Here is a 55,925-nt window from a genome sequence, read left to right on the forward strand (position 1 = left end):
AAGAGGTCCTCAACGCGCTTCGAATCGGTGAGCTACCGGTTCGGGGCGTGATGGTTCCCGCCGACGAGGTGGTCGCTCTCTCGGCCAATGCGACGACCGAGGAGAACCTCGAACGGATTCGGACGAACCCACAGCACTCACGATTCCCCCTCATCGGCGACTCGCTAGACGATGTTCAGGGTGTCGTCTACGCACCGACCGTCCTTGCCACGATAGATTGCCTCCAGTCGGGCGACCGGCGCCTCGACGATGTCGCTGTGCCGCCGCTTTCGGTTTCCGCAGACCTCCCCGTCAGCGACCTCATCGACCGGTTCCAGGCGGAAAATCAAGAACTGGCGATGGTTCGTGACCCCGAGACGGACGAGGTGGTCGGACTCGTGACGGCCTCCGATGCCTTCGAGGCTATCACCGGCCAGTTGTACGACCCGCTCGATATCGGTGCCTGAGTACTTGAGAGAAACCGGGCCTTGGTGAGCAGGTCGATTCTAATCTGGGACCGCCCACGCTTTTCTATCACCCTGCGTATCAACCCGCATGACGCCCTTCGAACGACGCACCCGCGCCTGTCAGGAACGACTAGCGGCCGACGACACAGACGCAGTCGTCCTGTTTCCCAGTCGGAACCTGCTGTACCTCTCCGGATTCGACGAAGAACCCGCCGAGCGCCACCTACTCCTGTTTGTTCCCCGCGACGGTGAACCGGTGTTTCTCGTCCCCGACCTCTACGAGACGCAGGTCCGCGCCGAGTCGTGGGTCGCCGACGTGCGGACGTGGAGCGACGACGAGGACCCGCTCGTCGCGCTCGAATCCATCGTTTTCGACCTCGAACTCGACGATGGACGCATCCTCGTCGACGACACGATGTGGGCGCGATTCACGCAGGACCTCCGGGCGATCCTTCCGACTGCCGAATTCGACCTTGCGAGCGATGTTATCGCGCCGCTTCGCGTCCAGAAAGACGACGAGGAACTGGACGCGCTCCGCCGTGCTGGCGCGGTCGCCGACTGCGTGGTCGACCGCATCCGCGACATGGGCGAAGACGCAATCGGGATGACGGAGACGGAACTCGCCTCCGAGATAGAGCAACTCCTCGCCGAGGAAGGCGGCGAAGGAATTCCGTTCGGTCCACTCGTTGGCTCAGGCCCGAATGGCGCGATGCCACATCACTCCCACGGTGACCGAGTCATCGAGTCTGGTGACCCCGTCATCCTCGATTTCGGCACGCGAGTGGACCACTACCCGAGCGACCAGACCCGAACCGTCGTCTTCGACGGTGAACCACCGGAAGGATTCGAAGAAGTCCACGAAATCGTCCAAGCAGCCCGTACCGCCGCCGTCGATGTCGTCGAACCCGGCGTCACCGCGGGCGATGTCGACCATGCGGCCCGCGAGGTCATCGAGGACGCCGGTTACGGTGACCGATTCATCCACCGAACCGGCCACGGCGTCGGACTCGATGTCCACGAAGAGCCGTACATCGTCTCCGGAAGCGACCGCGAGCTCGAAGTGGGGAACGTCTTCAGTATCGAACCGGGTATCTACCTCCCCGACGAGTTCGGCGTCAGAATCGAAGACCTCGTGGTCGTCACCGACGACGGTGCGGAGTTGTTGAACGACACTGACCGCGGCTGGCGGGTCTAAGAAAACAGAAGCGTTCCACAGGTCTTCTGACCTGTGGTTGGTCACACACCGACGTTACTCGTCCGCTTCCGTGTCGTCGGACGGCGCGATGTTGCCGATGATGGTGTCGATGTCGGCGTGCTCGTAGAGCAGGTCGCGCATGCGCTGGACGGTGCGCTCGTCGCGGGTGCGACCCGTGCTGACGACATCTTCGGCGCGGTCGGTCACGGAGAGCGTGTCACCGTTGACGAGGAGGACGGGGACGCCCTTCTGTTCGGCCTTGCCGATGACGGCGCTGACGGGTCGGTGGCCACCGGTGAGGATGATACACTTGACGCCGGGCGCTTCGAGCGCGGCACGCTGGATGTTCGCGCGGTCGCCGCCGGTGATGACCGCAGCGTCCTTCGTCCGGCGGAAGTATCGGAGTGCCGCGTCGCCGCCCATCGCACCCACGAGGAATCGCTCGACGAAGGCGTCGGTGGGGGCGTCGGTTGCGAGTTCCGCGCCGAGTTCGTTCGCGAGTTCTTCGACGGTGACGCCCGCGAGGTCCTTCTCGTTCGGGACGACGCCGAGAACTGGGACGTTGCGCGCTTCGAGGAACGGCGCAACTTCGGTTTCGAGTTCGTCGTACGCGGCATCGCTCACGCGGTTGAAGACGACGCCCGCGAGGCGGTCTGCGCCGATGTCTTCGACGGCCGCGACCACGTCGTCGAGGTCGCTCGAATGCTGGTAGTCGGCGACGAGGACGACCTCAGCGTCGAGGAGGTTTGCGACGTCGCCGTCGGTGAGGTCGACGATACCGCCGGTTCGGTAGTTCCCACCGCCTTCGACGAGCATCAGGTCCTTTCCGGCCGAGATGTCATCGAAGTGGTGAGTGATGACCTCGGAGAGTTCGTCCGTGTTCTCTTTGCCGCGGATGGCTCCCTGAATGAACGTCGGGGAGTAGACCACGGGTTCGAGCTGGTGCATCTCCGCGTCCACGTCGAGCAGTTCGCGTGCGAGCATCGGGTCCTCGTCGAGGGTCTTTCCGGTGCTGGACTGTAGGCGCGTGCCCTTCGGCTTCATGTAGCCGACATCCAGTCCGCGTTCCTTGGCGAGGAGGCCGAGTGCGAGCGTGATTGCGGTCTTCCCGGTGCTTTCTCCGGTCGAGGTGACGAGTACCGTGTTCATTATTGAGTGGTTGGTGTCTGAAGTGTTTAAAGTTCGTCCGGGTCGACGGTGAGTCGAACGTCGACAGCCTTGACGCCGTCGGGGAGTGCAACGAGCGGGTTGATGTCGAGTTCGAGGATGGCCGGGAAGTCGGTGACGAGTTGCGAGAGTCGCTGAATGGTTTCGGTGATGCCGTCGATGTCGACCGTCTCGTTACCACGAGCGCCGCGGAGCATCGGTGCGGCGTCGATTTCCTTCGTCATGTCCGCGGCTTCCGACTCGGAGACGGGTGCAACGCGGAACGTCGTGTCTTCGAGAATCTCGACGAAGATGCCGCCGAGACCGAACATCATGAGCGGACCGAACTGCGGGTCGCGGTTCATACCGACGATGGTCTCGACGCCGTTGTCGAGGTCGACCATCTCTTGGACTTGCACGCCGAGGATATTGGCGTCAGGCTGGTAGTTCTTCGCTCGGGTGATGAGGTCCTCGTAAGCGTCGTAGACGTCCTCGTTTTCGACGCCGACTTTGACGCCGCCGATGTCGGACTTGTGGAGGATGTCGGGACTGACGATTTTCATCACGACGTCGCCGTCGATGTCTTCGGCGACTTCCAGCGCTTCGGCCGGGTCGTCGATGATAGCTCCCTGCGGCGTCTCGATGCCGTACGCATCGAGCAGTTCCATCGCTTCGACGCCGAGGCGCGTCTCGTCGCGCTCTTTGACGCTTTCGAGAATCTCTCGGGCGCGCTCGCGGTCCACGTCGAACTCAGTGGGCGCGTCGTACTCGCGCTGACGGATGTCGGCGTACTGCGCGAGGGCTTCGAGACCGTCGACAGCGCGCGAGGGGTCGAAGTAGTTCGGGATTCCGGCGTCTTTCATCACGTCGGAGGCGGCGTCGACGCGCTCGCCACCCATGAAACAGGCCGCGATTGGCTTGTCGTGTTTCTCTTGGAGTTCGACGGTGTCCGCGGCGAGTTGGTTGTAGTCGAGAACTGCTGTCGGGGCTGTGAGGACGATGGCACTCCCGACGTTCTCGTCGGCGAGGGCCACGTCGAGAGCCTCCTTGAAGCGTGCGTTGTCCGCGTCGCCGACGATGTCGACGGGGTTGTAGATGTTCCCTTCTGCGGGAAGCGCTTCGGAGAACTTCTCCAGCGTCTCGTCGGTGAAGTCAGCCATTTCGAGGTCCGACTCGCCGATGGCGTCGGTAGACATGACGCCGGGGCCGCCAGCGTTCGTGATGACGGCTACGTCCTTGTTCTCGGGAAGCGGCTGGTCGCCGAGCACGCGGGCGGTGTCGAAGAGGTGCTGGACGGAGTCGGCGCGGATGACGCCTGCTTGTTCGAGACCGGCCTGGTACGCCGCGTCGGAGCCAGCGATAGTGCCAGTGTGCGAGGAGGCAGCCTGCGCACCGGCGTCGGTCTTGCCGGACTTCACGAGCACGATAGGCGTGTCCTTCGTGACGTCGCGGGCGGAGTCGATGAACTCGCGGCCCGCGCTGATGCCTTCGAGGTAGCCGATGATGACCTCGGTGTCGGGGTCGTCGTTCCACGCCTCGATGAAGTCGGCCTCGTCGAGGACGGCCTTGTTACCCAGCGAAACGATGTCCTTGAAGCCGATGTCCTCGTCGTTGGCCCAGTCGATGACGGCCGTGATGAACGCGCCAGACTGGCTCATGAACGACATATTGCCGTCGAGGGCCATGTCGGGGCCGAACGTCGCGTTCATGCCCACGTCGGTGTTCATGACGCCCAGACTGTTCGGGCCGACGACGTTCAGGTCGTACTCTTCGGCGATATCGCGGAGTTCTTGCTCGCGGGCGGCACCTTCGCTGCCCGTCTCGCCGAAGCCAGCGGTGATGACGACCACGTTCTTGATGCCTGCCTGGCCTGCGGACTTCATCGCCGGGAGGACGACCTTCGGGGGGACGACGATGATTGCGACGTCAGCGTTCGTCTCGCCGATGTCTCCGTAACACTGCAGGCCGAACAGTTCGTCGTACTTGGGGTTGACTGGGACGACCTCACCGTCGAAGTCCTCGATGAGGTTGTCCATAATCGCCCGGCCAATAGCCCCTTCACGCTCGGTCGCACCGACTACTGCAATTCGGTTCGGCGCGAACAATTCGGATAGCTCTCCCATTACCAGTTGATTCCGGGCATTGACTGATAAACTCGGTGGTGTGGGCCGTCTCACGGCCTTTGGTGGCATGCTACAGTCGCGCAATTAATTGCTATGAATCATGATTTATCCACCCAATTCTGAATTGAACATTTCAAGCAGATAGCTTCGAAATACCAGTGTAGATAGGACAAATACATATAGTAACGCCCTGAAAATAACGGCACATATTATTCTCGTCAGATACTGACTGTTTCCTTCATTACGAGCAGGCATATATTCGACTCCGAAACGAGGTGTGGCAACGATACAGAATCTATCGTACAGAAATCAGCGCTTCTAACCAACGCCCGCACGCTCCCTGCGATACTCCGTCAGCCAACCGCTGAGCAGGTATCTGAAACACCATCAAATACCGGCATATATCAGATTCAATAAGGAATATGTCTCGGGAGACTTTTTGGCGCGACGAAACTATGAGGGGCTTCTTGAGCCGGTTCTCTGATTTCGGCCAGCCTAAATTTATCTAAAATATGATAATACTTATCGGCACCGAGTCACTACATTCGATATGGAGCAATTCGCCGCCCTCGCGTTCGTTTTTGTCGCGGGGCTTATCACGGCCATCGCAACCGGTATCGGCGCGATTCCGTTCTTCTTCGTGTCGGACGTGAGCGACCGCTGGAACGTGGCGCTCTGGGGTATCGCCTCGGGCATCATGGTGTCCGCATCGCTGTTCGGTCTCATCTTCGAGGGTCTCGCCAACGGGACGCCGATACAACTCGGTATCGGCCTTCTCGCGGGCGTCGTACTCGTTCTCGCCGCACACCACATTATCGAGGGTGCGGAGGTCAACCCGAAAAACTACGAAGAGGCGGACTTCCGAAAGCTCGCGTTGATTCTCGGCATCCTCACCGTCCACAGTTTCCCAGAGGGCGTCGCCGTCGGCGTCTCCTTCGCCGACCTCGGTCTGGAAGGTGGGTTCCAACTTCTGGGCTTTGCAGTCCCGCTACTGGCGGTGTTCATGACCGTCGCCATCTCGATTCACAACATCCCCGAGGGGCTTGCTATCTCCATCCCGCTTCGGACGATGGACGTGCCCAACTGGAAACTCGTGTGGTGGGCGATTTTCTCCAGCCTGCCGCAACCCCTCGGCGCGGTCATCGCGTTCTACTTCGTGCGCATCGCACGCGAGTTCCTCCCGTTTGGCTTCGGGTTCGCGGCGGGGGCGATGGTGTTCCTCGTCCTCACGGAGTTCATCCCCGAAGCGCTGGAACTCGGCGAACGTCTCCCACGCGGCGGGAAGGTCGAACTGCTCGGTGGACTCGCTGCCGGGTTCGTCATCATGATTCCGCTGGCGTTCATCTAAGTACGGCACCCAGAAGAGCAGACGGTGCCGTCGCTTTCGACAGAAAAATACGAAGAATCGTTCGACCGGTGACGCGACTTAGTGCGAGTGGCCGAGCGCGTCGGAGAGCGGGACGCCGAAGCGCTCTTCGAACAGCTCTTCCATCTTCTCGTTGATTTCGGCGATGTCGGCGGGCGCGCCGCCTTCGCTGTGATGTGCGACGACGTGGGCCTGCTGTGCGAACGCCTGTACGACGACGTCGGCGACGACGTCCGTCGGTTCCTCGCCCTGCTCCGAGAAGATATCGACGAGACCCGCGGGGAGTGCAACGTCTTCTGTGTCACCGTTCGGTCCTTCGATGGTGTATGTCTCAGTTTCGACCATGCCCCCACGTGGGTTCGGCGCGGGTTAAGGCTTGAGTTTGCGGGCGTCGACAGTACCCTGCCGGAGGCCACTCGAAGACGGTCGCCGACGCTCCGTCAGTCGGTTTGCGGAATGGCCAGCGTGCCCGCCACGAAGAACACAACCGAAAGCCCCGCGAGGATTGCGAGATTCATCGCCCAGTCGCCGCCCGTGTAGGTAAGCGCCCTGACGCCGCGGGCGAAGAACGTCAGCGGCGAGAGGTTCAGCGCCGGCACGAACCACGTCGGCAGCAGGTCGGGCGTCACGAACGTCTCCGAGAGGAACAAAAGCGGGAGCGCGATGGCATTGCTCGCGGCGATGACACCGTCTTGCGAGTCGGCGACGCTGCCGATGATGGCACCGAGGCCGCAGAACAGCGTCACCCCGAGTGCGACGAAGGGGACGACTGCCAGCGTCGGTGCCGACAGCGGAATCGACGCGCCGGTCACGAGCACCGATAGCCCGAGGAGCAACAGCGCCGCGAGACCGATGACGACGACGTTCACGAGCGAGTGCGCCAACAGCCATTCCGCCCGGGAAAGCGGCGTCGTCGCCAACTTCTCGAAGCGGTTGCCCTCGCGATGCCGAGCGATGGTGCTACCGACCCGCGAGAGCGGGGTGAAGAGTACGACGACGGCGAGATAGCCGGCGATGTAGTACTCCTTGGGTTCGGCGAAGAGACCACCGCCGGTCGGCTGTGTCTGCACGAGCGCCCCGAAGATGACGACGATAATCGCGGGGAAGAAGAACGTGAAGAAGACCGCCGTCCGGCGACGGAGGAACGAGTGCCACGAGGCGACGAACTCCGAGCGGACGCGCGCGAGCGAACTCATTGTTCACCTCCGATGGCTGCGGCCGCCGCAGGACGTGCCGCCTCGAACTGCTCGCCCGTAAGTGAGAGGTACACTTCTTCGAGACCCGGTTGCTTCCACACGAGCGATTCGTAGACGACGCCAGCATCGTCGAAGGCGGCGACCGCATCACCGATTTCACGCGGCCCGACGCCGTAGACGGTGACGCCGTCTTCGGTCATCTCGGTTCGGAGTGCCGGTGAGAGCGTCACGGAATCGAGGTCCGTGCCGCCCGCGGTCCGCACGACGAGTCGGCTTTCGCCGCCGTACTCGGAGACGAGTTGGTCGGGTCGACCGACCGTGACGAGTTCTCCTTCGTTGAGTAGCCCCACGCGGTCGGCGAGTTGCTCGACTTCCTCCATCGAGTGACTCGTGAGAAACACCGTGGTTCCGCTGTTTGCGAGGTCTTCGACGAGCGCCCAGAGCGACCGGCGACCGGCGGGGTCGATGCCCGTCGTGGGTTCGTCGAGAAAGAGTACGTCGGGGTCGTTTACGAGCGTCAGTGCGATACAGGCCCGGCGCTGCTGGCCGCCCGAGAGGTTTTCGTACCACGTATCGGCGGCGTCGGCGAGACCAACTTCGTCGAGTACTGCGTCGGGATTTCGTGCATCGTCGTAGAGACCGGCGTAGTAGGCAACGAGTTCGCGGGCGGTCAGTCGCCCCGCGGGCGTGAAGTCCTGCGGGAGCAACCCGAGTCGCTGGCGGTCGACGGCAGTCGGGTCGCCTCCGAGGATGGAAGCCGACCCGGAATCGACCGTCGTCGTGCCCGTGAGGGCGCGAACCAGCGTCGTCTTCCCCGCGCCGTTCGGACCGATGAGGCCGAAAACCTCCCCTTCGGCGACTGACAGGGAGACGCCCGAAAGCGCCTCCACGTCGCCGTAGGATTTCCTGAGGTCGTCGGCGACGAGTACCTCGTCCATGTCCTATCCGACGGACCGGTCGGGTGGTAAGGGATTCGGAATCGACACCCGATTCGAGAGATACGGTGAAGGCTCGTTGCCACGGCCCCGCTCGCCGCCGGACTCGGAGTAAACCTTACTCTTGTAGCAATGGTATCAAATTGCATGCTTGGGTCCCGACGCGACTTCCTCGCCGCAACCGGCGTCACGCTCCTTGGTGGACTCGCCGGGTGTGCTGGCGCACCCATCGATGGCAGCGACGGAGGCGGTGGCTCCGGCGGTAACGACACGACGACAACAGTCCCGCCGGACGGAACAACCACAACCGACTCGCAGGACCGACCCGACGACTCGGATTCGCTGTCGGGTCTCGAAGTCGGCTACGAGACGCTCGCCGGTGGCTTCACCTCGCCCGTCGATGTCGCCATTCCCGAGGCGTTCGACGGGACGAAGCGGTTCGTCGTCGACCAACCCGGCCGTATCTGGTTGCACGACGAATCCGGACTCCGGAGTAACCCCTATCTCGACATCACGGACCGCGTCGTCGACGTGGGTGGCTACGACGAACGCGGCCTTCTCGGGCTTGCGTTTCATCCCGAATTCGGGGACAACGGGCGGCTCTATCTCCGATACAGCGCACCGTCTCGGTCCGGAACGCCCTCGAACTACAGCCACACTTTCGTCCTGAGTGAACTGACGGTCGACCCCGAAGCGACGACCGTCTCGGCCGACTCCGAGCGAACCCTGCTCGAAATTCCCGAACCGCAGTCGAACCACAACGCCGGCGCTATCGTGTTCGGTCCCGACGGCTACCTCTACGTCGCTGTCGGCGACGGCGGCGGCGCAAACGACGAGGGCCGCGGCCACGTGAACGACTGGTACGGAGCAGTCACCGGCGGAAACGGACAGGACGTGACGACGAATCTCCTCGGGAGTATCCTCCGCATCGACGTGGACTCCGAAGGCGGCGTTTCAGGGAACGACGACCGACCATACGGCATCCCCGAAGACAACCCGCTCGTCGGGCGCGACGGACTGGACGAACAGTACGCGTGGGGGCTTCGGAACCCGTGGCGACTGTCGTTCGACGGCGAGGACTGCTACGTCGCCGACGTGGGACAGAACGCGTGGGAGGAAGTGAACCTCCTCCAGAAGGGCGGGAACTACGGTTGGAACGTCCGAGAGGGAGCACACTGCTTCCGGGCGGACGATTGTCCGACAGAGACGCCCGGTGGGGACCCGCTTTTCGACCCTGTTCTCGAATATCCACACGGCGGGAACGGTCCCTCGGGCATCGCCGTCATCGGCGGCTACGTCTACCGCGGCGACGAGATTCCGGCACTCTCGGACGTGTACGTCTTCGCCGACTGGCAGGCACAGGGGCGTCTATTCGCCGCCCGCCCGCAGAAGTCGCGTCCGTGGAACATCACCGAAATCCCCATCGCAGAGCGCGACGACGGGGGCAAGTACGTGCTCGCGTTCGGCCGCGACCCGGCGGGGGAACTCTACGTCTGTACCAGCGGCAACAGGCGAGTTAGCGGCGCTTCGGGTACGCTTAACCGACTGACGAGTGCTTGATACCAGCACTCTCGGCAGATTTAGGCGTCACCGTTGACGTTGACTCGGCGACCCGTCGTCGCTGATTCGTAGGCCGCTTCGGTCAGCGCCGTGACCTGTAGTGCATCCTCGGGCGGGGTGAGGAGGTCGCCCTCGTCGCGAGCAGCATCGACGAAGTTACGGAGTTTCTTCCGCGCCAACGCCTCGAACTCGGGAACCGGTGGATTTGCGCGGTAGGTCATATCGCCCTCGGCCACTTCGATGGTTTTGCCGTCGAACGTGACCATCCCTTCAGTACCGATAACTCGGAACCATTCTCCGGGGTCCGGGACGCTCGACCCGTCGCCCGAGACAGCCACACTGGCCGTGAGTCGCTCACCATCTCTGTCGAGGACGACCGCGAGCGCGGAGTTCACGTCCACGTCGTAGCCGCGGTGGTCGACTGCGGCCGCGACCGTGACGGGCTTCGAACGCGTCACCCAGAGCATCGCATCGAGAAGGTGCGACCCCGAATCGTACAGTTGGCCGCCGCCCGAACGCGCGGGGTCGCCGCGCCACTCGTCTTTCGTCCACTCTATCCACTCCTGTTCGAGGTGACAGACGACCATGTGCGGGTCGCCGATGCGGCCGGAGTCGATGATGCGACGCAGTTCGTGGAATCGCGGGTCTAAGTGTCGTTGGTACCCGACCGCGAGGATGAGACCTTCCTCTTCGGCGCGGTCGATGAGTGCGCGTGCGCCGCCGAGGTCGGTTACCATCGGCTTTTCGACGTGAACGTGCAGTCCCGTTTCCAGTGCCGCGAGTGCTTGGTTAAAATGCTCCGCGTGCGGCGACGCGATGGCCACGGCGTCGAGGAACTCGCCGTCGAGCAACGCCTCGACGGATTCGTATGTCGTGGCGTCGAACCCGTCTTCGAAGCGCTCGCGGGCGTCGTCGTCCGGGTCGACACCGGCAACGACGCTCACACCGTCTAACTCGTCGAGGAGGCGGCATTCGATGGTCCCGAGCGTGCCGAGTCCAATACCTGCGACTCTGAACATGGGTTATATGTCGTGGGGAAACCGGAAAAGCGTGCGGACGAGTCACAAATGTTAAATTTGGGTCATGTATGGGACCACTATGGACGGCGCTATCCTCCAGCGGTTTGCTATCACGCTCGCCGTGTTCGGTGCTGTGTTGTTCTTTGCGGACTCCGTGATTGGAATTCTGTTCGTCGCTTTCGCGGTCGTGCTCGCAGTAATCCCGGTTTTTGAGGAAATTCGCGACCACTTCGAACCACACCTCCCCGAACGACGCAACACCGAAGACCAGAACTGAACACCTCGCCGCAACTCGGACGCTTTAGTCAGCAGCCACCGTCGTATCAAGTATGAGCCTCGATTACCGACGACTCGGGTCGACCGGCACCCGGGTTTCCGAACTCTGTTTCGGCACGTGGCGATTCGGCCGGCGAACAGGCGGCATCTTAGAAACCGACGAGGAGGAGGCCCACGAACTTCTCGACACGTTCGAGGAACTCGGCGGCAACTTCATCGACACCGCCAACGTCTACGGCGACCCGAACGGCACTTCCGAGAAGTATATCGGCAACTGGCTGGCCGACCGCGACCGTGAGAACTACGTCATCGCCTCGAAGGTGTACTTCCCCTTCGACGAGGACAACCCGAACGGCCGCGGTCTTTCGCGGACGCACATCCGCAACCAAATCGAAGGGACACTCGACCGCCTCGGGACGGACTATCTCGACCTCTACTACATCCACCGCTGGGACGAGGAAACGCCAATCGAAGAGACGCTGCAGACGCTGAACGCACTCGTCGAAGAGGGGACGGTGAACTACCTCGGTGCGTCGACGATGGCGGCGTGGCAACTCACGAAGGCGCTCTGGAAGTCTGATGTGGAAGACTGCACCCGCTTCGACGTGACCCAACCGCTGTTCCACGCGGGCTACTACGAGGACGTAAAAGACTATCTCGACGTGTGCGGCGACCAAGACTTGGCCGTCTGTCCCTACTCGCCGCTTGCGGGTGGCTTCCTCACCGGGAAATACGAGCGCGCCGACCCGGACGACCCCTCAAAGTACGTCGCGCCCGACGGCGCTCGCGGCTCGTTCGACGAACGATTCGAGCGGTTCTACGTCTCCGAGCGCGGGTGGCACGTCCTCGACGAAATTCGCGCCGTCTCCAACGAGGTCAACGCCAGTCCCGCACAGGTCGCACTCCGCTGGTTGATGGACTACCCGGATGCGACCGTCGTCCCCATCGTCGGCGCGCGGACACCCGACCAACTCCGCGAGAACGTCGGTGCCGCGGACGTCGACCTCACGTCCGACCAGTGGGAGCGAATTATGAACGCCCGCTACGACGAGGAAGGCAAGCGCTGGGGGCACTGAGCGGCCGTACAACCCCTTACTTCCCGCCTCACGCGATACCGAGGTCTCTGAGGAAGTCGCCGATGACGTGGGCGTAGAGGACGACTGCGACGAATGCGGCGAGCGACCCCGTTCCTGAAAGCGCGAGTCCACCGACCGCGATGCCGCCGATGAGGTGGTGACTCAGGAGTCGCTTGCGGTTAAAATCGGGGCCGAAGTCGGCGAAGACCTTCTCCTGTTCGAGGATACCGACTCGAGGGTTCGTCACGGCGAGTCTGAGATTGTGCCAGTCGCCGCGTTCGACGCGCGCGATGACGAAGTGGTCGAGGTCGATGAAGACGCTTATCAGCACCGCGACGGCGACAAGGAGCGCCACGCTACCCGGTGGATGCAGGGCGACCGCTGCGGCCGCGCCGACGACTCCACCGACGACGGCGTGTTCGAGCGATTTCACAGTTCACGTGAGGCCACAGTTGGGTGACTTCACGGAGAGACGTGCGACCGGACCCGCCGGAGCACGAGGTCCGGGTCGTACTCGTCTTCGGACTTATCCCAGACGCGTTCGCCATCGACGGTAACTCTGAGGACACCGTTTTCTCCAGTTACGAGGGCGACGCGGTCCAGTCGCTGGCCGAACTGCTGGAGTAGGTTGTGTTGCATCTCTTCGGCGCGGTCGAGAAGTCCGCACGGGACACAGTACTCGATTTCTACCTCGGTCATATCTCGTTCTACACGGTGGACAGGGAAAAACGAGACGGCGGAACATACAGACCGTGGGTGGTGGAAGGTGGTGTCCCCGAAGCCGACTACCGACCGAATCCGGGTCGCCACCGGAGCAAGACGACGGTCACGAGGAACACGAGCGTCGAGAGGTCGTACGAGAGCGTCGTCACGGTCGCCGCGATGGCGGTCCCGCTCCCGAAAACGCTCGTGACGAGTGAGGCGAGGAGTGGCCACGAACACGAGACACACGAGAACAGACCGACGATTCCCGAGACGGCAGCACCCGCTGCCTCGACGACCGTGTCGTAGACGAGGAACGCGAGCGCGGCGTAGCCGACGACGCGCGCCGGCATGAGGATGAGGTTGAACAGGTCGCCGCCGTAGATGAGTGCCGGTCCCCATCCCGGCGGGAGGAACGAGACGCGAACGCCGTTGCTGCCGCCGGGAACCGGACCGGTGACGAGACCACCGGCGACGGCCAAGAGCACGAAGTAGCCGATGGCGATGGCGGCCGCCTTGCGCTTGGTCGCTGTCGATGCGGGTGCGACATCGATGTCGAACAGCACCCAGAGACCGACGGCAACCCACAGGACGCCGTACAGTGCGTATCGCGGTGCGCCGACGGTCGCCTCGGTGGCAAGCAGGTAGACGAACGTCAGAATCAGCGTCGTGTTCACGGCGAACGCGGCTTTGAGCAGACTCGCTCGCGTCGGGCGCGGAAGTGCGGATGCAGTGGCCATGATGTGTTCGAACTGTTGTTTGTAGACGGTGGTCTCAGAGCGCGAGAGTGTCGACAACGATGGCGAGGAGTAACATTCCGAGGTACGCGTTGGAGGCGTGGAACGCTCGGAACGCCGCCGTGTCGTTTCGTTCGTAGTGCAGGCGCACGACGAAGTAGAGGAACGCGCCGCCGAAGACGATGCTCGTCACGAGATAGACGACGCCGAGTGCGTCCATCACGGCGAGTCCGGCGGCGGCGATGAGCGTCGCGCCGAGCCACCAGAGGATGTGCTTTCGCGTCTCAGTTTCACCGCGGACGACCGGCATCATCGGGAAGCCGCCGCGGGCGTAGTCGTCCTTGTAGGCCAGCGCGAGGTTGTAGAAGTGCGCGGGCGTCCACAGGAAGATGACGACAGCGAGGACGATTCCACCCATACCGACTTCACCGGTGACGGCAACCCAGCCGATGAGTGCCGGAAGCGCACCTGCCGCGCCGCCGATAACCGTGTTCTGTACCGTGTTCGGCTTCAGGATGAGCGTGTAGACCACGCTGTAGAACGCGATTGCGACGAGACCGAGAACGGCTGCCAGCCAGTTCACGGACGCGAAGAGCGCAACCGAGGTGGCGGCGAGGGCGACCCCGAACGCGATGGCGTTGCGGACGGGGACGAGGTCGACCGCGAGCGGTCGGTCACTGGTGCGTTGCATCCGGCGGTCCACGTCGCGTTCGAGGACGTGGTTGAACGTGCCGGAGGCACCGATAGAGAGAACGCCGCCGCCGAGCGTGGCCACGATAACCTGTGGCGTCAGTCCCGGAGAGACGGTTCCCGCGAGCGTCATCGCCGCCGAGGCGACGAGACAAAGGAGCCACATCAGGCGGGGTTTCATCAACCGGAAGTACGCCCCTGCGGTCGCTTTTGCCCGTTCGACGGGGTCGGTCGGAATCGGCGGTCGTTCACCGTCGTCGGCCGGTTGCTCGTCCATCTCGGGGACCCCGACAGGCTCGTCGTCGGGGTCGCCGGTCACTTCTTCGAGCGTCCACGCGAGAGCGACGACGAGTCCACCGAAGATTGCCATCCCAATGAGGAGGTGGACCGTCGAGAGTGTCGCTCCGGTGCTGGTGGTTGCGACGACCGCACCCATTCCCGCTTGTACCGGATAGAGTGCAGCCGATGCGGTCACCGTTGCTCTGACCCGCCTAGACGTATTGCTTCGCCACGCGGAAACGAGCGTTGCGAGCGTGAGTAATCCGACGAGCACTGCCGCAGTACGGTGGCCGAATGCGACCCACCCGTCCATCGTCGTGGGGAGTGAGAACCCGTCACCGCACGCGGGCCACGCGGCACACGCGGCAGTCGCGTCAGTAAGCGCCGTCGTCGCGCCGACGATGAGCAGGAGATAAACGCCCATCGCCGTCGCGGCAAGCAGGCCATGAAATGTGTTCGAATCGCGCGTCGTGGCCACGAAATTCACCTACGCCCGAATTCGGTCGTCCCGTATTTAGGAGCCCCGCTTTTGGCCCCTCCACACCCGCGAGACTACCCATAGTATGCAGGGGTTGCCTACAAAAACGGCGGGCCAAGAGTCGGTACGCATTTATGCGGTTGTTCCTAATTCTCGCTCAGCATGAGAAAGACGCGTTTCGCGCTCGCGTCCCTGCTCTCGGCGGTCGTGATGGCACTCGTTGCCACCCCCGCCGCTGCGCAGGCGTCTGCCTCGTCGGAGCTTATCAATCAGCTGAACGGGAAGCTGCTGTACGTTGCAATCCCGATTACCGTGTTGGTGGAGGTCATCCTCCTCTACACGGTCATCAAGTTCCGTAAGAGCGAGCGCGCACTGCCGACCAAGGAGAACCGCCGACTCGAAATTACGTGGACCATCGCAACCGCGATTATCCTCCTGTTCGTCGGCGTCGCCTCCTACGGCGTGCTGGCTAACGAGAACATCACCCACCAGGGCAACGACATTGCCATGGACGAGGAGCCGGTCGTCGTCCACGCAGAAGCCTTCCAGTGGGGCTGGAACATGTACTACCCCGAAGAGGGCAACTTTACTACGGGTGACAAAATTGTCATTCCGGCCAACAGACCGGTCTACTTCAAGGTGACTTCAACGGACGTGATACATGGATTCCACGTCCCTGAACTCGGCCTCAAGCAGGACGCGATGCCCACGTCGACGAACACCATCAAGACCGTCGCGTACGAGGAAGGGACCTACCAGGGTTACTGTACCGAGTACTGCGGTGTCGCACACTCCCAGATGTACTTCACCGTCGAAGTGAAGTCGCCGGGTGACTACCAGACGTGGCTGCAAGAGCAGAAGTCGTCGAACAGCGGTTCTTCGGAGTCGACTTCGAACAACTCCACGACGACCAACGAAACCACGAGTAACGCTACTGCGGCCAACGCGACCGCGACCAACTCCACGCAGTAACACACTCGTTCCTCTCTTCGGACCTCATCTTCGGGAGTGGCAACGCCCGTCGCGTTTTGACACTCCAGTAAAATCGACTCGTTGACCGCAGCGTCAGCAGCGTCGTTCGACGATACGGTCGATGATACGCCCCGACGAGAGCAGTTCATCGTCGTACTCGGGTTCCCGCGGCGTCGCACGGGTGACTTCGCAGTCGATTTCGCGGGCTTCGAGAGCGGCCCTGATACCCTCTTCGTCGTGGTGCTGGTCGTATCCGAGGACGATAACGTCGGGGGCAATCCGTTCGATGGGGACGAAGATGTCGTCGGGGTGGCCGAGGTGTGCTTCGTCGACCACGTCGAGTGCGGCGACCATGTCGCACCGCTGGCGGTCGTCGAGTATCGGTTTCGGCTTGTGTGTCACGTTCTCGCCGCGCGCGATGATAACGTGGAGTTCGTCTCCCATCGCCGCCGCGTCCGACAGGTAATGGACGTGCCCGGGGTGGAGAATATCGAAGGTCCCCTGCGCGATGACTCGTCTCATTTGTCTCCCCTCATTGGTCTAACTCCGAGTCGATGTCTTCCTGTGTGAAGTCGAAGAACGATTCGGGGTCCGGAAGGTCGACATCGAGAACCGGGAGGTCTCGTACCTCGCCGGACTGGTCAAACGCTTTCCAGTCGTCCGGGCCGTACGGTGCGCCGATGATGATGTGGACGGTCCCACTCCCGAAGGTGTCGAGGTCCGCGTCACTCGGGCGGAGAACACCGTTCGGGTGTGAGTGAATCGACCCGACGGCGCGGAAATCGTTCGGGATGAGGTCGTTTCTAACGGTTGCGCTGTAGGGGTCCGAGACGGTTCCCGGAATGATGAGCACGTCCGTCACGACGAGTCCGTCCCGGTCCACACCGAGTCGTCGGGCATCTTCACCGCGGAGCAGCCCCATGTACTCGTTCGGATGCGTCTCCGCAGAGGATTCGAGCGCGAAGTCGAGGGCGTCGTCGGCGATTCCGATGACCTCCGGCGACCGGAAGAGTCGCATACCGAGTCGTCCGCGGGCGCTCCATCTAAGGGTTCCGAAACGGTGAGTCCGCACCGAGGAATTGAACCGTTATACTGAGGTTCGCAGTCGATTCACATTCGGTGTGATGCTCTCTTCCGACCTCGTCGACCGCGTGACGAGTGCGCTCGATGCCGACGTACCGCCCGCGTCGACGACGGAACTCGATGGTGGCCACGTCGGGCACGTCTATCGGCTCGACTTCGACAGTCGGGACCCGGTTGTCGTCAAAGTCGGTGACACGCCGCTCGATGTCGAAGGTGCGATGCTCGATGCGCTCGACAGAACCGGTCTCCCCGTTCCGACCGTCTACCACGCTGAGTCTGACCTCCTCGTCCTCGACTACGTTGAGGGCGATTCCGAACTCACAGACCGCGCCGAGCGCAACCTCGCGACCCACCTTGCGGCACTTCACGAGACCACGGCACCGGCGTTCGGGTTCCAGTTTGACACGCTCTCTGGACCGTACCGCCAACCGAATCCGTGGACGGACTCGTGGGTGGAGTTCTTCCGCGACCAACGACTGCTGCCGTGGTGTGAAGCGGCGCAGTCAGACGGGCTTCCAGCGTCGACCGTCGAGCGAATCGAAGCCGTCGCCGACGACCTAGATAGTCTCATCACGGAACCGTCAGCCCCACGACTCGTTCACGGCGACGTGTGGGAGAAGAATCTGCGGGTGAGAGACGGGCGCGTCGTCGCCTTCCTCGACCCGGCGTGTTACTACGGGCATCCGGAAGTCGAACTCGCCTACATCGACTGGTTCGACGGGGCCGGAGACGCGTTCTTCGACGCCTACGACGAACAGCGGGGGATCGAATCGGGCTTCTTCGAGAGACGGTCACCTGTCTACGCCCTTTTCCCACTTCTCGAACACGTTCGCGTGTTCGGGTCAGAGTACGTACCGGCCGTCCAAGACGCGCTGGACGAGGTTGGCTACTGAGGGTCAGATACGGTCGGATATTGAGGCTCTCAGAACCGTGCGCATCGCTCGCGTCCACGAGATGCTTTTGTAAAGCTTAACACCACCCCATGACCTAGCCAGACTATGAGCGACGAGCACGCCGGGGATTCCGGCGACGACTCGGGTCCGAATTCGGACGCGCGACCTACCGTTTACGATCTTGCACCGAACTGCACCGTTGATGACGTTGAAACTGGCGCATACTACCACGCCGTGGTGAACGGCGTCGTCGAGTACGGCATCTTCGTGGATATCTCTGATTCCGTCTCTGGTCTCATTCACGAGTCCAACCTCTCGACCGACTACGAGGTCGGCGACCGCTTGGTCGTCCGTCTCGACTCCATCCGCGAGAACGGCGACATCGCGTTCGCCGAAGAGACGCCCGACGACTACCGTACGCTGACCATCGACCACGAACCGACCATCACGCCTATCTCTCGTCTTACGGTCGGTGAGTCGGTCACTGTCGAAGGTGTCGTCTCTCAAATCAAACAGACCGGCGGGCCGACCGTCTTCCGCATCGCCGACGACTCGGGCATCATTGCCGCCGCCGCCTTCGAAGAGGCTGGCGTTCGCGCCTTCCCCCACGTCGACCTCGACGATGTCGTCCGCATGGCCGGCACCGTCGAAGACCACGAAGGCACGCGCCAACTCGAAGTCGACGGTCTCACCGTCCTCGAAGCCGACGCGGCCGACGAGACCCGCGAGCGCATCAATGCCGCGCTGGACGAGCGTGCCGAACCCGAACCGGTCGAACCGCTCGTGGAGTGGCCCGCATTCGAGAAGCTTCGTGACGACCTCGAAGATGTCGCACGCCTCCTGCGTCGGACAGTCCTCGAAGGCCGTCCCATCCGCGTCCGCCACCACGCAGACGGTGACGGCATGTGTGCGTCCGTGCCGGTTCAACTGGCACTCGAACGACTCATCACCGAGGTCCACGACGACCCCGACGCGTCGCGACACCTGTTCAAGCGCCTGCCGAGTAAGGCACCGTTCTACGAGATGGAGGACGTGACCCGCGACCTGAACTTCGCGCTGGAGGGTCGCGCTCGCCACGGCCAGCGGCTTCCCTTCCTCCTGATGCTCGACAACGGGTCGACCGAAGAGGACGTGCCCGCCTACGAGAACCTCGCGCACTACGACGTGCCTATCGCGGTCGTCGACCACCACCATCCCGACCCCGAGGCGGTCGACCCGCTTCTCGACGCACACGTCAACCCGTACCTCCACGACGAGGACTACCGCATCACGACGGGTATGATGTGTGTCGAACTCGCACGGATGATTCATCCCGACGTGAGCGACGAACTCCATCACGTCCCCGCCGTCGCCGGGCTTTCGGACCGCTCGAAGGCCGAGGTCATGGACGACTACATCGAACTCGCCGCAGCCGAGGGCTACGACCGCGACGAACTCCTCGACGTGGGTGAAGCGCTCGACTACGCCGCTCACTGGCTCCGCTACAACGACGGCGCGACCATCGTCAACGACGTGCTCAACGTCGGCTGTGACGACGAATCACGCCACCGCGAACTCGTGGAGTTCCTTTCGTCTCGCGCCGAGCGCGACGTGGACCGACAGCTCGAATCCGCAGAGCCGCACCTCGAACACGAGCGCCTCGAAAGCGGGGCGAACCTCTACCGCATCGACCTCGACAAGTGGGCGCACCGCTTTACCTACCCCGCGCCGGGGAAGACGACGGGTAAGCTTCACGACCGCAAGGTCACAGAGACGGGCGAGCCGGTCATCACCATCGGCTACGGTCCCGACTTCGCCGTCCTCCGCTCCGACGGCGTCCGCCTCGACATCCCGCGGATGGTCGCCGAACTGAACGAGGAAGTCGTCGGCGGCGGCGTCTCCGGCGGTGGCCACCTCGTCGTCGGTTCCATCAAGTTTGTCAGCGGCATGCGCTCGGAGGTCATCGACAGCCTCGTCGAGAAGATGTCCGAAGCTGACATCGACGAAGAACTCTCGACGACGGCGTAAGCCGACGGTCGACACCGTAAACGACCGACTTCATTTTTCGAAATCGAGTCTCCTGAGCGCCGCTACTCCGACGAGTACGGCGACCGCTGCGCCGCCGACGAGACCCGGTCTCGACCGCCATCCCCGTTCACTCGCCCGCCAGTCAGCGACGAACACGTTTCGGTAGTACGCGGCCGCGGCAGGGTCGTCAAGTGCGAGTGCGACCTCGCGGTTCTCACGAGCGGAGTGTCGGTTCCAGTTGAGACTGCCGACGATGACGGTGTCGTCGGCGACGACACCTTTCGCGTGAATCGCGCCGTAGCGGCTGGCGGGACGAGCAAGTCGAACTGAGAGTGGATTCCCTGTTCTGTCGGCCCAGTCGTTCAACCGCGCTGCGAGCTTACGGTTTTCGTCGTCGACGTACCACGCACTCCCGAGGAGCAAGCGGACGCGAACACCACGTTTTGCCGCTCGCTTGAGCGCGACGACGAACGGGCCGTCAGCTTCGACGGTGGGTTGTATCACGTCGATTCGGTCCTCGGCGGTATCGAGTTGCTGGACGACCGCCCCCTCCGCGTTGTCGGGCGCGAGAAGAACCGAGACGTTTCGGACGCGAACCCGTTGTGTGGCGACGCGCGAGGGATACGACCCGTTCGCGGATTCGGTGACGACGAACTGCCGTCCGAGGCGGAAGGTCTCCCACGGGCGCGTGTCGGGTAGCCCCGAGTCATCGCTGAACGTCGCCGCGAGGTCAGACGCGACGCTCGGAGATTCCACGACGGTCCCCCAGCCGCGACTTTTCTCCCCACCCGTCCCGGCAGCCTTCCAGTTCTCGGTTGTGACGAGCGCGGTGTCGTCTGCGATGGCGTACTTCGCGTGATGAAACGAGTGCGGGTCGCCGACGACGCGAACGGAAACACCCGCGGTTGCGAGTCTATCGAGCACGCGCGCCGACCGGCGAGGGAAGCCGCCGACCGGACCGTCCTCGACGAGCACCTCGACGCGGACGCCGCGCTCGTGTGCGGCGATGAGTTCGTCCGCGACCCGGGGTGAAGAGACGACATATCCCGCGAGGAGGAGTCGTTCGTTTGCGGCGCGGAGCGTCTTCAGCGGGACTGACGGTGAGTCTGGGAGGACGAAGAGTGTCGCGTTCACGGAGCTATGGGTTCTGACGCTCCGTCGGGGAAGCGTTCGAGGCCACCACGACCACGCGCCGTCGTGTCGTTCGAGCAGTGCGCCCTCGTGGCTTCGTTCGTACGTGAGTCGGTCGACGACGCGGCCATCGACGCGGAGTGTAACCGTCTCACCGCCGTTTGCGAGGTCGAGTCCGGGCGAGACGACTGTCTGGTTCGTCAGATTCGACGCGGCGGCTGGATTCGAGGCGACGGCGACGCGGCCGCCGGGAGCGACGAACGAGATGCGCTCTTCACCGTCGTCGAGAGAGACCGTCGTCCCCTCGGGGGCACGAACAGTGACGAACTCGCCTTCGTCGCCCGGTGTTGCCGGGTCTGGAAGCGCAGATACGAACTGGGCGTCCGTCGACCCCGCGGCCGCCATCGGCGTTGCTCCGACAGCGATGAATACGAGAACGACGAGGACGAACCGGTGGGACACACCGTGTGGTGGTCCCGTGTTGCTACAAAAACGTTCGCGGCTACGGTCGGCCGCGTGGGACGAATTCCGAAAAGAAGGGTCGTCTTAGACGGTCGCTTCCGGCTCGGATTTGCCCTCGCCGAGGAAGTCGGCGGCGAGTTCGGCCTCGCGCTGGACGAGGTACGAGCGGTCGTCGACGTATCCGGCGGCCGCTTCGAGTGCACTTTCCGTGCCGACCTGTCGGAGTGCCCACGCGGCGCTGGCGCGTACGGAATCAACGTCATCGTCTTCGAGTACGTCCGCGAGCGGTTCGACGGCGCGCGTGTCGCCGAGAAGACCGAGCGCGCGGGCGGCGGCCGACCGGACGTTTTCGTTCTCGGTGACGAGCTTGTTAGCGATGGGCTGGGTTGCTTCCTCGGAGCCGATTTCGCCGAGCGCTTTGAAGACGACCTTCTGGAGCGCCGGGTCGTTGTCGCTATCGACGTAGTCGACGAGCATCTCGACGCCCTCTTCGGCCGCCATCTTGCCGATGGCTTTGATGACGCCCTTGTCGCGGCGCTTGGCCTGCCCCTCGATGGTCTCGTAGGCGCGGTCGTCGTTCATGCGCGTGAAGGCCTCGATGCAGTACTCCTGCATGAAGTCGGACTGGAAGCTATCGAAGGCGAGAGCAATCATCTCGACGTTGCCGCGCTTTTCGTGTTCCTTGAGCGCGGAGAGTTCCGGCGGGTAGTCCTTGTAGTGGCCGAGAACGTCGTAGAAGCCCTGTACCTGAAGTTTCTCGCGGGTTTCGAGGTCGTCCCATTCCTCTGCGTCGTCGAGGTCGTCGGCCAGACTGTCGGCGACGTCGATGAGGTCCGCGATGGTCTCCGCGTCGTCGTCGGCGTCGAGACCGGCCGATTCGATGGTCGAAACGGCGTCGTCGATGGCGGCGGTGAGGTCGTCCTCGGCTTCGCCGTCGACGGAGACGGACGAGTCGAGCACGCCGTTGAAGTCATCGGTGAACGACTCGACGGCGGCGACGATTTCACCGTCGCCCTGCTCGGTCCATCGGGTGTCGGTGATGGTCGACTTCGCGTCTTCGAGCGTCTCGATGGCCTCTTCGGCGTACGGACCGCGCTGTGATTCGAGGTCATCGCGGAGGTCGGACAGACGCGAGGAGAGTTCTTCTTCGATGCTCTCTTCGTCTTCATCGTCCGGTTCGGGAAGCTCCGCGGACTCGATATCCGCGTCTATCTCGTCGAGCGTCGCCTCGACATCGTCGAGGTCGGCTTCGGTTTCAGCCGCTTCGAGAGCCGCTTCGGCCTCGTTCAGGCGCTCGTCGAAGCTCTCGGGCGAGAGTTCTGTCGTATCGTCGTCCCCGTCACTCATATGCCGGAAGTCCGTCCGTCTGTAAAAAGAGCGTTTCCCTTCGCTTCGCGCATCCGCGTGAGACCGCCCACGTCCACCGTTGCCCCTATGTCACGCCTCCCGTTGCCTCTATGCCGAGGTATTTTTCGTTGTGCCTCCGTTTCTCGGGTTGTGATAGGTCCCACCGTCGCCGTTCCGCAACTTTCGGTCTCCGACCTCGACGCGGAACAGAACGAAAAGACGATACGGGAACGCGCAGCCAACCTCCCGGACAACGTCGATATCGCGTTGTTCCCCGAGTACGCGCTTACTGGCTTCGTTGCCGATAACCGCGCCTTCAGCGGTGCCGTCTCACGTGGCCACGCGACCGACTTCCTCGCGAGCGTCGCCGCCGACAACGAGTTCGATGTACTCGCGGGCTACCTCGAACAGGACGGTGAGTCGTTGTACAACGCCGCGGCCTACGTTCGGCCCGACGGGTCGACGTCCGTCTACCGAAAGCGCCACCTCTGGGGTGACGAGTCCGCAGTCGTCACGCCCGGCGACGACTTCGTCATCGTGGACACGGAAGCGGGCAAGACGGGACTGCTTACCTGCTACGACCTGAACTTCGTCGCCGATAGCGCCGCCTTGACCGACGAGCGCGTCGACGCGCTGTTCGTCGTCGGGGCGTGGCCAGCCGCGCACTCTCAGAACTGGCGACTGCTCTGTCGCGCCCGCGCGCTGGACGGGGTCCGATGGCTCGTCGGTGCAAACCGAACCGGAACCGGCACGCTTCCCGGGTCGGACCAGACCGAGTACGCCGGTCGTTCACTCGTCGTCAGACCCGATGGGGCCGTTGCGGCGGCGCTGAACCGTGACGAACGAGACCTCGTGTGGACGCTCGACCGCGGCATGCTCGAAGAACAGCGGCAGTTCGTCGGGTCGGTCGAATAGCTGAGCGTGACGCCTCGACACGCCCACGACACGGGCGCGTCGGGGGAAACCGGACCACATCACCGGAAGCGAGGGGGGTTTTGCCGGCGATAGCCAACCACGCTCGATGACGGATACGCTCTTTAGTCCGCTTTCATTCCGGGAGACGGAGGTCCCGAACCGCGTCATGGTTTCGCCGATGTGTCAGTACTCTTCGACTGACGGCTTTGCCAACGACTGGCACCTCGTCCATCTCGGCAGCCGCGCCGTCGGCGGTGCGGGCATCGTGATGACCGAGGCGACGGCCGTCTCGCCGGAAGGGCGTATCTCGCCGCACGACCTCGGAATCTGGAGCGACGAGCACGTAGAGTCGCTCGAACGTATCTCTTCGTTCGTCGAGTCGATGGGGAGCGTTCCGGCGATTCAACTCGCTCATGCGGGCCGGAAGGCGAGCAAGTCGCGCCCGTGGGACGGGAGCGACCCCATCTGCCCCGAAGACGGTGGCTGGACGACCGTCGCGCCGAGTGACGTGCCGTGGCCCTACGAGGGCGAACCGCCGGAACTCCACGAACTGACGACCCAAGAGATCGCCGGCATCGTCGACGATTTCCGCGCGGCCGCAGTGCGCGCCCTGGACGCAGGCTTCGAAATCGCGGAAGTTCACGCCGCACACGGCTACCTCCTTCACGAGTTCCTCTCACCGGTGACGAACCGCCGCGAGGACGCGTACGGCGGGTCGTTCGAGAACCGAACGCGACTCGTCCGTGAAGTGACCGAGACAGTCCGCGGAGTCTGGCCGGACGACAAACCCGTGTTCGTCCGCATCTCGGCGACGGATTGGCTCGACGACCGCGACTCGTGGGACCTCGAACAGTCCGTGCGCCTCGCAGACGACCTCGACGACCTCGGCGTCGACCTCGTGGACGTGAGTGCCGGTGGCACCCATCCCGACCAACAGATTCCGAACACCGGCCCCGGCTATCAGGTGCCGTACGCCGAGGTCATCAGCGACGAGACCGACGTTCGAGTCGGCGCAGTCGGCGGGATTCGGACGGCCCGTCACGCCGACGAAGTTGTCAGCAACGGTCGGGCCGACCTCGCCATCGTCGGTCGCGAACACCTCCGCGACCCCTACTTTGCGCTCCACGCCGCGGAAGACCTCAACGCCGACACGGAGTGGCCGCCGCAGTACCGTCGGGCGGTCCCGCGTCGGTAGTCACCTCATAACCTTCCTTTCGTCTCTCGCTCTCGAAGGCTTATCCCCGCGGCGACCCAACCGTGGGCCATGAGCGACCGACGACGGGACGACGACATCCTCGACCTGCTCGATGACCTCGGGGACACGCTCGACGAACTCGGTTCCGAACTCCGGGACGAGCGAGCGCGCGAGCGACGCGGCCGCAGTCGCGAGGGGCGTGACCGCTTCCAACCGCCGCGCCCGCCGACGTTCGGCGAGGTCATGCGATTCACCGAATCGTACACCATCCCAACCGTTATCGCCGTCCTCGAAGCGACGATTGCCTCGCTCGAACTACTTCGCCGCCTCATGCGCCTCTCTGACCCGAGCCGCGCGATGGAGGACGCCCGAAGCGAGACGGAAGCCCGAATGCGTGATGTCCCACGAAGCGCTGTTTCAGGCGTCGAGCGCGCCCTCGACGAACTTCGAAACGCCCTCTCGGAAACCGATATGCCGTCGAATCCCGAGGCACGCGACGTGATGGACCGCGCCCGCTCGTTGACCGACGAACTCGACGCGCGAATCTCCGAGGCGACAGAAGAACGCACGTCCCGCGAACGCCGCTGGCGCGAGGACGAACGCCGATTCGAATCGGAGTGGCAACAGCGCGACGACCGAACGCGAACCCGCTCGCGCGGGTCGGAAACGGGAGAGTCGGGACCCGCGGAGACAGGACCGGTCCGAATCGACGTAACCGAAGAAGGAACCGACGCAAGCAGCGACGATGCCGCGGCGGACGACGGGCCGACGGTAGATGTCGACGCCGAGTTGGAGTCGATTAAGCGCGACGTGAAAGGAGACGGTGACGACGGTGACGACGGCCACGGCGGCGACGACGCGGAACCGAGCGACCGCTGAGAGTTACTGACCCGGCCCGACCTCGATTCGGAAGATATCTGTGAGCCATGCGGCGAGCGCGAGGAAAACCAGCCCCGCCGCACCCGTTACGTAGACTGGTGTGAGCTGAGTAGTCGTGAAAAGTACCATCGCGGCGAAGAGCAGCGAAACGACGCCGAGGAGTGCGAGCGCCGACGCCGCGCCGAGTCGCCACCAGTGGATGTCGGTCCCCTTCGAGTTCTGTCGGACCACCTGCGCGACGCCCGCGCCGACGACACCGAGGCCGACGAGATACGCGGCGAACAGCACGTCGTAGTTCGCGCCCGCGGAGCCGAACACCGCCTCGATAACGTCGAAGCCGACGATGAGGAGATACCCCGGAATCTGCAACGGTTGGAACTGCACGTATCGGAGTACGAACAGTCCGACGAGGACGGCGGTGGCAACGGTGGCGTCGCGCGCGAACACGTAGCTGCGCGTGCGATTCATAATCGGGATAGAAGGTATGTTTGTATCAGTATTTCCCCGGCGGAACGTGGGGCGTTTGACGGCGTTGTCGGTGAACGTGTCGTCGCGGCTAGACCGGTTCGAACCGGTAGCCGTCCCACTCTTGACTTTCGGGTTCGCGGATGCCAGCGCCGGGTTCGCGGAGTTCCTCGCAGTAGACGGGTTCGACCTCGTCGCCGATATCTACGTCCTCGGTCGTGACCTGTCCGATGGCGCGGGCGGGTTCGCCGTCGACGTCGAACTCGACGATTGCGAGCGTGTTAGGCTGGCGGACGCCGGGCGGCGTCGCGGTCGAGGTCGTCCACGTCAGCACCGTCGCGGTGTACCCGCTCAGGTCGACGGTGCCGACCGGTTCCTCGCCGCCGGGACCGACCGGGTGGCCGGGGTAGGTGATGCTCCCGTCGGGGTAGCGGTACGCCTCCATCGCGGGCGTGTCGTCGGACATTATTGGGACTCCATGATGGTCGTAGTCACGCAGTTGCCGAAGCCGCCGACGTTGCACGCGAGACCGATGTCGGCGTCGACCTGTCGGTCGCCTGCGTCACCGATGAGTTGCTTGTAAATCTCGTACACCTGTGCGACGCCGGACGCGCCGAGCGGGTGACCCTTCGATTTCAGGCCGCCGGAGGTGTTGATGGGGAGTTCGCCGTCGCGGTCCGTGACGCCCTCTTCGACGGCCTTCCAGCCCTCACCCTTCTCGAAGAAGCCGAGGTCTTCGGACTGGAGGAATTCGAGGATGGTGAACATGTCGTGGAGTTCGGCCACGTCGATGTCGTCCGGTTCGAGGTCGGCCATCTCGTAGGCAATGTCGGAAGAGTTGACGACGCCTCCCATCGTGGTCGGGTCGGCGCGCTCGTGGACGACGTGGGTGTCCGTCGCGCCGCCGATACCGGAGATAACGACGTAGTCGTCGGTGTACTCGCGGGCGACCGATTCGGAACAGAAGACGAGCGCCGCAGAACCGTCCGTAATCGGACAGAAGTCGTAGAGACGAAGCGGGTCGGCGACGACCGGCGAGTCGAGAACGGTTTCGAGGTCGACTTCCTTGCGGAACTGGGCGTGGGGATTGTCGAGGCCGTTTTTGTGGTTCTTGACGGCGACTTTCCCGAGTGACTCCCGCGGAGCGTCGTAGGTGTCGAGGTAGAGTCGAGCGGTGAGTCCCGCAAACGAAGGAAGCGTCACGCCGTGTTTGTACTCCACCGGGTGGGTCAGGGAGGCGATAACGTCCGTCGCCTCCGCCGTCGAGCGGTGGGTCATCTTCTCGCCGCCGACGAGCATCGTCATGTCGGACGCACCGGAGGCGACCGACTGCCACGCGGCGTAGACGCCTGCCCCGCCGGACGAGGAGGTCTGGTCGATTCGGGCGGTGTACGCAGGCATCGCCGCGAGGTCGTGAGCGAGGGCGTTCGGCACGCCTGTCTGGCCCTCGAACTCACCGCTCGCCATATTCGAGACGTAGAGGTGCTCGATTTCGTCGGGCGATACGTCGGCGTCCGCGAGTGCGGCTTGGCCGGCCTCGGCAAGCAACTCGCGAATCCACGCGTCGCGCTGCCCGAACTGGGTCATCGATGCACCGATGATCGCTACGCGGTCCATACGCGCACGTCGTCGCACCGAGATTTAAAACCGGCCAATCGCCAGCGGCCACTCTCTCCGCGACCACGTCTCAAACCGTTTATCAGTCAGACACTCGAATCACCGGCCATGGACGCCGAACGTCTCGCGCCAACTATCGGGCTTATTGGTTCGATTCTCCTCGCGGTTGCCGTCGCGGTGCCAGCCGTCGCCGTCGAAGCCAGCAACGGACAGATGGCCGCGTACTACGCTTCCGGCCCTGTCGGCCTCTCTATCGTCGGGATGCTCGCATTGCTCGAAGTCATCGTCTTCCTCTCCGGACGGCAGAACCGGACCGACCCGGCGACGGCCGCCGGTCTCGGGGTCGTGCTCTCGCTTTCGATGCTCGGTCTCGCCGTACTGTGGTCGGTTTCCATCGACCCGACCGTCCTGTTCAGTTTCGAGCAGCAGTACGCGTGGCTCAGCTACCACCGCTGGACAGTCATCGGAGCCGCCGCCGTCGCTCTCGTCGGCGGAGTCGGATACGCTCGGAGCATCCTGTAGACCGGATTCACAATCATCCCTGTACTCCGCGTTTACAACCACCTCAACTGTACTCTACGTTTACAACCGAATCAATCGTTCTCTCGGTGTTCTTCACTCGTCAAACCGGTGTCTCGTTTGTCTCTGTCGCTGTCGGTTTTCGGAACACCCCGTTCGACTGAGCGCCGCCGGACCAGAGTGTGGTTTTGTGCCCCGTTCCCGAGTCGAACCACCCCGACGATGTCCCGTGGTTTTCTGCTCCGCGAGTCGAAAGGCCCTTAACAGTCGGTGGATAATGAGGAAATGGACTAGGTCGGGCAGTTAGGCCCTGCTCTTCACCCGCGAAATAGGTCTTTAGCGGGGACCGAACACGGGCGCGTCCGGTCAGACCGGCGCGGGCCCCGGAAGCCAACGTAGAAACCTCGTCCTTCGGGGACAGCGGTTCCGCGTACCCCTTCCGCAGGGAAGGGTTTGCGCGGTTCATCGGTGGTACCCCGCCAGGCGCGGAAGCGAGCAGCGGACCATCGGACGTGCGTCGCTCGAGGGATCGCGGGGTGGAGGAGGCAACCGGGATTCCCCACGTCGGAACGCCGGGCAACCTCGCTGTCCACCCATTCATACTTCATTTCACGCGCTGACTGTCGGGTCTCTCGACTGAATCACGACTTCGAGAGAGCCTTCAGTCGGCGTCATTCCTTCGATACACAGTCCGTCGCAATCGCTCGCGTCGGTACTCAGAGTCTATAGAAAATCCTGCACGTGGGTTGTCTCCGCAGCGGGACGATTAGCTCTCTGTTTCGGTTTCCGTCTCGGTGGCGGTCGTCTCGGTGGCGGTTGTCTCGGACGTGGTCGTCTCGTCCTCTTCTTCCTCGGATTCTTCGCCTTCTACGCCCTCCTTCAGTTCCTCTTCGATTTCCTGACGTCCGCGGCGGAACTCACCCATCGCCTGGCCGGATGACCGAGCGAGCTGGGGGAGCTTATTCGCGCCGAACAGCAGGATAACGATGAGCAGGACGATAAGCAGTTCTGGACCGCCCGGGAGTCCCGGAAACAGTGGAATGGAGTTGAGCATTACGTTCGCATAGGGTCGGGGGGAAGATAAGAGAGACGGTCCGATTCGGTGAGTGAGAACAGCGGTATCACGTTCACGACGTACCCATCGCCATCGCTCCTTGTTGGTTGTGTCCGCGAAGAATGCACCGGCTGGGAATCGAACCCAGATAATTGGCTTGGAAGGCCAATGTCTTACCATTAGACCACCGGTGCTCACTTTGTTCGCACCGTGCATCGACGAACTCCGTCCGTCTCAACACCGGTGCTTACTCGCTTCGCTCGTTCGCACCGAGCCTCGACCTCACTTCGTTCGGCCGAGACACCGGTGCGCTCGAACCAGCGTCTATTCCCTCATTCTCGACGCCCCAATAAGGATGTTACCTTTTCGATTGGGCGACGATGTTGTCCGATTTTCCCGTGTTATCGGTGTTCTATAACCCGTCTGAGATGAATTCGAGTTCCAACTCAGTCTCAGCGTCGCCGTGTGCGACGACGACGGTCCCGTCTTCCGTCTCGGGGATGTCGACGTCCACTTCACCGTCGGCGTTAGTCGTTCCCACGACCTCGCCGTTCACGGTTACCGTCGCGTTCTCGACGGGAGTCCCGTTCTGCGTGGCGACGAGCGTCACGTTTTCTCCGGCCGTGACGTCGCCGTCAAAACTCACGGAGAGGTTGGACTCGGATTCGGCGCTTGCGTTTTCGGTCGTGTCGTTCTCGCCGGTTGCGTCGGCGGAAACATCAGCATCAGCGGAGGCCTCGACATCGGCGGACGCCTCAGCCTCAGCATCGGCGGACGCCTCAGCGTCTGCGTCAGCGTGCTGCTCCGCGTCGACGTTCTTAATCGGGACATCCGTTCCCGATTCACTGATGACGGGCTTGAGGATGTACTTCCCGCTTTTGCCCGCCTTGAAGGCGGTGATGTCGAAGACGAAGTCAACGGAGGACCCGCTTTCGACCTCGAACGCCGAGTTGAGTTGGAGTTTTTCGCTCGGGAGCTTGATGTTCACCTGCTCGCCGGTCTTGAGCGTCCCGTCGACCTCGCTCACGTGGACGAACACCTTGGTGTAGTTGTCCTCGGGCACGCCGTACTCGCCGACGAGGCTGGCGTTGTCGCCCTGCAGTTCGGTCAGGTCGACGGTCACGTTGTCGACTTCGTAGGTGAGTTTTCCGCTGGTGTTGTCCTCTGTCGAGTCGGCACCGTCGGAGTCTCCTTCGGCGTCAGCATCGTTCTCAACGTCGGCATCTCCCTCGGCGTTCGCTTCGACAGACGCGTTCGTGGAGAGCGAGGTGTTCGACGTGTTCGTCGTTGCCTCGACCTCGACGCTCGCGTTTGCCGTCGCATTCGCCGTGGCGTTGGTCTCGACCGAGTCGTTCTCGGTGTCTGCCGACTCGCTGTCTTCGGCAGTGTCACTCTCGGCGTCGCCTTCCGCACGGACGAGCGTTACACTCTCGATAGTAACGTTGAGGTGCTCGAAGTCAGAGATAGCATTCTGCTCGTCACTCACGTAGAAGTTCATCGTCCCCGTCTCGCTGTCTGTGCTGTCAGTGTCGTCGGACGACGTCGATTCAGTCGTGTCCTCCGACTGCGGGCTGTCCGTCAGTGTGCCTGCTCCACCGGCGCACCCGGCCAAGACGACCATGAGTGCGATCAGAACAGTCGCAAATACAGTACGGTTCATTGCAGGTGACTATACTGACTGGGGGAACTTGAGGGGGGTACTCTTCGGCCTCGAATTTCACCGAATTTCGCCGAATTACGGCCTTAGTCGTCCGCGTGGGACTGGTTGAATTGTTTTGCCTTGGCAAGGAGTCCGGACGAAATTCCGGGAACCTCGTTGATACTCACGTCGCCTTCGGCGCGAATCTCATCGAGGCTCTTCGGGAACTCGCGGAGTTCCATGTGGATTGCGATACCGGCTTTCGCACCCTTGCCCATCGCGACCGGAATCTGGTTGTGACCGGGAGTGATATCGCCCACCGCGAAGACGCCATCGACGCTGGTCCGGCCGTGGTCGTCCACCGGGACGGTTCCGTCGTCGTTGCGTTCGACACCGAGTTGGTCGAAGAGCGTCGTGTTGTACTCGGACCCGTACATTGCGAAGCCACCTTTGTACTCGCGGACGCTCCCGTCTTCGAACTCGAAGCTCTCTAACCAGCCGTCGTCGCGCTTCGTCATGCCCGAAATCTCTTCGTCGATGATGTCGACGGGATGTGCACGGACGAGTTCATCCGTTTCGTCCGACCACGAGGGGTCTTCGCCGCGAAGGAGGATGTCGACCTCGTCGGTGAAGTTGAGCATAATCATGGCGACGTAGGCCGCTGAATCGGAGTGTCCCATGACGTACACCGACTCGTCGACGAACATGTACGCATCACAGTGGAGACAGTAATGCAGTCCCTTCCCGGTGCGGGGAAGCGGCGGGTCGGGTCGTTTGTCGTTGAAACCGACGCCGAGCACGACACGCTCGGCGACGAATTCGCCGTCGTTACCGACGAGACGGAACCGACCGTCGTCGAGTTGTTCGGCGTCGGTCACGAAGTCGCGGTGGATTTCGGTCCCGTAGTCTTCGAGTTGCTGACGCGCCGTGCCGAGGAACTCGTTTCCGGACTGCTCTTCGGTGACGCCGATGACGTTGTGGGTATCGAGCATCATCGCCGCGCGGCCGCCGCCGCGGTCGACGAGTGCGGTGTCGTGACCCAGTCGCGTCGTGTAGAGGGCGCTCTGCAATCCCGCCGGTCCCCCGCCCACGACGACCACCTCGTACTCCTGCCGTTCGTCGGTTTTGGTCATATACGTCGATTCGACGGAATTACCTTAAGCACACATCACCTGTGCACTCGAACCATCCAGCCGCCTAACGTTATCATGGCCCATCCACGTCCGGAGTTATCATGGCCCATCCACGTCCGTACGGACGCGCTTAGCGTCCGGTAACGATGGCGTAACAGTTTCCGCTCGAAATTGTCGATTCGACGACCGAGAGGTCGCTCGCATCGAGGTCGGCGTCGAATTCGTCGGGACCGTAGATGTGATAGAATCGAGGAACTGTCTCACCGCCGGGGAGCGTCCAATCGACAGTCGTGTCGAAGCCCTCGTCCCTGTCGAAGGTGTCGTGGGCGGTGCTCCACGCGCTGACGACTGCGCGCCCGTCGGCACGGAGGACGCGAGCGAGTTCGTTCAGACTCCGGACCCGCGCCTCGCGGGGTGTGAGGTGATGCAGCGTTGCGACGTAGACGGCGATGTCGAAGGCGTCGTCGACGAACGGGAGTCGAGATGCGTCACCCTGCACGAGTCCCGCGTCGAAGCCCCGGTCGCTCGCTCGGGTCGTCGCTTCGTCCAGTAGCCCACGACTAACGTCCAGTCCGACCACCTCGTCGGCGTGCGCGGAGAGGAGTTCGACGTGGCGGCCGTTCCCGCACCCGAGGTCAAGCGCGCACGCGGCGGGGCCGTCTGCTGTGGTCTCCGTGACGAACGACTCGACTTCGGGCCAGGGGTACTCGCGGGTGGACGCGAAGTGCGACGCGATGCGGTCGTAGGTTTCGCGGACCGCCGCTTTGGGGTCGTCCATGCCGGTCGGTCGTGACGGTGAAACAAAGACTGCACGGGTCGTGTCGGCGCGGGCGGACGCCATCGGCTCTGCCTCGCACCCGACTCAGATAACGAGGAAGACCGCGTAGGTGAAAAACAGGAGCAACGCGGCGTGTTTGACGCCGTCTGCGACTTGCCCTTCACCTAACTGTCCGGCGATAATCCCCGAACAGAGGCCCTGAATGGCAGTGACGTGATAGAACAGTACCGTGTACGCGACGGTCTTCACTTCGCGCAGTCCGGAGAACGCCCCCGTGGAGACGCCCGACACCTCTCCGGAGCCAATCGCGCCGGTGCTCGCCTGTTCGACCGCCGGGATGAACGCGACGGTCAAGGCGACGATGATGCCGAGAAAGACGAAAAACGAGATGTAGATGACGAGGAGGTAGGTAATCATCTCCTGTTTCCGTTCGCGGGCGAGTCGACGACTGTCCTGTGCCTCGTTGGCGGCGATTCGAAGCACTGGCCCGAGGTCGCCGCTGGCACTCATCGCATTCGTGATGAGCGTGACCGACCGCGAAATCATCGGACTCGTCGTTCGGCGGTCCATCCGACGGAGGGCGGTCTGTACATCCGCCCCCCAGTCGATGTCCCGGCAGGTACGTTTGACTTCGTCGCTGAGGGGGCCGAGGTCCGATGCGGCCACGCGCCGAAGGCTCTCGACAACGGTGAGTCCGGCCTCGTTGACGCTCGCGAGACGGTCGAGAAAGTCCGGCATATTCCGCTCTATCGCCCGAATCCGGCGCTTTCGAATCTCGTGGAACAGCGAGATGACAAGCAGCGCGACGATAAACGCCTCCACGACGTGTTGGTCGACAGCGTTGACCGCTTCGAGTATCGTCGGGTCGGCGGGAATCGACGACTGGAACGCGACCCAGGCAAGTCCGAGCGGAACCGTGACGACGAGCGTCATCGCAGGTTGTCGACCGAGTTTATCCAGCGGGCGGTCGAGCCACTGTCGAACCCAGCGGAACCGGTCGTACGCTGCGAGTCGTTCGCGGTTTGCCTGCCATCTGTCGGGAGTTTCACCGCCGTCAGTGGCTGGTCGGGAAGCATCGCTCAGTATCTGAGTATGTGCCGAGGCGCTCGCCATCTCGGCGTCTTTATCGACAGTTATCGCCCCTCGGAGCGACTCGGTGAGGCTGTCGATGTAGACGACGAACCCGAAACTCGCCAGTGGTATCGCGACGTAGCCGATGACTCGGATGATGGTCAGTGTGTCGGTGAGGACGAGTCCAATGACGACGAGAATGGTGATAAGAAACAGCGGCCCCGCGACGAGTACGGTAACGTAAACTTCAGCGAACGTAGAGAGGAGTTCGAGATACTGCTGTTGTTGCGCTTCGGCCTGTTCTTGAAACCGCTCGTACTGCTCGCGGAGGAACGCCGAGAGGTTTCGACCACTGCCGAGGACGCTCGCGAGATTCTCCCCGAACTCTTCGAGGCTCGGACTCGGCGTCGATGTCGACATCGACTGTAGCGCGGTGATGACGTCGGTCCCGAACGCGTCCATGTCGCGGACGACGATACCGATTTCACTGGCGGCTTCGCCGTAAATCGACTCGTTGCGTGCGAGCGTTTCGAGCACCTTCGGAAACGGCATTCCGGACCGCGACAGCGCGAAGGTAAACGCTACCGTTCGTGGCAGCGTCGCCTCGATTTCGGATGACCGTGTCCTGGCGACCTCGACGAGGTAATACCAGCGAAGCCAGTAGATTCCGCGTGCGAGTATCGTCCCGAGCGTCGCACTCGAAAATAGGAGCGTGAGGAACAAATCGCGTACTGAGAGTTGTTGAATACTCGTGAGGTTACTGAGGAATTGCAGTGCCCCGGGAAGCATCGTCCGAATCGTCTCCGAAGAGATAGCGAGCAGTTCGAACGCGCCTGCGCCGAGGTAGACGCCGAAGATACTCCCAGAGATACCGAACACGCCCGCAATAAGTAGCGTTCGTGAGGCGTACACACGGTGTGTGGCGCTCACGTGTGCCGCATTGAGTCGTCGCCGTTGTTCGCTCCGACGAGAACTCTCGTTTGCGACGTAAAAACCGAAAATCGGGAGGGCGACCCGCGTGACCAGGAGGTTAGCACGTTGACTCACTGGCGAGAGAAGCACAGGGAGTACGAGACAGACTGCTGCGACAAGCGGCAGGAGAGACAACAGAAGATGCATCTCAGGCACCCGAGCTGGTATCGACGACGTTCTCGTCGGCTTCGACGCGCGCCATCACATCGTCTGCATCGGCGTAGTATTCGTTGATGAGCGCGGTGAAACGTCGGTAGTCGGAGACTTCCTTGTCGAGGAGGTACTGAAGGAACTCCTCGCGGTTTCGAAGTTCGCGCCGGAGTTCGGTCCGGGACCACCCGTTTTCTCGCTGAATCTCGTCGAGTAGCGAGCTATCGTTCCGGTCGAACGTGTCGTCTTCGGGGTCCCACGAGAAGGCCGACGAGTAGTCGAGTTCGCCCGTCCGCTGGTCGATTGCGCCGATTTCGCCGATAGCCTGCGAACGGCGGACGCGCTCGCCCTCGTGACGGGTGAGTGTCTGCACACAAAGCAGGTCGAGCGACTGGACCATCGCACGAGGGACGTTAATCGGTTCGTTCTCCAATCGGTTGATGACCGTCTCGATGCTGTCTGCGTGCATCGTCGAGAACGTCGTGTGGCCCGTGTTCATCGCCTGAAAGAGCGTCACGGCTTCCTTGCCACGAACCTCGCCGACGATGATGTACTCGGGGCGGTGACGAAGCGCCGACCGAAGGAGGTCGTACATCGTGATGTCCGACCCCTGGTGGAGTCGCTCACGGGTGACAGACGAGAGCCAGTTGTCGTGGTACAGCGCGAGTTCGCGGGTGTCCTCGATGGAAAGCACCTTCGACCGCGGCGGAACGAACATCGACACCGCGTTCATCGAGGTAGTCTTCCCGGACGCAGTTCCGCCCGCGAAGATGAGGCTCTTGTTGTGTTCGATACAGAGCCACAGGTACGCCATCTGCTCGATGGAGAACGTGCCGTACTTCACGAGGTCGATGGGAGTAAACGGCTCTTCGGCGTACAATCGGATGGTGAATGCCGACCCTCGTGGAGTGACTTCTTCGCCCAGTGCCAACTCCGCACGAGCACCGTTCGGGAGCGTCGTCCCGAGTACCGGGTCGCCGACGCTTATGTGTTGCCCGGAACGCTGTGCGAGGCGGATGACGAAGTTATCGAGTTCCTCCTTTCTGAAGGCGATGTTCGTCCCGATGTCTGTGTACTCGTCGTGGTAGACGAAAATCGGGAGGTCGTACCCGTCACAGGAGATATCCTCGATGTGCGGGTCGTCCATCAGGGGGTCGAGCGGGCCGTATCCATGGAAGTCACGCCGAAGATAATACAACAGCGTGTAAAACGAGTCCATCCCCAATTCCAGCCCGTACTGTTCGAGAAGCGACTGCAACTCCTCGATAAGCGCCTTTTCGGAAGTCGGGTCGGCGTTCTGTCGGTATAACAGCGGGTCGCGGATGTCGGTTCGAATGCGTTCGAGCAGCGACGCCTCGAACTCGTCGAGGTCTGGTTCGACAGTGTGGTACTGATGGGCGGTTGCGTCCGTGTCGTAGGTAATGACTACGTACGCGAACGGGGCATTTACCCAGTAGCGGTCGATTTCGTGGTGTCCGTCGGGAATGTCGTAGGTTCCGAGTGGTGTTTCACCCGGGGTCAACGGCAGCACGTCGAGATTCGACCCGCGAAGCATCTCCGCGGTCCGCTGGAGGATTCGACGGATTTCTGACGCAGCGATGTCGAACTCGCCGTCTCGAAGGAGTCGAAAAACTCCTCGGTCAGCCGACGAATCGAATGGCGGTCTCGCGTCTCCCTTGGTTTCTCGTGCCATCGTCACCCGGTGAGTTGGTCAGATGGTAAGGTGGGTCCCTACTTAAATGGTCCGCGAATCGTGAATATACGCTGCTTACGAGTGTGCAGTCACGTGCGGTCGACTGTCAGCAACACGCCGCCAAAGACGAGAGAGATAATGACGCCCAGCGGGAGCGGGATGCCGGGAATCCCGCGAGTCGCCAACAGATACGTGGCGACTGCGAGAACGACGCCGGTGAGTCCGAGGAGACCCCCAGCGAGTCGAACCGGGTCGACGGGACCGGCTTCGACCCGCTCTTCGCGCAGGTAGTAGACGACCGAAAAGAGGACGGCGACCGCCATGAGCGCCGCGCCGACGACCCACGCCTGATAGGCGGTGGCGACAGACTGCCCCGACTGGAGCGCCATCGCGGAAAGGGGGTCGCGGACGGCAACGCGCTGGGAGAGTCCCCACGCATACTGGATTTCGGCGAACGGAAATCTGACGTACAGAAGGCTCACCCCAGCGATGTTCGCCGTGTACGTGATGTTCCACGGGAGGAGTGCACAGAGCCACGTCGAGATGACTGCCAGCGCACCTGCGTGTTCAGAGCGGACCCAAACCATGCGGTAATCGGCACAGTGCGACGGGTAAAAACTACCGACCACATCCGGATATCGGTCGGCAAAGGGGCGTCACGTTAATACGTAGCGCAGTACAACGAAGGGATACGGAATGCGGCGTGACTACTTCGAACTCGACGTCCGTGACGTCGATTGGTACGAGGACAGCGGTGACCCTCACCAACCGACGGTCTCCATCGACTTCTATGGCCCGCCCGAAGAGCTTCGAGCGCGCTTTACCGCCTCCGGTGGCGAGGTACTCGCCGCCAAGGAGTTGGACGTGACCTTCCGACTTCAAGGCGCTATCGACGACCCTGATGCACGAGGCGTCGTGAGTGTGACAGACCGACTGACCGGCGACTACGTACTAGAACTCAACGCCCACGCGGACGACGTACTCCACTTTATCGGTGCGGCTCGCGAGTATGGTCGAGCCTCGGACAATATCGACGGACGATATCGCGTGGATGTCTCTATCGAAGGTGAGCACTTTGCGACCTTTGAGAAGTCGACGTTCCTTGTCTACGACGGCGATGGAACGTTGCTTCGCGGTCAGAGTCTCATCCCCTCTGGCGTCGAACTCTGAGCCGCGGTACTCCGACGCTCACGTTCGTTAATGTACGATATCGGCCCGAACCACGTCTTCTTTATCGGCTGCCTCCGCAGAGCGTAGCGTGAGGAACGTAACCGACCGCACGAGAAACCCGTTCGACATGCGACCGTCGTGTGACCGGTTCGTCCCCGGCTACGGCGACGCCAACGCTGACTTTCACGTCATCGGCGACCATCCGGACGTCCACGGCGGTGTCGAAACCGGCGTACCGTTTACGACCGATGCGAATGATGGATTCCAAGCGGCGCTCAAGGAGGCCGGTCTGCTGGAAACGACGGGCGACGAACCGACAGTGAACAGAACGTTCTTTTCGTACCTGCACATGTGCGTGCCGGACGGAACCCCGACAGCAGCCGACTATACCGACATGGAGCGGTTCTTCGACGCGGAACTCCGCGCTATCGCCGCGCACGTACTCCTCCCGGTCGGCGCGGTGGCGACGGAACACGTGTTGAACAACTACACGTCCGTCGGCTGGAAGACGACCATCGACATGGAGGAACTGCACGGAACAGAACTCCGAGGCAGTGGTTTTCTCGTATTGCCTATCAAGGACCCGGTAGAGTGGGACGACGGCGACCACGACGAACTCGTCGTTGGACTGTTGGAACTCCAGTCGACCGACTTCCGCCGTGAATCCGATCTCGGTCGATTCATGCCCGGAGCCGACCCGTACCTGGTCAGATAACGTACTTTCGACCGTATTCGACCGTAGTCGTTCGATTCTCTGAATTCTTCACGATTCTGCCGTTCGTTCGTCCAGTAAGAACCATTAGGGTTATCATTTGTTCACTAAATGCGGCTAAATGGGTGAAATAAGAGTATATTTATCCAGAGGTTCTGGAGGCCATGGTCCAAATTGGCGAGAACAAAGGACTTTTTACAACAAGCATCCAACGTGGTGATGACGCGCGTGGTTCGATTCATTTCCGCCGGGCGCGTCAGGCAACTGTGAGACTGGTGCTCCTCGCAGTGGCTTGGTCAGTCCGGGGACTCGCGCTCGGCCGCGGTCCCCGCTCTTACTCCTTACAAGAGCGACAGCTCTATGTCGCCGTTACTGGTCGATACGTCGAGCGTCGGCCCACCCTCGCTGAGCGTCCCGCTTAGCCCGGTCCGAGAGGAAGTGGCGTCGGACAACGAGAGGCCAGTCGATTCGACCGACCCGTTAGTCGTCTGTGCGACGAGTTCAGCATTTAATTCCTGAGCGAGCGCCGCATCGACGCCCCCGTTTGAGGACTCGATAGTCGTGTCGTCACGAATCGCTGGAACGTCTACTTCAACCGAGCCATTCGTGGTCTGGGCCGTGTCGATGCCGCCCACGTCCTGTGCAGTGATGCTTCCGTTGGTGGTCGAAAGCGCCACAAACCCGTCGATTCGGCGTGCTTCGACGCTTCCGTTCGTCGACTGCGTTTCGAGGTCACCGGTGGTCCCTTGGATGTCGACACCCCCATTCGTCGTCGTCGCACGACCGACTGGGAGTTCCGGCGGGACGCGAACCTCGAGGTTGACGCTGACTCGGTCGGCAGCCTCAGCTTGGTCGACTCGCTCGATAGTGAGTGGTTTGTCCCCCGTTGCATCGACCTGCACCGAGTCGAAATCGTCAGCGGAAAATCCACGTTTGACGATGTGAAGCTCGATTCCGTCTTCATCCCACGTGTGAATCTGGATACCTCCGTTACTGTTCAGTACCTCGACTGATTCGACATCCGCGGCCGAGACTGTTCGAGTCTCTTCTTCGCGTGCCTCGATTCCCGGTGCCGTACACCCTGCGAGTCCGGCGATTCCAAGCGCAGCACCGAGTCGAAGGAAGGAACGTCTGGTGCGGGATAACATGTACTCACAAACACCCTGGAATGACGATGTGTTTTTCGACTGAGGTTTTTAAACGCGGTCAGCGAGACGTTTCAACGCCCCGTATCCGTACTGCAGTATCGGGTCTCCGTGGCCCGTCGCAATCACGTCGACTGCCGGACAACGGTCGGCGAACTCGCGGATACTTCGGCGGTTTTCGGCTCTGTTGGCAGTCATCACCCACGGCGTTGGCGCGAGTTTTCCATCCGATTCGCGGGCCATGTCGCCGACGAACGCAACGCCGTGTTGCTCGTGGACGTATGCAGTGTGCCCGGGTGTGTGTCCCGGCGTTCGGTACGCGACGAATCCGCCGAGTTCGTCGCCGTCGTTGACGACTTCGACCGGGTTCGTCGGCCGTTCAAGTAGTGGGGAGAAGAGTCGCTGGAGGAGACCTTTGTGCGAGCGAATCGGTGGCTTCGACTGTCCCGTCACATACGACGCGTCCGGCTCTGCGATGTGGATTGGGACGTCCGAGCGAAGTCCGAGAGCAGCAAGCGTCCCAACGTGGTCGAGGTCGTAGTGCGTCACGAGGACGCGGTCTATGTCACCCGCAGTAAGCCCGGCATCGACGAGACCACGCAGCATCCGGTCGCGGTCCCACGGCGTGCCAGCATCGACGAGAACCACGTCGCCATCGTCGGAAACGAGATACGCATTCACCCCACGAAGTCGAAACCGACGGACCGAGTCGCGCAACGCACTCATATATCGACCTTGCGCTCAGACGACAAAAACCGTCGGCAGACTCGGCCGATTCGGTGACCTACCGGGAGGCAAAGAGGTACTGACCGGCATCGGCCAAGAACCCGCCGCCCCCGATAAGGGGACAAATCACGAGTCCGAAGAGGTCGATAGCAACGGGCCGAGTGAATCCGAGTGCGCCCGCCGCGATGACCAGCACCGGAACGATGGCAGCCAACGCGTAGAGCCACGTCGTCCACGCGTGTCCGAATCGACCGATGACGGCGAGAAGCGTGGTCGCGAGAAGGACCGAAGCCACCGGGAGGATGAGCGTCGTCGGCGACGACGAGGCGGCGACTTGCAGCGCGGCGATACTCGGGAGCGAGAGTGGAGACGACGCGAGAAGCGCCTGTACCGGTGCACCCGTGTCTATCGAGAGGAGCGCCGTCACGAACTCTGAACCAGTTGTGCTGAGGTACCACCCGAAGCTACCGAGATACACGAGCAGTGAGGCGAGCGTGAGTCCCCATCCGTACCAAAGCGGGTTCGTCGCGTCGCGCTCGGTCGTGGTTGTAGCTTCAGAGCGGTTTTTCTCGCGCTCGAACCGATTGGTCGTTCTCCCGCCGCCGGTTCGCGACGCTCGGCGGTTAGTGTCTGATGACCGACGGTTGGTTTGAGTTCGGGACGACCCGCTGGACGACCCAGTTGACGAGGATGTCGACCCTGCGGACGATGACCGCGAAGCTGTGGTCCGCGAGGATGAAGCACGGGACGACGACTGATTCGGCGTAGATGACCGGGCCGATGAGGACGACGAGGACGAGGAAGTGGAAGACGAAGCGGACGACGAGGATGAGGAAGCGGACGATGAGGAAGACGACCCCGAAGAAGACGAGCGGGCGTTTGTGTCGGTTGTATCTGTACTCTCTTCCTGTCCGGCCTGCCCGGGGAACTTGAACTTGGCTAGGCCATCGAGCCGTTTTTCGACGTACTTCCCGTGACCCATCCGGTCGTAGTCGGCGCGTTCTGCCTCGTCGGTGAGGACTTCGTAGGCCTTTCTGACGGCGGTGAACTGCGCTGGCGCTCGCTCGTCGTCGTTGACGTCGGGATGGTACTCCCGCGCCTTCTGGCGAAAGGCTTGCTTGATTTCGCCCCTCTCGGCGTCGCGTTCGACCCCGAGGAGTTCGTAGAAGTCCACCGGCATTCGATGTGCGATTCGATGCAACGACGGCTTTTGAATGTACCGGGCATATCAGCGTTTGATATGTCTCTCCACCCTCGGTGTTGACGGGTCACTGACACCGCCGAGTTCCTTCGGAATAATCATGAACCTCCACGGCCAGATGGCCGCATGGAACGAATTCGGCTCGGAAACACCGTCTTCGAAGGCCGGAACAACGCATACCTCATCCCCGGCGACCGACCGACGTTAGTCGACGTCGGCGTCGCGACGGATTCGGTTCGGCACGACGTTCGAGACGGCTTGCAGGCGGCCGGGTACGAGGTGTCCGACCTCGAAGCAATCGTCCTCACGCACTGGCACGCGGACCACACCGGCTTGGCAGGTGAACTACAGGCTGAAAGTGGCGCGTCAGTCTACGTCCACGCGGACGACGCCGGTATCGTTGCTGGCGACCCCGAAGCGCTCGCCGAAGAGCGCGATATCCGCGACCGCCGCTTCAGCGAATGGGGAATTCCCGATGGCCCGCTCGACGAAGTGACCTCGTTCCTCGACGGCCACGACGAACTACAGGGCGACCGCGTCGATGTCACCCCGGTCGAAGACGGCGACCGAATCGCCGCCGGCGACGACGAACTCGAAGTCGTCCACTTCCCCGGCCACGCCGCCGGGTTGAGCGCCTTTGCCTTCGACGGCGACGACGGCCGCGAGGCGTTCGTCGGCGACGTGATTCTCCCGAAATACACGCCGAACGTCGGCGGCGCGGACCTCCGGGTCGACCGACCGCTCGAAACCTACCTCGACAGTCTCGCTCGCCTCGCCGACCAGAACTTCGCGCGGGCGTGGCCCGGTCACCGCGACCCCATCGACGACCCGGCAGAACGAGCGCGCGTCATCGCCGAGCACCACCGCGAGCGCACCCGGCGCGTCCTCTCGGTGCTCGACGAACACGGCCCGGCGGACGCATGGACCGTGAGTGCCCACCTCTTCGGCGACCTCTCGAACATCCACATCCTCCACGGTCCCGGCGAGGCGTTTGCCCACCTCGACCACCTCGTCGCCGAGGGCGTTATCGAGCGCGACGGCACCGAGTACGTGGCGGCCGCCGGCGACGTTGCAGTAGACGAACTCGTCCCTGTACCCGAGACGAAACGTTAAAACGCCGCTGGAGGGAACGGAGAGCCATGGAACTGCGGGTCATCGACAAGACCGACGAGGAACTCCGCATCGAAATCGGCGGCGAGGACCACACCTTCATGAACGTGCTGAAGGGTGAACTCCTCGAGACCGAAAGCGTCACTGCGGCCACCTACGACGTGAACCCCGAACAGTCCGGCGGCCAGACGGACCCCGTGCTCTCTATCAAGACGGAAGCGGGCGTCGACCCCCTCGACGCGCTCGGGGAGGCCGCCCGCGGCGTACAGAACACCGCCGAAAACATCACTTCGGCCTACGAAGCCGGTATCGACGCCTAATCTACGGACTTCTCTCTTCGTTTCTCACCCGCTGAGCGACGCGTCTCTGTGTGTGCCTTTCGCGTAGACGCTGTTTCCGTTGGTCGCGCCCGCTTAGTCGGCGTGCCCGTGGCCCTGCGCACTGTGTCCACCTTCTGAGCCGCCGGGTCCTTCGTAGTTCATCTCACCCGCCTCGATGCGGACCTGCAACCAGTTTTCCATCGGAACGAGCGGACACTCGTACCGTGGAGAGTACGCACAGAACGGGTTGTACGCGTAGTTGAAATCAAGGACCCACCGGCCGTCGTCGGTCCGGTCGGACGCTTCGAGGTCGAGATACCGGCCAGCACCGTAGGTCTCGTTCGTGTTCGTCTCGTCGCGGAAGGGGACCCAGAGCCGGTCCTCGTCGGGAGTCGAGCGGTAGGCGTCGAGAGCGTACGTCTCCCCGTCGAGTTCGAACGCGAAGCGGCCCCAGACGAGGTATTCGCGCTCGCCATCGGTCGACGTCCCGATGGTGATGGTTTCGGGGTCGTCGTACTCCTGTAGTTCGAGTTCGTATCGGAGGTTCGAGTCGGGGTCGAAGTAATCGAGACCGTCGAAGTGTTCGCGCTGGTCTGCCGGAATCGGCGAGTGGGTATCCGTGGCGAGAAAGCGGTCCTTCTGCTCGCGGTGTTTCCGGAGTTCTGAGAGCCAAGAAGCGTCGTGGGTCATCGCGAATCGAGATTTGTCGCCAGATGAGGTTAAGATTGGTTCCGACTGCGCAGGGGACGCACGACCGCAACAGGAGGGAATGCGCGGAAAATGCCCGCAGCAGGAAGGGGGAAGAGGAAGGGGGAGAGGAAGGGGGAAGAGGAAGGGGAAGAGGAAGGGGGAGAGGAAGGGGGAAGAGGAAGGGGAAGAGGAAGGGGGAGAGGGAGAGGAAGAGGGAAGAGGAAGGAGGACGGAAAAGGGAGCGTAAAAAACGACCGAACAGAAAGGAGTGGCTTTCCTTACAGACGAACCGGCACGTCGTGGTCGTCGAGGTACTCCTTTACGTCCTGAATCGAGTACTCGTCGAAGTGGAAGATAGAGGCGGCGAGACCGGCGTCTGCACCGGCTTCGGTGAACACCTCGTGCATGTCTTCGGGACCACCACACCCGGAGGAGGCGATAACGGGCGTCGAGACGTTGTCGCAGACGGCTTTCGTCAGCGGGATGTCGTAGCCGTCTTTCGTTCCGTCGGTGTCGATGGAGTTGATGAAGAGTTCGCCAGCACCGCGGGATTCGGCCTCGCGGGCCCACTCGACCACGTCGACGCCGGTTCCTTCGCGGCCGCCCTTGACGGTGCATTCGAACCAGCATGATTCGCCGTCGACGTCGGCGTAGAACTCGCCTTCTTCGTCGTAGCGGCGGCGGGCGTCGACCGAGATAACGATACACTGGCTTCCGAAGGACCGGGCACCCTTCTCGATGAGGTCGGGATTCTCCAGCGCCGCGGTGTTGATAGAGACTTTGTCGGCACCGGCGCGGAGCGTCTCTTTGATGTCGTCGCGGGTGCGGATGCCGCCACCAACGGTCAGCGGGATGAACACCTCGTCGGCGACGTTCGAGACGGTGTCGAGCATCGTCTCGCGGCCGTCGGCGGAGGCCGTGATGTCGAGAAAGACGAACTCGTCCGCGCCCGCCTCGTTGTAGCGTTTGGCCATCTCGACGGGGTCACCCGTGTACTTCAGGTCCTCGAAGTTGACCCCGGTATAGACGGCCGGATTGCCGTCCTCGTCGAGGTCGACGTCGATACAGGGGATGATGCGCTTCGTGAGCATTCGTTACCGAATCGTTGGCGAAAGAGCCGTTTCACCGTTTCGACTACGGCAGGTGGCTCCACTCGGCGCGTCCAGCCCGTGGAAGTGGCCGCTCTGGCGGCGGTGGCGCTACACTGATACCGCTCTCCGGACTTGTCAGTGGCATGGATGCATCGACTCTCTTCCACCTCCACTACCACGTTCCCGATGTCGAATATGCGGCCACGGTCCTCTCGTCGTTCGGCATCACGCCCGCAGCGCGCTTCGGTTCGGTCGACGGCGAATCGGTCGCGCTGGAACCCGACGAGAATGCCCCACGCGACTTCCGACTTCGGTTACAGACGAACCGCGGCGGCACAGCCGACGTGACGCTCACGCCAGCGCCGCGACTGGCGTTCGACCACTTCGGCGTGATAGTCGACGACATTGCGGCGGTCGTCGAGCGGGCCGAGGCGCGCGACTGGTCGGTGACTGAAAACGAGCGCCGGACGTTCCTCGTCACCCCGTGGGGCTTCCGAATCGAACTCCAGTCGCCCGACAGCGACCTCGTGTCGGAACTCGGCGACGCGACCGACTGCCACTTCCGCGAAGTTTCGTTGGTCGTCCCGGTGGAGGCGCGCGACCAAATAGACCGGGCGATTCGGACAGTCGTCGGCGATGTGTCGAACCTTCGGGTCGTCCCCGTGCGCGAGTCGACTCCCGCAGTGACGGGGGCACTTCTCGGCGGGAGCGAAGTCGAGACACAGCGGTTCGATATGCGGTCGCTGGTCGAAGATGCGGATGGGACGGGAGACCACGCGAGGCCGTAGTCGCAGTGGAATCTACGCGAGGTCGTAGACGCGGGCTTCCCACGGGCGAAGCGTCGTCTGCTCGACCGACTCAATGTCGGCGTCGTAGTTGGAGATGAGTAGACTCGCATCGGTCCCGACGAGGTCCGCAGGTGGCTCGAAGACCGTTTCGTCGCCGCCGAAATTGAGAACGACGAGCAAGGTATCTGAACGCCCTTCGTCCGTCTCCAGCGTCCGCGTGTAGACCCACAACCGTTCGTGGTCGGAGAGACGGAGGTCGTAATCACCGTAGACGAGCACGTCGCGCTCCTTGCGCAGCGAGATGAGGTCGCGGTAGTAGTGCCAGATAGAATTCGGGTCGTCTCTCGCGTCCGCGGCGTTGATTTCGTCTTTGTTCGGATTGACCGGCATCCACGGCGTCGTGTCGGGGTCGGTAAAGTCCGCGTTGGGCGAGTCGTCCCACTGCATCGGCGTTCGGGCGTTGTCGCGGGTTCGGTAGCGGACGAGGTCCATCACGTCTTCGTCGGCGAGTCGCCCCGACCGCTGGGCGGCGCGGACGTTCTTGATGGTGTCCACGTCGCGTACCTCGTCGAGGGAGTCGAAGGGATAGTTTGTCATTCCCAGCTCCTCGCCCTGATAGATGTATGGCGTTCCGCGGAGGGTGTGCAGAAGCGTCGCGAGCAGTTTAGCTGACTCCGTTCGATATTCGCCGTCGTCGCCGAAGCGAGAGACCATCCGCGGTTCGTCGTGATTGTTGAGAAACAGCGAGTTCCAGCCATCGTCGGCGAGTCCTTCCAGCCAGTGGGACATCGACTCTTTGAGTTCCCGCGGCGACCACTCGTGATAGGACCAGCGACCGGCGTCTGTCATGTCGAGGCGCATGTGGTCGAACGTGAACACCATGCTCATGCCGTCGCCGTCCTCGCCGACGAAGTCTTTCGCCTGTTTGACGGTGAGGTCGGCCATCTCGCCGACCGTCATCGAATCGGTTCCGGCGAGCACCCGGTCGTAGATTTCCGAGAGATACTCGTGAATACGCGGGCCGTTGACGAACTTGTCCGCACCGCGGACGATAGCCGTCGGGTCGTCGCTGTCGGGTAAGCCGTCCGGCTTGGAGATGAGATTGATAACGTCCATTCGGAACCCATCGATACCCCTGTCGAGCCACCACTCCATCATCTCGAACATCTCTTCGCGCAGGGCTTTTGTCTCCCAGTTCACGTCGGGCATTCGCTCGTCGAACAGGTGGAGATACCACTCACCGGTGCGTTCGTCGTAGGTCCAGGCGGGGCCGCCGAAGAAGGATTCCCAGTCGTTCGGCGGAACCTCGTTCACCCCGTCGGGCGTGTCGTAGTCGTCGGGGTCGAGGGTGGTTCGGTTGGGTGACGCGGCAACCTTGTCGGGGTCGCGTCCTTCACGCCACCAGTAGTAATCGCGGTACTCGCTGTCTTTCGCCGACTGCGACTTGACGAACCACTCGTGTTCGTCGGACGTGTGATTCACCACGAGGTCCATGATAAGCCGGATATCGCGCTCGTGGAGCGCGTCGCGGAGCGCCTCCCAATCGGCCATCGTCCCGAACTCGTCCAAAATAGCGCGGTAATCCGAGATGTCGTATCCGTTGTCGACGCCGGGGGATTCGTACACCGGATTCAACCAGACGCAGTCCACGCCGAGGTCGTCGAGGTACTCCACCTTCTCGATGATGCCCGGGATGTCGCCCACGCCGTTACCATCAGAATCGTTGAAGCTTCGCGGGTAAATCTGGTAAACGACGGCCTCTTTCCACCAGCGGCGCTCGTCAGGTGGGCGTCGAGAGTTCACATAGGCCATAGTTCCGCACGGGATTTAGGTCTGTGTGTCGCCACAGACGCGCCGACGATGGTCGAACGCTGCCGTCGCAGGACGACGGTTAGGTGCGTTTTTGTACCGCGAACCCGTCGCGTCGCGTATGAGCGACGACCACCACGCGGGCGACCACGACCACGATGACCACCAGTCCGGCGAGGACGGCCGAGTTACCTCTCCGATGCAGGATTTCAGCATGGGCCAGGTCACGACCGGCGTTCTCGTCCTCGCCGTCGGTCTCGCCGTCACGTTCGGGTTGCCCCTGATTCTCGCGTAGAACCGGCAGTTCGAACGACTTCAGCTTTCTCTCCGTTTTTCTGCCGCGTCGCCACGCCAGTGTCTCGAAGACGGATACGGAAAGAGTGGCAGAAGCGGGTAGATGCGGGGTAGAAGCGGAGACAAAGATGGTGGTCGAAACGAGGACAGAAACGGAGACAAAGATGGGGCAGAAAGAGGGTTTTCGAATTAGTCCAGTTCGCGGGTGAGTACGTCGCGGAGGTCGGCGATGTCGCCTGCGCCGTAGGCGAACTCGTCGCTATCGACAGCAACGGAAAGCGTCGCGTCGTCGGTCGTCGTCCCGAGTTCGACGACGGGCACGTCGCCGGCGAGGTCGCGAAGGGCGGCTTCGTCGGTCGTCTCCACGACGACGCGGCCGGGCGTCTCGTCGAAGAACGCAACGAGGTCGTCGGTCGAAACGTCGGCACCGACATCCTCGGTAACCATCTCGGCCAGTGCGACCGCGAGACCGCCGTGGCTCACGTCGTGGACGGCGAGCGTGGAGTCGGCGGCGGCGATGGTTCGAAGCGTCTCGACTGCCGTCGCGGCGGCTTCGGCATCGGGGAGCGTCGGGAAGGCGTCCGAGCCACCGGCGTGGGCAAGGAAGGCCGAGCCACCGAGGGCCTCGCCGCCGGTGCCGACGAGGAAGAGGTCACCTTCTCCCGAGAGCGAGAGACCGGGCGACTGGCCGTCCGCTTCGCCGACCATCGCGAGCGTCGGCGTCGGCGGAATCGGACCGGAGACGGAGTCGTTGTACAGGGAGACGTTGCCGCCGACGACGGGGACCGAGAGTGCGCTGCACATGTCGGCGAGGCCGTCGACGATTCCCTTGAAGCCGCCGTACACGTCGGGTTTCTCGGGGTTGCCGCCGTTCAGACAGTCGACGGTTGCGAGGGGCGTCGCGCCCTTCGCGGCGAGGTTGGTCGCGTTTTCGAGGGCGACCGCGCGGGCACCGTCGTAGGGGGCCGCGTTCGTCCAGTTAGGGTCGGCACCGGCGGTAAAGGCGAGTTTCGTTCCCGCTTCGGGGATATCGAGGAGTGCCGAATCGTCGCCGGGGCGACGAGCGGTCCGCAGGCCGACCTCGTGGTCGTACTGGCGGTAGACCCACTCCTTCGAGGCCGTGTTGGGGTCGGAGACGACCGCTTCGAAGGCTTCGGTGAGGTCTGCGTCGGGCAGGTCGCGCTCGGCGGATTCTGGTTCGGCAGCGTCGAGGTCGTTCATCGGTGCGCCCTCGGCGAGGAACTCCGGCGGCACGTCCACGACGGTTTCGCCGTCGAAGGTACAGACGTAGTTGCCCTCGGCGACTTCGCCGATGACCTCGCTTCCGAGGTCGAACCGGTCGGCGATTTCCTGCACGCGCTCGACGTTCTCCGGCGCGACTTCGTAGCACATGCGCTCTTGGGACTCCGAGAGCAGAATCTCGAAGGCGTTCATGTTGGGTTCGCGCTGGTGGACCGCCTTCAGGTCGATTTGCGCGCCGAAGCCGCCCTTGGCGACGAGTTCGGAGGATGCGCCGCCGAGACCGGCGGCCCCGAGGTCGCGGGCGGACTCGACGAGGTCCTCGTCGATGAGCGCCTCGTTGCACTCGATGAGGAGTTTTTCCGTGTACGGGTCGCCGACCTGTACGGCCGGGCGGTCCTCGGTTTCGGCATCTTCTGCGAGGTCTTCGCTAGCGAAAGATGCGCCACCGAGACCGTCGCGACCGGTCGAGTTGCCGATGAGGACGAGTTTGTTGCCAGCTTTCTGTGCTTCGGCCGTGACGAGGCGGTCGGCTGAGAGCAGGCCGACACAGGCGACGTTGACGAGCGGATTACCTTCGTACTTCTCGTGGAAGGAGGTCGCACCGGTCACCGTCGGGACGCCGATGGCGTTCCCGTAGTCGGCGATTCCCTCGACGACGCCGTCGAGGAGGTACCGCGAGTGCTCGCGGTCGAAGTCACCGAAGTAGAGGCAGTCGGCGAGGGCGATGGGGTACGCGCCCATCGAGAGGGTGTCGCGGACGATGCCGCCCACACCCGTGGCCGCGCCGTCGTACGGGTCGACGTAGGACGGGTGGTTGTGGCTCTCGATGCCGAGTGTGATGTACGTGTCGTCGTCCAGCGAAACGACGGCGGCGTCGTCGCCGGGGCCGATGACGACCTGGTCGCCTTCCGAGTCGAACGCCGACAAGAGCGGTCGGGACGACCGGTAGGCGCAGTGTTCACTCCAGAGGTTTTCGAAGAGTATCTCCTCGGCCGGCGTCGGGTCTCTACCGAGTTCGGCGACGACGAGGTCGCGGTCCGCGTCGGGAAGCGTCATTCATTGGTATGGTCAGAACGCACATTGTAAACCCTTTCTATGTGCACAAACGTGCGCAAAAATGAGTTGGCCGGTGCGAATCGCCCGTAGACTCGACTGCCGACGGGTTAGGCTGGCGTGTACGGCGGTGACCCGGCGCGGACGATTTCGCTCAGTTCGTGCATCTCGTCTTCGAGGAGGACGAGCAGGTCATCGAAGGTGATGATGCCGCTAAGCTTGCCATCGTCGACGATGGGTGCGCGCCGGACGCCGTGTTCGTGCATCTTCCGGAATAGCTCGTAGACGCCGGTATTCGCGTCCACGGTGAACGGTTTTTCCGTCATCACGTCTTTCGCTTTCATCTCGGAGACGCTTCCGCCAGCACCGACGCACTTGAGCGCGATGTCACGGTCCGTGACGATACCCTCAACTGAGTCGCCGTCGGCGACGATGACAGACCCGACCATCCGGTCTTCCATCATCTTCGCCAGTTCTTGTATGGGTGTGTCTATTGTTGCGGTTACCAGTTCGTCCTTCGGTCGTGCGATGTCTCGTACGGTCATGTTCTTTCTCCCTGGTGGCCCTCTCACGTGGGGGGTCTACCACCGTGCCAATAGTTCGCAACCCACGATATTATATCTATATTCTTACATTATTTCACGTTCGTACGGTATCTCGCCGGATACAGAACGTCTCGTAGGGGAGAGATTCATAAGCTAACAATTGTGCGTGACTCACCCACCCCAATCACACCGGGACCGGGGCGCTTTTTTAGCCGCCTTTGTTAGGAGACGATGTGTTATCGGTCGAGTTGCACTCACACTCGTCGCTGTCATACGACGGACGAGACCCAATCGAGTACCTCCTCGAACAGGCGGTCGCGGTCGGGTTAGACGCCCTCGCCGTGACCGACCACGACGAAATCGACGCCAGTCTCGAAGCCGCGGACCTCGCGTCGGACTACGGACTCGTCGGTATCCCGGGAATGGAGGTCACGTGCGCCGCAGGGCACGTTCTCGCACTGGGTGTCGAAGAGCTGATTCCCGCAGGTCTCTCGTACGATGAGACACTCGACCGCATCCGCGACGCCGGGGGCATCGCTGTTATCCCCCACCCGTTCCAGAAGTCGCGCCACGGCGTGGCTCCGCACATCTCCCGTGCCCAACTCGCCGCGGCGGACGCCATCGAAATCTATAACTCCCGACTCCTGACCGGCATCGCAAATCAGCGCGCAGAGCGCTTCGCAAAGCGTCGCGGCCTCTCAATGACCGCCGGAAGCGACGCGCACATCGCCGAGATGGTCGGACAGGCCGTTACGGAAGTCGGGACCGAGACGCGAACCGCCGATGCCATCCTCGACGCCATCACCGAAGGCCGAACCAGTGTCGTCGGCAGCAAGACTCCGTGGCGCATCTCGTTCCAGCAGGCGGCCGGTGGAGCGAAACGCCGCGTGAAACACGCGTTGGACGACTTGCTGTGATGCGCGGCGCGGACTCCTCTCTCGCTCGGCGCGCGCTCGACGGCCGCGACCCGCTCCCCGGAACCGCGGGGTTCGCGGGCCAAGTCGATAGTCGTCTCGTCCGCGACGTGCTCGGCCGCCAACCGCTCTTTTCCGAACGTGACGACCCCGAGACGTGGTCGTTCGACCACCGCGACCTCTCCGACCCGGTTGCCGTCCCGCCGGGCCACGCCCGTCACATGACTGGTGAGTCCGCCGGTCGCGACGAATCCGTCTGGGAACTTCCCGACCCACCGGTTGCCACCGACCGCGAGGATGCCCTCGCCCGCGTCCGCAACGCCGTTTCCGAGTCGGTTCGCTCGGTTGACGACGACGGACTCGCCGTCGCCTTCTCTGGCGGCGTCGACTCCGCGGTCGTCGCTGCTGGCGTTCCGGACGCCCCGTGTTACGTCGCCGGGTTCGAAGGCTCACACGACATCGCCGCCGCCCGCGACGCCGCCGATGCGATGGGGAGAGACCTCCGCGTCGTCGAACTCTCCCACGACGCGCTCGAACGCGCCGTCCCGGAAATCGTCGATGCACTCGGGCGGACGAATCCGATGGACGTGCAAATCGTCTTGCCGCTGTATCTGCTCGCCGAGCAGGTCGCAGCCGACGGCTACGACCGCCTCGCGGTCGGACAGGGCGCGGACGAGCTCTTCGGCGGTTACGCCAAGGTCGCCAAGGCCCCCGACGACCCCCGCGTCGAAGCCGAGACGGTTCGGGGGGCCGCCCGAGAACTGATTCACACGCTCCCCGACCAACTCGAACGCGACGTGCTCGTACTTCGCGCGGCGGGCGTCGAACCGGTTGCTCCGCTGCTCCACGACCGAGTTGTGGACGCCGCGCTCCCGCTTCCGGGTGAGTTACTCGTGGACGGCGACCGGCGGAAAGTCGCCCTCCGCGAAGCCGCAAAGGACAGTATTCCGGAGTCAGTCGCCGAGGCGAACAAAAAGGCGGTGCAGTACGGCACGTACGCCTCCAGAGAACTCGACCGACTCGCCCGGCAAGCGGGATTCAAACGCCGGATAGACAACCACGTCGAAAAATACGTGCGGTCGCTGTTAGAGTAGCGGCGATTTCAGAGCGGCCACTCAGTTGCTGCCGGAGACGACCTCGATAGCTTCCAGTGCGATCTGAATCGTATCCTCGTCGAGGTCGCTCTCACGGAGGTCCGCAGGGCCGTACCAGTCCCACGCTTCGAGGTCGGCTTCGCCCGGTGCGGGGTCGATATCGCGGGAGTCGACGCGGGCGTAGTAGATGTGGTCGATGTGCTGGTGGCCGACCTCGCCGTCGTCGTGGACGTTGATGTCGTAGAGCATCTGGTACCGCGGGTGGGGAAGCGCCTCGCCACCGGGTGCGGGAACCGGGTCGGTGTCATCGACGAGTGTCGGATTGAGACCCGTCTCCTCGCGGACTTCGCGCAAGCCCGCCTCGTGGGGGAGTTCGTCGCGGTCGACGTGACCGCCCGGCGGAATGCGGATGCCGAGACGTTCGTGTCGGTGGAGGGCGACTGCGCCGTCGTTGACGATGTACACCGTCGAGGTGAAGTGTCGGGTCGTCTCCATACCCGTGGCTACAGTTGGTGTGTTATCGGTGTTGCGAAAAGACCAGACCGGTCAGGGCATCTGGGCCTGCTCTTCGGCTTCGAGCAGTTCGTGGTAGCGGTTGCGAATAGTTACTTCGGAGATGTTAGCGACGCCGGATACCTCGTTTTGTGTTACCTTCTCGTTGGTGAGAAGCGAGGCCGCATAGACTGCGGCGGCGGCGAGGCCGACCGGGGACTTCCCTGAATGGACACCCTGTTCTTTGGCGTTTTTCAAGAGTTGGCGTGCGCGGCGCTCGGATTCGTCGGACAGTCCGAGTTCGCTGGCGAATCGTGGGACGTACTGTTCGGGGTCTGCGGGCTTGATTTCGAGCTTTAGCTCGCGGACGACGTACCGGTACGTGCGAGCGATTTCTTCCTTTTCGACGCGCGAAACACTCGTAATCTCGTCGAGCGACCGAGGCGTACTTGCCATGCGGGCGGAGGCGTACAACGCTGCTGTTGCGACGCCTTCGATAGAACGGCCGGGGAGTAAGTCATCGTTGAGAGCGCGGCGGTAGATAACGGACGCAGTCTCGCGGACGCTCTCCGGAAGGCCGAGTGCGGAGGCCATCCGGTCGATTTCGCCGAGCGCCTGCTTGAGATTCCGCTCCTTGGAGTCGCGGGTGCGGAAGCGCTCGTTCCAGGTGCGGAGTCGCTGCATCTTTTCGCGTTGTCGAGACGAGAGCGAGCGGCCGTAGGCGTCTTTGTTCTGCCAGCCGATGTTGGTCGAAAGCCCCTTGTCGTGCATCATGTTGGTGGTCGGGGCACCGACACGGGACTTCTGGTCTTTCTCCGAGGAGTTGAACGCACGCCACTCCGGGCCGCGGTCTATCTCGTTTTCTTGGACGACGAGACCACACTCGTCACAGACGGTCTCTCCGTGTTCCGAGTCGGAGACAAGCGTCTCCGAGCCACATTCGGGACACGAGAGCGCCTGCTCTCGGTCGGTCTCTGTCTGCTTGGAATCTTTCTTTTTTTCATTGCGCACGCGCGCGCTATCTGTCGTGAAACGTCGGACACTTTCTGTCATTGTGTGCGAGAGAAGCAACTGGGAACGGTCGTTCTCCACCTATTCGTATTGAGGGCGATTACTTATATCTGACGGCGAGAAAAGGACGGAATTGGCGTATTTTTGGACAATTAATCAGGAATAATTAGGTAGCCAGGGCCGGGCGAGACAAAGTCGAGACGAGACGAAGACGAAACGGAGACGAGACGAAGACGAAACGGCGCACACCGAAACCCTTACTCCCAGTCTCCGTTTCCTCCGATACATGAGCGATACGCCCGTCGACGCCGACGAGGTACGACACGTCGCCGAGTTGGCGCGGGTCGACCTCGACGAGGACGAGGTCGAGGAGTTCACGACGCAGTTCGCGGACATCCTCGAATACTTCGACGCCCTCGACGAGGTTCCCGAAGTCGACCGCGAGGACGAACTGGTGAACGTGATGCGCCCCGACGAGGTCCACGAGGGACTGACGCAGGAAGAGGCGCTCTCGAACGCCGCAGAGACCGAAGACGGCTTCTTCAAGGGTCCACGGGTGTCCTAAATGTCTCTGAACGCATTCATCACGAAAGAGACGGTCGAGAGCGACGAAGATGGCCCTCTCGACGGTAAGACCATCGCCGTCAAGGACAACATCTCGACGAAGGGTCTCCGAACGACCTGCGGCTCTGCGATGCTCGAAGACTACGTTCCCCCGTACGACGCGACGGTCGTCGAGCACCTGAAGGAAGCAGGCGCGACCATCGTCGGCAAGGCCAACATGGACGAGTTCGGGATGGGGACGACGACCGAAACCTCGGCGTTCGGCCCGACGAAAAACCCCGTCGACGAAGCGCGCGTCCCCGGTGGGTCGTCCGGTGGCTCCGCGGCCGCCGTCGCCGCCGGTGAAGCCGACCTCGCACTCGGGACCGACACGGGTGGCTCCATCCGCTGTCCCGCCGCGTTCTGTGGCGTCGTCGGCATCAAGCCGACCTACGGTCTCGTCTCGCGCTACGGTCTCGTCGCCTACGCGAACTCTCTCGAACAGATTGGCCCGATTGCACCGACTGTCGAGGACGCCGCCGCACTGCTCGACGTTATCGCCGGTCCCGACGACCGAGACGGCACGACTCACGACGACGGCGCGGACTCCGACTACGCTTCTGCCGCCGACGGCGACGTCGAAGGGCTGACTATCGGCGTCCCGACCGAACTGGTCGAAGGTGCCGACGAGGGCGTCGAGGAAGCCTTCTGGGCCGCACTCGACGAACTCGAAGCACAGGGAGCCGAGTACTACGAGGTCAGCATGCCCTCCGTCG

The 55,925-nt window shown here is 62.7% G+C and carries 57 protein-coding genes, 1 tRNA gene and 1 other RNA gene (2 of these 59 only partly in view); 24 read left to right on the forward strand and 35 right to left on the reverse strand.

The genetic code is table 11. The features are described from left to right. Together HFX_RS04845 and HFX_RS04850 are read left to right on the forward strand one after the other, a co-directional pair. A protein-coding gene (locus HFX_RS04845; RefSeq protein ID WP_004572676.1) for a CNNM domain-containing protein crosses the window boundary here: on the forward strand, positions 1-446 show its 3' end. It extends 652 nt beyond the left edge of the window; the window shows 446 of its 1,098 coding nt (coding positions 653-1,098); the start codon falls outside the window, past its left edge; its stop codon occupies positions 444-446. Positions 447-534: 88 nt separating this feature from the next. After that, positions 535-1,641 (forward strand): M24 family metallopeptidase, encoded by a 1,107-nt coding sequence (locus HFX_RS04850; protein WP_004572675.1) that lies wholly within the window; start codon positions 535-537, stop codon positions 1,639-1,641. A 54-nt stretch (positions 1,642-1,695) separates the two neighbouring features. Here the strand turns inward: HFX_RS04850 and HFX_RS04855 are convergent, their stop codons facing one another. Together HFX_RS04855 and HFX_RS04860 are read right to left on the reverse strand one after the other, a co-directional pair. Next, a complete protein-coding gene (locus tag HFX_RS04855) occupies positions 1,696-2,790 on the reverse strand; it encodes a phosphotransacetylase family protein (protein WP_004572674.1) in 1,095 nt (364 codons plus the stop codon). 26 nt (positions 2,791-2,816) lie between these two features. Then, positions 2,817-4,910: an acetate--CoA ligase family protein gene (locus HFX_RS04860; RefSeq protein ID WP_004572673.1), complete on the reverse strand. Its 2,094-nt coding sequence runs from the start codon at positions 4,908-4,910 to the stop codon at positions 2,817-2,819. A 550-nt stretch (positions 4,911-5,460) separates the two neighbouring features. Between HFX_RS04860 and HFX_RS04865 the strand changes: the two genes are divergently transcribed. Continuing rightward, positions 5,461-6,258 (forward strand): ZIP family metal transporter, encoded by a 798-nt coding sequence (locus tag HFX_RS04865; RefSeq protein WP_004572672.1) that lies wholly within the window; start codon positions 5,461-5,463, stop codon positions 6,256-6,258. 78 nt (positions 6,259-6,336) lie between these two features. Here the strand turns inward: HFX_RS04865 and HFX_RS04870 are convergent, their stop codons facing one another. The 3 genes from HFX_RS04870 to HFX_RS04880 all read right to left on the reverse strand — a co-directional run bounded on the left by HFX_RS04870 (position 6,337) and on the right by HFX_RS04880 (position 8,410). Next, on the reverse strand, positions 6,337-6,621 hold the full coding sequence (locus HFX_RS04870) for a DUF7545 family protein (protein WP_004572671.1): 285 nt from the start codon (positions 6,619-6,621) through the stop codon (positions 6,337-6,339). A 95-nt stretch (positions 6,622-6,716) separates the two neighbouring features. Further along, positions 6,717-7,472, reverse strand: coding sequence for an ABC transporter permease (locus HFX_RS04875; protein ID WP_004572670.1), 756 nt, complete (start codon positions 7,470-7,472; stop codon positions 6,717-6,719). Next, positions 7,469-8,410 carry an ABC transporter ATP-binding protein gene (locus tag HFX_RS04880; RefSeq protein WP_004572669.1) on the reverse strand — a complete coding sequence of 314 codons (942 nt, stop codon included), beginning with the start codon at positions 8,408-8,410 and terminating at the stop codon, positions 7,469-7,471. Before HFX_RS04880 ends, HFX_RS04875 begins: the two co-directional genes overlap by 4 nt. Before the next feature lie 144 nt (positions 8,411-8,554). Here HFX_RS04880 and HFX_RS04885 point away from each other — a divergent pair, with 144 nt between their 5' ends. Beyond that, positions 8,555-9,967, forward strand: a complete 1,413-nt coding sequence (locus HFX_RS04885; protein WP_004572668.1) for a PQQ-dependent sugar dehydrogenase — start codon at positions 8,555-8,557, stop codon at positions 9,965-9,967. A 20-nt stretch (positions 9,968-9,987) separates the two neighbouring features. Here HFX_RS04885 and HFX_RS04890 read toward each other — a convergent pair whose 3' ends face one another. Further along, a complete protein-coding gene (locus tag HFX_RS04890; RefSeq protein WP_004572667.1) occupies positions 9,988-10,986 on the reverse strand; it encodes a Gfo/Idh/MocA family protein in 999 nt (332 codons plus the stop codon). 79 nt (positions 10,987-11,065) lie between these two features. On the opposite strand from HFX_RS04890, the gene HFX_RS04895 reads away from it, so the two are divergent. Beyond that, complete coding sequence (locus HFX_RS04895; RefSeq protein ID WP_014732221.1) at positions 11,066-11,263, forward strand: hypothetical protein; 198 nt, start codon at positions 11,066-11,068, stop codon at positions 11,261-11,263. A gap of 52 nt (positions 11,264-11,315) precedes the next feature. Beyond that, positions 11,316-12,338 (forward strand): aldo/keto reductase, encoded by a 1,023-nt coding sequence (locus HFX_RS04900; RefSeq protein ID WP_004572665.1) that lies wholly within the window; start codon positions 11,316-11,318, stop codon positions 12,336-12,338. Between the two features lie 28 nt (positions 12,339-12,366). On the opposite strand, the gene HFX_RS04905 is transcribed toward HFX_RS04900, so the two are convergent. From HFX_RS04905 to HFX_RS04920, 4 genes are all read right to left on the reverse strand, one after another. After that, positions 12,367-12,771, reverse strand: coding sequence for a metal-dependent hydrolase (locus tag HFX_RS04905; protein WP_004572664.1), 405 nt, complete (start codon positions 12,769-12,771; stop codon positions 12,367-12,369). 29 nt (positions 12,772-12,800) lie between these two features. Further along, positions 12,801-13,037, reverse strand: a complete 237-nt coding sequence (locus HFX_RS04910) for a SelT/SelW/SelH family protein (protein ID WP_004572663.1) — start codon at positions 13,035-13,037, stop codon at positions 12,801-12,803. A gap of 86 nt (positions 13,038-13,123) precedes the next feature. Then, on the reverse strand, positions 13,124-13,780 hold the full coding sequence (locus HFX_RS04915) for a DUF7546 family protein (RefSeq protein WP_049917424.1): 657 nt from the start codon (positions 13,778-13,780) through the stop codon (positions 13,124-13,126). Between the two features lie 34 nt (positions 13,781-13,814). After that, the gene (locus tag HFX_RS04920) at positions 13,815-15,224 is read right to left on the reverse strand and encodes a heme o synthase (protein ID WP_014732222.1); all 1,410 of its coding nucleotides are present in this window, start codon (positions 15,222-15,224) and stop codon (positions 13,815-13,817) included. 162 nt (positions 15,225-15,386) lie between these two features. On the opposite strand from HFX_RS04920, the gene coxB reads away from it, so the two are divergent. Then, complete coding sequence (coxB, locus tag HFX_RS04925; protein WP_004572659.1) at positions 15,387-16,196, forward strand: cytochrome c oxidase subunit II; 810 nt, start codon at positions 15,387-15,389, stop codon at positions 16,194-16,196. Between the two features lie 93 nt (positions 16,197-16,289). On the opposite strand, the gene HFX_RS04930 is transcribed toward coxB, so the two are convergent. Both HFX_RS04930 and HFX_RS04935 read right to left on the reverse strand, forming a co-directional pair. Beyond that, positions 16,290-16,718, reverse strand: a complete 429-nt coding sequence (locus HFX_RS04930; protein ID WP_004572658.1) for an adenylyltransferase/cytidyltransferase family protein — start codon at positions 16,716-16,718, stop codon at positions 16,290-16,292. 10 nt (positions 16,719-16,728) lie between these two features. Next, entirely contained in the window at positions 16,729-17,214 is a 486-nt protein-coding gene (locus HFX_RS04935; protein ID WP_004572657.1) for a Mov34/MPN/PAD-1 family protein, read from the reverse strand. A 103-nt stretch (positions 17,215-17,317) separates the two neighbouring features. Between HFX_RS04935 and HFX_RS04940 the strand changes: the two genes are divergently transcribed. Both HFX_RS04940 and HFX_RS04945 read left to right on the forward strand, forming a co-directional pair. Next, on the forward strand, positions 17,318-18,172 hold the full coding sequence (locus HFX_RS04940; protein ID WP_014732224.1) for a fructosamine kinase family protein: 855 nt from the start codon (positions 17,318-17,320) through the stop codon (positions 18,170-18,172). Positions 18,173-18,277: 105 nt separating this feature from the next. Further along, positions 18,278-20,179, forward strand: coding sequence for a DHH family phosphoesterase (locus tag HFX_RS04945; RefSeq protein ID WP_004572655.1), 1,902 nt, complete (start codon positions 18,278-18,280; stop codon positions 20,177-20,179). A gap of 30 nt (positions 20,180-20,209) precedes the next feature. Here the strand turns inward: HFX_RS04945 and HFX_RS04950 are convergent, their stop codons facing one another. Continuing rightward, entirely contained in the window at positions 20,210-21,772 is a 1,563-nt protein-coding gene (locus HFX_RS04950; RefSeq protein WP_004572654.1) for a phospholipase D-like domain-containing protein, read from the reverse strand. A gap of 84 nt (positions 21,773-21,856) precedes the next feature. Beyond that, a complete protein-coding gene (locus HFX_RS04955) occupies positions 21,857-23,119 on the reverse strand; it encodes a HEAT repeat domain-containing protein (protein WP_004572653.1) in 1,263 nt (420 codons plus the stop codon). 150 nt (positions 23,120-23,269) lie between these two features. Here HFX_RS04955 and HFX_RS04960 point away from each other — a divergent pair, with 150 nt between their 5' ends. The 3 genes from HFX_RS04960 (at position 23,270) to HFX_RS04970 (ending at position 26,108) form a co-directional block, all read left to right on the forward strand. After that, entirely contained in the window at positions 23,270-24,034 is a 765-nt protein-coding gene (locus HFX_RS04960) for a carbon-nitrogen hydrolase family protein (protein ID WP_004572652.1), read from the forward strand. A 106-nt stretch (positions 24,035-24,140) separates the two neighbouring features. Continuing rightward, positions 24,141-25,229, forward strand: a complete 1,089-nt coding sequence (locus HFX_RS04965) for an NADH:flavin oxidoreductase/NADH oxidase (RefSeq protein ID WP_004572651.1) — start codon at positions 24,141-24,143, stop codon at positions 25,227-25,229. Between the two features lie 69 nt (positions 25,230-25,298). Beyond that, positions 25,299-26,108, forward strand: a complete 810-nt coding sequence (locus HFX_RS04970) for a DUF7547 family protein (RefSeq protein WP_004572650.1) — start codon at positions 25,299-25,301, stop codon at positions 26,106-26,108. A 3-nt stretch (positions 26,109-26,111) separates the two neighbouring features. On the opposite strand, the gene HFX_RS04975 is transcribed toward HFX_RS04970, so the two are convergent. The 3 genes from HFX_RS04975 to HFX_RS04985 form a co-directional block, all read right to left on the reverse strand. Beyond that, entirely contained in the window at positions 26,112-26,576 is a 465-nt protein-coding gene (locus tag HFX_RS04975) for a hypothetical protein (protein ID WP_004572649.1), read from the reverse strand. A gap of 88 nt (positions 26,577-26,664) precedes the next feature. Further along, positions 26,665-27,039, reverse strand: coding sequence for an OB-fold domain-containing protein (locus HFX_RS04980; RefSeq protein ID WP_004572648.1), 375 nt, complete (start codon positions 27,037-27,039; stop codon positions 26,665-26,667). Beyond that, positions 27,039-28,190 carry a thiolase family protein gene (locus HFX_RS04985; RefSeq protein WP_004572647.1) on the reverse strand — a complete coding sequence of 384 codons (1,152 nt, stop codon included), beginning with the start codon at positions 28,188-28,190 and terminating at the stop codon, positions 27,039-27,041. The genes HFX_RS04980 and HFX_RS04985 overlap by 1 nt, the downstream gene beginning before the upstream one ends. A 108-nt stretch (positions 28,191-28,298) precedes the next feature. Between HFX_RS04985 and HFX_RS04990 the strand changes: the two genes are divergently transcribed. Then, complete coding sequence (locus HFX_RS04990; protein WP_004572646.1) at positions 28,299-28,712, forward strand: DUF7548 family protein; 414 nt, start codon at positions 28,299-28,301, stop codon at positions 28,710-28,712. A 280-nt stretch (positions 28,713-28,992) separates the two neighbouring features. Further along, positions 28,993-29,304: signal recognition particle sRNA (gene ffs, locus HFX_RS14880), an RNA gene on the forward strand. Between the two features lie 171 nt (positions 29,305-29,475). Here ffs and HFX_RS04995 read toward each other — a convergent pair. The 8 genes from HFX_RS04995 to HFX_RS05030 form a co-directional block, all read right to left on the reverse strand. Continuing rightward, the gene (locus tag HFX_RS04995; RefSeq protein WP_004572645.1) at positions 29,476-29,763 is read right to left on the reverse strand and encodes a Sec-independent protein translocase subunit TatA/TatB; all 288 of its coding nucleotides are present in this window, start codon (positions 29,761-29,763) and stop codon (positions 29,476-29,478) included. Between the two features lie 123 nt (positions 29,764-29,886). After that, a tRNA-Gly gene (locus HFX_RS05000) sits at positions 29,887-29,957 on the reverse strand. A 218-nt stretch (positions 29,958-30,175) separates the two neighbouring features. Next, positions 30,176-31,384 (reverse strand): DUF4382 domain-containing protein, encoded by a 1,209-nt coding sequence (locus tag HFX_RS05005; protein ID WP_004572644.1) that lies wholly within the window; start codon positions 31,382-31,384, stop codon positions 30,176-30,178. Between the two features lie 122 nt (positions 31,385-31,506). Next, positions 31,507-32,535, reverse strand: a complete 1,029-nt coding sequence (locus HFX_RS05010; RefSeq protein ID WP_004572643.1) for an NAD(P)/FAD-dependent oxidoreductase — start codon at positions 32,533-32,535, stop codon at positions 31,507-31,509. Between the two features lie 130 nt (positions 32,536-32,665). Next, positions 32,666-33,313 carry a class I SAM-dependent methyltransferase gene (locus HFX_RS05015; RefSeq protein WP_179955372.1) on the reverse strand — a complete coding sequence of 216 codons (648 nt, stop codon included), beginning with the start codon at positions 33,311-33,313 and terminating at the stop codon, positions 32,666-32,668. An 84-nt stretch (positions 33,314-33,397) separates the two neighbouring features. Next, positions 33,398-35,503: a type II secretion system F family protein gene (locus HFX_RS05020; protein WP_004572641.1), complete on the reverse strand. Its 2,106-nt coding sequence runs from the start codon at positions 35,501-35,503 to the stop codon at positions 33,398-33,400. Between the two features lies 1 nt (position 35,504). Further along, on the reverse strand, positions 35,505-37,199 hold the full coding sequence (locus tag HFX_RS05025) for a type II/IV secretion system ATPase subunit (RefSeq protein ID WP_004572640.1): 1,695 nt from the start codon (positions 37,197-37,199) through the stop codon (positions 35,505-35,507). Between the two features lie 89 nt (positions 37,200-37,288). Next, a complete protein-coding gene (locus HFX_RS05030) occupies positions 37,289-37,786 on the reverse strand; it encodes a DUF7549 family protein (protein ID WP_004572639.1) in 498 nt (165 codons plus the stop codon). 109 nt (positions 37,787-37,895) lie between these two features. Here HFX_RS05030 and HFX_RS05035 point away from each other — a divergent pair, with 109 nt between their 5' ends. Both HFX_RS05035 and HFX_RS05040 read left to right on the forward strand, forming a co-directional pair. Then, the gene (locus HFX_RS05035; protein ID WP_004572638.1) at positions 37,896-38,369 is read left to right on the forward strand and encodes a DUF5793 family protein; all 474 of its coding nucleotides are present in this window, start codon (positions 37,896-37,898) and stop codon (positions 38,367-38,369) included. Positions 38,370-38,457: 88 nt separating this feature from the next. Further along, entirely contained in the window at positions 38,458-39,084 is a 627-nt protein-coding gene (locus HFX_RS05040) for a uracil-DNA glycosylase family protein (protein WP_014732226.1), read from the forward strand. A gap of 338 nt (positions 39,085-39,422) precedes the next feature. Here HFX_RS05040 and HFX_RS05045 read toward each other — a convergent pair whose 3' ends face one another. The 3 genes from HFX_RS05045 to HFX_RS05055 are packed head-to-tail and all read right to left on the reverse strand — an operon-like array spanning position 39,423 to position 42,132. Then, a complete protein-coding gene (locus tag HFX_RS05045) occupies positions 39,423-40,229 on the reverse strand; it encodes a DUF4097 family beta strand repeat-containing protein (RefSeq protein ID WP_004572636.1) in 807 nt (268 codons plus the stop codon). Positions 40,230-40,277: 48 nt separating this feature from the next. Then, a complete protein-coding gene (locus tag HFX_RS05050; RefSeq protein WP_004572635.1) occupies positions 40,278-40,952 on the reverse strand; it encodes an MBL fold metallo-hydrolase in 675 nt (224 codons plus the stop codon). Positions 40,953-41,010: 58 nt separating this feature from the next. Then, positions 41,011-42,132, reverse strand: a complete 1,122-nt coding sequence (locus tag HFX_RS05055; protein WP_004572634.1) for a DnaJ domain-containing protein — start codon at positions 42,130-42,132, stop codon at positions 41,011-41,013. A gap of 147 nt (positions 42,133-42,279) precedes the next feature. On the opposite strand from HFX_RS05055, the gene HFX_RS05060 reads away from it, so the two are divergent. Then, entirely contained in the window at positions 42,280-43,266 is a 987-nt protein-coding gene (locus HFX_RS05060) for an MBL fold metallo-hydrolase (RefSeq protein ID WP_004572633.1), read from the forward strand. 26 nt (positions 43,267-43,292) lie between these two features. Continuing rightward, positions 43,293-43,583, forward strand: a complete 291-nt coding sequence (locus HFX_RS05065) for a DNA-directed RNA polymerase subunit L (protein ID WP_004572632.1) — start codon at positions 43,293-43,295, stop codon at positions 43,581-43,583. A 93-nt stretch (positions 43,584-43,676) separates the two neighbouring features. Here the strand turns inward: HFX_RS05065 and HFX_RS05070 are convergent, their stop codons facing one another. Then, complete coding sequence (locus HFX_RS05070) at positions 43,677-44,273, reverse strand: DUF1684 domain-containing protein (RefSeq protein WP_004572631.1); 597 nt, start codon at positions 44,271-44,273, stop codon at positions 43,677-43,679. Positions 44,274-44,551: 278 nt separating this feature from the next. Next, the gene (gene hisF, locus HFX_RS05075; protein ID WP_004572630.1) at positions 44,552-45,364 is read right to left on the reverse strand and encodes an imidazole glycerol phosphate synthase subunit HisF; all 813 of its coding nucleotides are present in this window, start codon (positions 45,362-45,364) and stop codon (positions 44,552-44,554) included. A gap of 143 nt (positions 45,365-45,507) precedes the next feature. On the opposite strand from hisF, the gene HFX_RS05080 reads away from it, so the two are divergent. Continuing rightward, positions 45,508-46,152 (forward strand): VOC family protein, encoded by a 645-nt coding sequence (locus tag HFX_RS05080; RefSeq protein ID WP_004572629.1) that lies wholly within the window; start codon positions 45,508-45,510, stop codon positions 46,150-46,152. A gap of 12 nt (positions 46,153-46,164) precedes the next feature. On the opposite strand, the gene HFX_RS05085 is transcribed toward HFX_RS05080, so the two are convergent. Next, on the reverse strand, positions 46,165-47,964 hold the full coding sequence (locus HFX_RS05085) for an alpha-glucosidase (protein ID WP_004572628.1): 1,800 nt from the start codon (positions 47,962-47,964) through the stop codon (positions 46,165-46,167). A gap of 118 nt (positions 47,965-48,082) precedes the next feature. Between HFX_RS05085 and HFX_RS19980 the strand changes: the two genes are divergently transcribed. Beyond that, on the forward strand, positions 48,083-48,256 hold the full coding sequence (locus HFX_RS19980) for a DUF7550 family protein (protein WP_169330953.1): 174 nt from the start codon (positions 48,083-48,085) through the stop codon (positions 48,254-48,256). A 188-nt stretch (positions 48,257-48,444) separates the two neighbouring features. Here HFX_RS19980 and purL read toward each other — a convergent pair whose 3' ends face one another. Both purL and HFX_RS05100 read right to left on the reverse strand, forming a co-directional pair. Next, entirely contained in the window at positions 48,445-50,553 is a 2,109-nt protein-coding gene (gene purL / locus HFX_RS05095) for a phosphoribosylformylglycinamidine synthase subunit PurL (protein WP_004572626.1), read from the reverse strand. Positions 50,554-50,660: 107 nt separating this feature from the next. Next, positions 50,661-51,095, reverse strand: a complete 435-nt coding sequence (locus HFX_RS05100) for a CBS domain-containing protein (RefSeq protein WP_004572625.1) — start codon at positions 51,093-51,095, stop codon at positions 50,661-50,663. Between the two features lie 233 nt (positions 51,096-51,328). Between HFX_RS05100 and HFX_RS05105 the strand changes: the two genes are divergently transcribed. Beyond that, a complete protein-coding gene (locus HFX_RS05105; RefSeq protein ID WP_004572624.1) occupies positions 51,329-52,012 on the forward strand; it encodes a PHP domain-containing protein in 684 nt (227 codons plus the stop codon). After that, positions 52,012-53,103: an asparagine synthase C-terminal domain-containing protein gene (locus tag HFX_RS05110; protein ID WP_004572623.1), complete on the forward strand. Its 1,092-nt coding sequence runs from the start codon at positions 52,012-52,014 to the stop codon at positions 53,101-53,103. The genes HFX_RS05105 and HFX_RS05110 overlap by 1 nt, the downstream gene beginning before the upstream one ends. A gap of 21 nt (positions 53,104-53,124) precedes the next feature. On the opposite strand, the gene HFX_RS05115 is transcribed toward HFX_RS05110, so the two are convergent. Continuing rightward, positions 53,125-53,598: an NUDIX hydrolase gene (locus HFX_RS05115; RefSeq protein WP_004572622.1), complete on the reverse strand. Its 474-nt coding sequence runs from the start codon at positions 53,596-53,598 to the stop codon at positions 53,125-53,127. 51 nt (positions 53,599-53,649) lie between these two features. Next, complete coding sequence (locus HFX_RS05120; RefSeq protein ID WP_179955329.1) at positions 53,650-54,606, reverse strand: transcription initiation factor IIB; 957 nt, start codon at positions 54,604-54,606, stop codon at positions 53,650-53,652. A 286-nt stretch (positions 54,607-54,892) separates the two neighbouring features. On the opposite strand from HFX_RS05120, the gene gatC reads away from it, so the two are divergent. Further along, a complete protein-coding gene (gene gatC, locus HFX_RS05125) occupies positions 54,893-55,171 on the forward strand; it encodes an Asp-tRNA(Asn)/Glu-tRNA(Gln) amidotransferase subunit GatC (RefSeq protein ID WP_004572620.1) in 279 nt (92 codons plus the stop codon). Next, positions 55,172-55,925, forward strand: the 5' portion of a protein-coding gene (gene gatA, locus HFX_RS05130) for an Asp-tRNA(Asn)/Glu-tRNA(Gln) amidotransferase subunit GatA (RefSeq protein ID WP_004572619.1). The gene runs 518 nt beyond the window's last position; 754 of the gene's 1,272 nt are visible here — the first part of the coding sequence; it begins with the start codon at positions 55,172-55,174; its stop codon lies beyond the right edge, outside the window.

This window comes from Haloferax mediterranei ATCC 33500 (assembly GCF_000306765.2).
Lineage (GTDB): Archaea > Halobacteriota > Halobacteria > Halobacteriales > Haloferacaceae > Haloferax > Haloferax mediterranei.

Excerpts from the sequence above, each read along its gene's own strand:
- HFX_RS04900 (WP_004572665.1), top strand. The coding sequence starts at position 11,316 with ATGAGCCTCGATTACCGACGACTCGGGTCGACCGGCACCCGGGTTTCC.
- HFX_RS04895 (WP_014732221.1), top strand. The coding sequence starts at position 11,066 with ATGGACGGCGCTATCCTCCAGCGGTTTGCTATCACGCTCGCCGTGTTC.
- purL (WP_004572626.1), bottom strand. The coding sequence starts at position 50,553 with ATGACGCTTCCCGACGCGGACCGCGACCTCGTCGTCGCCGAACTCGGT.
- HFX_RS04955 (WP_004572653.1), bottom strand. The coding sequence starts at position 23,119 with ATGAGTGACGGGGACGACGATACGACAGAACTCTCGCCCGAGAGCTTC.
- hisF (WP_004572630.1), bottom strand. The coding sequence starts at position 45,364 with ATGCTCACGAAGCGCATCATCCCCTGTATCGACGTCGACCTCGACGAG.
- HFX_RS05085 (WP_004572628.1), bottom strand. The coding sequence starts at position 47,964 with ATGGCCTATGTGAACTCTCGACGCCCACCTGACGAGCGCCGCTGGTGG.
- HFX_RS05035 (WP_004572638.1), top strand. The coding sequence starts at position 37,896 with ATGCGGCGTGACTACTTCGAACTCGACGTCCGTGACGTCGATTGGTAC.
- HFX_RS05020 (WP_004572641.1), bottom strand. The coding sequence starts at position 35,503 with ATGCATCTTCTGTTGTCTCTCCTGCCGCTTGTCGCAGCAGTCTGTCTC.
- HFX_RS05100 (WP_004572625.1), bottom strand. The coding sequence starts at position 51,095 with ATGACCGTACGAGACATCGCACGACCGAAGGACGAACTGGTAACCGCA.
- HFX_RS19980 (WP_169330953.1), top strand. The coding sequence starts at position 48,083 with ATGAGCGACGACCACCACGCGGGCGACCACGACCACGATGACCACCAG.
- HFX_RS04965 (WP_004572651.1), top strand. The coding sequence starts at position 24,141 with ATGACGGATACGCTCTTTAGTCCGCTTTCATTCCGGGAGACGGAGGTC.
- HFX_RS05115 (WP_004572622.1), bottom strand. The coding sequence starts at position 53,598 with ATGGAGACGACCCGACACTTCACCTCGACGGTGTACATCGTCAACGAC.
- HFX_RS05080 (WP_004572629.1), top strand. The coding sequence starts at position 45,508 with ATGGATGCATCGACTCTCTTCCACCTCCACTACCACGTTCCCGATGTC.
- HFX_RS05070 (WP_004572631.1), bottom strand. The coding sequence starts at position 44,273 with ATGACCCACGACGCTTCTTGGCTCTCAGAACTCCGGAAACACCGCGAG.
- HFX_RS05010 (WP_004572643.1), bottom strand. The coding sequence starts at position 32,535 with ATGACCAAAACCGACGAACGGCAGGAGTACGAGGTGGTCGTCGTGGGC.
- HFX_RS04945 (WP_004572655.1), top strand. The coding sequence starts at position 18,278 with ATGAGCGACGAGCACGCCGGGGATTCCGGCGACGACTCGGGTCCGAAT.
- HFX_RS04885 (WP_004572668.1), top strand. The coding sequence starts at position 8,555 with ATGCTTGGGTCCCGACGCGACTTCCTCGCCGCAACCGGCGTCACGCTC.
- HFX_RS04860 (WP_004572673.1), bottom strand. The coding sequence starts at position 4,910 with ATGGGAGAGCTATCCGAATTGTTCGCGCCGAACCGAATTGCAGTAGTC.
- coxB (WP_004572659.1), top strand. The coding sequence starts at position 15,387 with ATGAGAAAGACGCGTTTCGCGCTCGCGTCCCTGCTCTCGGCGGTCGTG.
- HFX_RS04870 (WP_004572671.1), bottom strand. The coding sequence starts at position 6,621 with ATGGTCGAAACTGAGACATACACCATCGAAGGACCGAACGGTGACACA.
- gatC (WP_004572620.1), top strand. The coding sequence starts at position 54,893 with ATGAGCGATACGCCCGTCGACGCCGACGAGGTACGACACGTCGCCGAG.
- HFX_RS05050 (WP_004572635.1), bottom strand. The coding sequence starts at position 40,952 with ATGAGTGCGTTGCGCGACTCGGTCCGTCGGTTTCGACTTCGTGGGGTG.
- HFX_RS04865 (WP_004572672.1), top strand. The coding sequence starts at position 5,461 with ATGGAGCAATTCGCCGCCCTCGCGTTCGTTTTTGTCGCGGGGCTTATC.
- HFX_RS04970 (WP_004572650.1), top strand. The coding sequence starts at position 25,299 with ATGAGCGACCGACGACGGGACGACGACATCCTCGACCTGCTCGATGAC.
- HFX_RS05060 (WP_004572633.1), top strand. The coding sequence starts at position 42,280 with ATGGAACGAATTCGGCTCGGAAACACCGTCTTCGAAGGCCGGAACAAC.
- HFX_RS04975 (WP_004572649.1), bottom strand. The coding sequence starts at position 26,576 with ATGAATCGCACGCGCAGCTACGTGTTCGCGCGCGACGCCACCGTTGCC.
- HFX_RS04935 (WP_004572657.1), bottom strand. The coding sequence starts at position 17,214 with ATGCGACTCTTCCGGTCGCCGGAGGTCATCGGAATCGCCGACGACGCC.
- HFX_RS04850 (WP_004572675.1), top strand. The coding sequence starts at position 535 with ATGACGCCCTTCGAACGACGCACCCGCGCCTGTCAGGAACGACTAGCG.
- HFX_RS05005 (WP_004572644.1), bottom strand. The coding sequence starts at position 31,384 with ATGGTCGTCTTGGCCGGGTGCGCCGGTGGAGCAGGCACACTGACGGAC.
- HFX_RS05025 (WP_004572640.1), bottom strand. The coding sequence starts at position 37,199 with ATGGCACGAGAAACCAAGGGAGACGCGAGACCGCCATTCGATTCGTCG.
- HFX_RS05110 (WP_004572623.1), top strand. The coding sequence starts at position 52,012 with ATGCGCGGCGCGGACTCCTCTCTCGCTCGGCGCGCGCTCGACGGCCGC.
- HFX_RS05045 (WP_004572636.1), bottom strand. The coding sequence starts at position 40,229 with ATGTTATCCCGCACCAGACGTTCCTTCCTTCGACTCGGTGCTGCGCTT.
- HFX_RS04915 (WP_049917424.1), bottom strand. The coding sequence starts at position 13,780 with ATGGCCACTGCATCCGCACTTCCGCGCCCGACGCGAGCGAGTCTGCTC.
- HFX_RS05055 (WP_004572634.1), bottom strand. The coding sequence starts at position 42,132 with ATGCCGGTGGACTTCTACGAACTCCTCGGGGTCGAACGCGACGCCGAG.
- HFX_RS04930 (WP_004572658.1), bottom strand. The coding sequence starts at position 16,718 with ATGAGACGAGTCATCGCGCAGGGGACCTTCGATATTCTCCACCCCGGG.
- HFX_RS04995 (WP_004572645.1), bottom strand. The coding sequence starts at position 29,763 with ATGCTCAACTCCATTCCACTGTTTCCGGGACTCCCGGGCGGTCCAGAA.
- HFX_RS04890 (WP_004572667.1), bottom strand. The coding sequence starts at position 10,986 with ATGTTCAGAGTCGCAGGTATTGGACTCGGCACGCTCGGGACCATCGAA.
- HFX_RS05030 (WP_004572639.1), bottom strand. The coding sequence starts at position 37,786 with ATGGTTTGGGTCCGCTCTGAACACGCAGGTGCGCTGGCAGTCATCTCG.
- HFX_RS04980 (WP_004572648.1), bottom strand. The coding sequence starts at position 27,039 with ATGTCCGACGACACGCCCGCGATGGAGGCGTACCGCTACCCCGACGGG.
- HFX_RS05065 (WP_004572632.1), top strand. The coding sequence starts at position 43,293 with ATGGAACTGCGGGTCATCGACAAGACCGACGAGGAACTCCGCATCGAA.
- HFX_RS04880 (WP_004572669.1), bottom strand. The coding sequence starts at position 8,410 with ATGGACGAGGTACTCGTCGCCGACGACCTCAGGAAATCCTACGGCGAC.
- HFX_RS04990 (WP_004572646.1), top strand. The coding sequence starts at position 28,299 with ATGGACGCCGAACGTCTCGCGCCAACTATCGGGCTTATTGGTTCGATT.
- HFX_RS04875 (WP_004572670.1), bottom strand. The coding sequence starts at position 7,472 with ATGAGTTCGCTCGCGCGCGTCCGCTCGGAGTTCGTCGCCTCGTGGCAC.
- HFX_RS04985 (WP_004572647.1), bottom strand. The coding sequence starts at position 28,190 with ATGGACCGCGTAGCGATCATCGGTGCATCGATGACCCAGTTCGGGCAG.
- HFX_RS04910 (WP_004572663.1), bottom strand. The coding sequence starts at position 13,037 with ATGACCGAGGTAGAAATCGAGTACTGTGTCCCGTGCGGACTTCTCGAC.
- HFX_RS05015 (WP_179955372.1), bottom strand. The coding sequence starts at position 33,313 with ATGGACGACCCCAAAGCGGCGGTCCGCGAAACCTACGACCGCATCGCG.
- HFX_RS04855 (WP_004572674.1), bottom strand. The coding sequence starts at position 2,790 with ATGAACACGGTACTCGTCACCTCGACCGGAGAAAGCACCGGGAAGACC.